The following is a 56,238-nucleotide window of genomic DNA, read 5'->3' as shown; positions in this document are numbered from 1 at the left end:
TCGGCCGGGGCGTGCCGGTGGTCGTCGCGCTGGTCGGCTCCGAGGGCGATCCCCAGGGGCTGGACGTCCAGGCGGAGGCGTTGCGCGCGGCGGGAGCCGCGGTGTTCACCTCCAACGCCCAGGCCGCCGAGTACGCGGCCGGTCTGCCGGCGAGCGCCCGTTGACCCGCCGCGCGCGGTCCGGAAACCGCCCGGCCGGAAGCCGCCGTTCCTCGCTCAGGAGGTGCCGATGACGCTGCCCATGCTCTCCGGAGAGCCCCAGGTGATCACGGTCGGAGCCGAGATGCTCGGCGAGGCCCTGGACGCGCAGGCGGTGCCCAGGGTGGGGGTGGACTGGCGCCCGCCGATGCCCGGCACCGCCGGCGACCTGGCCCGGGTGCTCGCCGACCCGCGCAGGGTCCGCGCCAACGAGACCGCCGTGGGCCGCCTGGTGTCCGCACGGCCCCAGCTCGTCGGCGTACGGCCCGCACACGAGGTGCTGGACCTGCCCCGGGGCACGTTCCTGCACGCGGGGCCCCCGATCGACTGGGAGCGGGCGTCAGGCCCGATGCGCGGCGCGCTCGTCGGGGCGATGCTGCTGGAGGGACTGGCCGCCGACGCCGAGGAGGCCGGTGAGCGGCTGGCCGCCGGGCAGGCCCGGCTGGAGCCCTGTCACCATCACCGGACGGTGGGTCCGATGGCGGGTGTGGTCAGCCCGTCGATGTGGATGTTCGAGGTCCGTGACGCCGAGCACGGCGGCACCGCCTACTGCTCGCTCAACGAGGGCCTGGGCAAGGTGCTGCGCTACGGCGCCTACGGCCCGGAGGTGCTGGCGCGGCTGGGCTGGATGGGCCAGGTGCTCGGCCCCGTCCTGCGGGCCACCCTGGAGCGGACCGGCCCGCTGGACCTCAGAGCACTGGTCGCGCAGGCCCTGCAGATGGGCGACGAGCTGCACAACCGCAACCGGGCCGCCACCTCGCTGCTGGTGCGGGAGCTGGCGCCGGGGATCGTGGACGCCGCCCCCGGCCACGCGGCCGAGGTGCTGCGCTTCGTCAACGGCAACGACCACTTCTTCCTCAACGCGGGCATGGCGGCGTGCAAGGTGAGCACGGACGCGGCCAGGGACGTGCCCGGCTCCACCATGGTCGTCGCGATGGCCCGCAACGGCACGGACTTCGGCGTCCAGGTCTCCGGGCTGGGTGACCGCTGGTTCACCGGCCCGGCGGGCGTGCCTGACGGTCTCTATCTCGGCGCGTACGGCCCCGCGGACGCCAACCCCGACATCGGCGACTCCACCATCACCGAGACGGCGGGCCTGGGCGGTTTCGCGATGGCCGCGGCCCCGGCGATCGTCAGGTTCGTCGGCGGCGACGTGTCCGACGCCATGGTGGCGACCCGGTCCATGTACGAGATCACCCTTGCCGAGCACCCCGCCTACCAGATTCCCGGCCTCGACTTCCGGGGCACACCGATCGGCATCGACGTCACGCTGGTAGCCAGGACGGGCCTGCTGCCCACCGTGAACACCGGTATCGCGGGCCGGGTCGCGGGCACGGGCCAGGTCGGCGCGGGTCTGGTGAGCCCACCCGCCTCGGCCTTCACCGCAGCCCTGGCCGCGCTTGCCGAGTCGGCCGACCCCGGTGGCAGGGCGGACGAGTAGTCGTTTCCCGTGGATCCACGGCCCAGAAATTCATGATCAAACCTTGGAACGCGGCGGCGTATCGCGGTTCCGGTATCGGTTCTCGGACGGCAGGTCGGCGGCGCGCGGAGGGACGCTCCCGGTATTTACCGCGATGCGCCCCCTCGCCCATCAACTTCCATTACCGAATGTAATCCCGATATCGTGTCCAACTTACAAATAGGGTTGGTTGTGGGGGGGACGGGGTACGATGACCGATCGTTTGCTCGGCAAGGCCCCAATGGGACCGGAGGACGAGAACGCCGGCGCGACCACGCCGGCGACACAGGGCAGACTGGCGGGCCGGCGATACCGCCTGATGGCACCGGTCGGCCGTGGCGGCATGGGCATGGTGTGGCACGCGCACGACGTACTGCTCGACCGCGACGTCGCGATCAAGGAGCTGATCCTCCCCTACGGACTGGACCACGCCGGCAGGCAGGTGGCACACCAGCGCATGCTGCGCGAAGCCCGTTCGGCGGCGCGACTCAGCCACCCCGGAATCGTCACCGTCCACGACGTCGTCGAGGAGGACGGCCGCCCCTGGATCGTGATGGAGCTGGTCCGCGCCTGGTCCCTGGAGCAGGCCGTACGGCAGAACGGGCCGTTGCCCGTCGCGCAGACCGCCGAAATCGGCGTCCGGATACTCGACGCGCTCCGCCACGCCCACGCCGCCGGAATCCTGCACCGCGACGTCAAACCCGCCAACGTGCTACTCACCTCCGACCGGGTGGTACTCACCGACTTCGGCATCGCCGCGGTGGAAGGCGACGTCGCGATCACCCAGACCGGCCCGCTGATGGGCTCCCCCGCCTACATCCCGCCGGAACGGCTGTCCGGCCGGCCCATCACGCACGCCGCCGACCTGTGGTCCTTCGGTGTCACCCTGTACGCGGCGGTCGAGGGCCGCCTGCCCTACGAGGGCCCCGACGCGGTCGCCGTACTGGGCGCGATCCTCACCCAGGAGCCCATCCGGCCACAGCGGGCCGGAGCACTGGTCGCCGTCATCGACGGCCTGCTCCGCAAGGATCCCACCGACCGGATGACCGCCGCCCAGGCCTCGGACCTGCTGGACCGGGTACTGCGCAGTCACGGCTCCGCTCCCCCCCAGCGCGAGCCCGTCGCACGGCGCTCGCCATCGCCGTTCCCAGGCGACCCCACACCGATTCACCTCATGCCGCCGCTGGACCCACCACCCGGGCCGATGCCCTCACGGATCATCGAGACCCCCTCCGGCCCCGTGCGGGTGCCGTACGACCCGGCGGCCGACACGCCGGGGTCCCCCACCGGGACGTCCGGCGGGCACCAGCGCGGCTACGATGCGCTGCGCAGCCCATCAGCCGATCTCGGACGCCCCCTGCCGCCCGAGCCGCGGAACGGTCCCACCGGCGAGACCGCGGGCATCCCGTCGCACGGGTCTCCCGAGGCCGGGCTGTGGCCCGTGGCGGCCTCGGACGGCCAGGCCGTCCGCGACACCGCGCGAGACGCCCGGTCCGTGACGGCGCCCAGCCGGCTCGGAGGCCGCAGGAGCTCCCGCCGCCGGGCAGGGAACGACGGCGGCTGGATACGCGACGGCCGTCCGGCGCCGCGCCTGCTACTGGCCGGCGGAGCCGTGGTGCTGGCCGGACTGGCCGGGCTGCTCGCCCTGCTCCTCGGCGGCGGCCCGGATCCGGCAGGGAGCCCGGACCCGTCTCCGGCGACCTCCACACCCACCGGCCCGGCGTCGCCGTCGCAGGCGCGCGGCAAGGTCCCCGAGGGGTTCAGGACCCTGAGCGGGGGCGGCGTCTCCGCCGCGGTGGCCAGGGGCTGGACGGTGAAGACGGAGAAGGCCGGCTCAGTCACCTTCTCCGGCCCGAGGAACAGCGGGCAGAGCATCGTCGTCACCCAGGCCCCGGTCACCGATCCGGTGACCGCGCTCAACCGGGCAAGCAAGCAGGGGCTGGACGAATACATCGAGGTCGGGGTGGCACCGGTCCGGTACGGCACATGGAAGGCCGCCGACTGGGAGTACACCTACGTCCGGCCCGGAAGCGTCATACCCATGCACGGACTGACCCGCTACGTCGCGCTCGACGGCCAGACCGCCTACCAGATCACATTCACGGTGCAGGACCTGGAATGGGAGAAGAACGCCCCGCTCCGGCAGGCCTTCCTCGACACCTTCGCGGCGGGCTGAGCCCCGGCGACCACTCACTTGGCGTCGGCGTAACACCGCACCGCGAGGGCCTGCATCGGGAAACGGACCGGGGTCGGGCCGAACAGCAACCGGGTCGCCTCCTCGGCGGCCCGGCCAACCGCGGCGACGACCTCGTCGGCCAGCTCCGCAGGACAGTGCACCATCACCTCATCGTGCTGGAAGAACACCAGCCTTGCCGGATCGGGCAGCAACCCGCGCAACACGGCCATGAGCGCCAGCGCCCACTCCGCCGCAGTGGCCTGCACCACGAAGTTACGGGTGAACCGGCCCCGCTCACGGGCCGCCCTGCTCCCCTCGGGACCGGAGACCAACTCCCGCCAACGGGCCGAAGGCGGCGGACAGGTACGGCCGAGCCAGGAGCGGACCAACCGGCCCTCCTCCCCACTCCGCGCGGCATCCTCCACGAACTGATAGGCCCGGGGGAAGCGCTGCCGCATCACGGCCAGCAGCTTGGGCGCGTCCCCACTGGTCCCGCCGTACATCGCCGACAACATAGCGATCTTGGCGTGGTCACGCTCACCGCCGAACACCTGGGCCAGCGCCTGGTAAAGGTCGACCTGCCCCGCCGCCCTGGCCAGACCGCCGTCCCCGGCCATCGCCGCCAGCACCCGGGGTTCGAGCTGCGCCGCGTCGGCGACGACCAGCGTCCAGCCCTCATCGGCCACCACGACCCTGCGCATCACCTTGGGGATCTGCAACGCGCCACCACCACTGGTGGCCCACCGGCCCGACACCACACCGCCCACCACGTACTCAGGCCGGAAACGGTGATCACGGACCCACTGGTCGGCCCAGACCCAGCCGTGGAAGCTGTAGATCCTGGCCATCTCCTTGTAGGCCAGCAGGGGCGCGACACCCGGGTGATCGATCTTCTTGATCTCATGAGCCCGGGTGGAGCTGACAGGCATGCCCACCGACTTGAACGCCTTGGCGATCTGCTGCGGGGAGTCAGGGTTGAACGGCGTGCCGAAAGCCGCCGCCACCTGGTCCGCCAAGGCCTGAAGCTTGGCCGGCCGCATGCCGTGCACCGGGCGCGGGCCGAGCAGTCCGGTCAACAGCCTGTCATGCACATCCTCCCGCCAGGGCATGCCCTCCTGGCGCATCTCCTCGGCGATGAGCGCCCCGGCGGACTCGGCGGCGACCAGCAGCCGGAACCGCCCCGGATCCGCAGTGGCCTCGATCCGCCGGAGCTGGCCGGCGTGGACCTCGGAGACCAGGCCGACGTCAGGCGCGGGCGGCTCCTCCTCGAACAGCATGGCCTGCCGCGCCTGTGGCCCGTGGTGGTCCTCCGGCACCGGGAGACCATGCAGCCGCGCGTGGGCGGCCTGAGCCGACCGGGGCTCACCGTGACGGCCCTCGTATCCCAGGAGCAGACCCTCCGTCAGCGCCAGATCGTGGCAGCGCGTCAGCCGCACGCCCGCGGCGAGCAGCGCCGGATAGACCTCCCGCGTGTCCGCCCAGACCCAGCGCGGCCGACCGGCCTCCAGTTCGCGCACGACCCCCGCGAGATCGCCGACGGCCCACGCGGCGCGCCCGCCGGGGCGCAGCACACCCCCACCGCCGGGACCTGCCGCGACTGCCACGTTCATACGTCACAGACTGCCACGCGAAACCGACATTCTCGATCAGACGAGCGGGATGACGACCTCGTCTTCGAGCGGGGGTTCGATCTCCTGCGGCAGGCAGCCGGTGGCGGCGAAGCAGCGGATCCGCAACGTCCGCGGCGTCACGGAGATGTGCAGGAAGCTCTTGAAGAACGGCGGCGTATCCCAGTCGGACAGCTCCGACAGGTAGCGGTGGAAGATCCGGCCCACGGGCAACCGGAGGGGCATCGGCCAGCCGCCGAGGATCCGCGCCGCCCACCGCATCCGCCGGGTGATGGAGACGGGCGGAATGTCCCTGGGCGGGGCGTTGCCGATCCGCTCCGACATCAACGCCACGCCCTCCTCGGGCGTGAGGTAGAGCCAGCGCATGCGCAGCCGATCGCTGTAGAGCTTGCTGTAGAACGACAGCGAGTCACCGCGGAGCGGGTAGCACCGGTAGTCGTCCTCGTGCAGGCCGCCGACCGTGACCCTGGGGGTGGTGTGGGTAGCGTGCATGAAGGCCCCGGAGCCGCCCGCCACGATGTACTGGATCGTCCGGTCACCGACCTTGATCGGGAAGCGCTGGTAGTTGTGCACGTCGCCGCCTATCGCCGCGACGTAGTTGTGCGCGGGATCGGTGACGACGTCGTCGATCGTGCCGCCGCCTTCGAGCGCGGAAGGCTTGTAGTCGTTCCGGGTGTAGACGGGCTTGCCGGTGATCAGCACCTTGGGCCGGGGATCACGCGAGACCTCGCGCAGCCACCCGGCCTGCTCCCGGTCGAGCGTGCCGTCGATACCGGTGTCGACACCCACGATGAGCAGCCCGGGTGCCTCCATCGCCCAGTACGGCGCGGGCTGCACGGCCTGCTGCCCGGGCAGCGCCCGGCGCTCACGCGCCCTGGCCAGCCGGGTTTCGTCGATCTTCTCCGGCTTGCGCCAGAGCAGCCCGCGCAGCCCCGCGGGCGAGAGTTCGAACCCCTCGCGCTCGGCCTCGAGCGCGGGGGCGTCGCAGAAGACGCGCATGAAGCCGCCGAGCCCGTCGTACCAGTCGTGGTTGCCGGGGACCGCGTAGATCGGCGCCCGGTAGTCCTGGTAGGGACGGAAGAACTTGTCGTCGTACTCGTTCCCGGATCCGGTGGGGTAGATCACGTCGCTGGCGATGACGGCGAAAGCGGTGTCCGCGCCGAGTCTGAGCAGACCGGGAACCACGGCGTACTGCGAGGCGTCGCCCTCCCCGGTGTCCCCCAGGACGAGGAAGGAGAACTCCGGCCCGACGTCCAGCGGGATCCGGAAGGAGGGATCGACGCCCCGGTCCCGCTGGTAGGCCACCCAGCGGGCCCTGACCTGGCCCGAGGGGTCGCCGAACAGTCCCGCGAGGACCTCGTTCCTCGACCTCCAGAGGGTGCGCGGGCTGAACCAGGTGAAGGTCTCCTCGTTGGGCCGCAGATCCTTGAAGGAGCCGACCTGGACACAGGACCAGCCCGCGCCCTCCTCGGAGACCCGGGAGGAGACCTCACGCCCGCGTTCCGCGGCCTGCCCGACATCATCCATGACCATATTTTGGCGGTGATCTTACGGAACCGCACCCATCTCAGGAAAAGCGGCCCGGCAACCTGCCGAGGCCGCTGACTTTACATTGTAGATTTCAAACGGGCGTCCGTACGGCCGGTCCCGGAAAGACGGCGGAGAGAATCTAGGCGATCAGCACGCCGGGGTTGAGGATGCCCTCGGGGTCGAGCCGGTCCTTGACCCCGCGCAGGATCTCGACCCCCAGGTCGCCGATCTCGGCGGCGTAGGCCTCCCGGTGGTCGCGGCCGACGCCGTGATGGTGGGAGATCGTGCCCCCGGCCGTGACGATCGCCTCGTTGACCGACCGCTTGGCCGCCTCCCACTGCGCGAGGGGATCCTCGGTCTGGGCCGTGACGACCGTGAAGTAGAGCGAGGCGCCTGTGCCGTACACGTGGGAGACGTGGCACATGACCAGCGGCGAGCCGAGCGAGGCGTGCAGCGAGAGCCGTACGGCGTCGTAGAGCCGCGGGAGGTTGGACCAGAACCCGGCCGTCTCCAGCGTCTCCACGGTGGCCCCCGCCGCGAGCAGGGAGTCGCGCAGGTAGGGCGCCGCGTAGCGGCCGTGCGCCCAGGACTCGCCGGGGCCGGGGCCGAGGGAGACGCCTCCGAGCCCGGACAGCACCTCCGCGGCGCGTTCCCGCTGGAGCGGCACCTCCGAGGAGGGACCCTCGTAGCCCGCGATGACCAGGCAGCCCGCGTCGGCCGCCAGGCCGCCGAGCTCCTCCGGCCTGGTCAGGCCGACCATCGTCTCGGTCTCGTCGGACAGGCGCAGCACGGTGGGCACGGGACCGTCCTGGGCGAGCCGCCGCAGTGCGGCCGATCCCGCCGCGAACGACGCGAACCGCCATCCCTCATAGATCCGCTCGGCGGGCGCCCGCCGCACGCGGAGTCTCAGGGAGGTGATCACCCCGAAGGCACCTTCCGAGCCGAGGATCACCTGGCGCAGGTCGGGTCCCGCGGCGGACTTGGGGGCGCGGCCGAGATCGAGGGTGCCGCGTGGGGTGGCCACGGTCAATCCGACGACCATGTCGTCGAACCGGCCATAGCCCGCCGAGGCCTGGCCGCTGGAGCGGGCCGCGGCGAAGCCGCCCAGTGTGGCGTACTCGAACGACTGGGGGAAGTGGCCCAGGGTGAGCCCGTGCCCGGCGAGGAGCTGCTCGGCCTGGGGCGCGCGCAGCCCCGGCTCCATCTCGGCCACCATCGACTCGGTGTCCACCGAGATCAGCCGGTTCAGCCGGGCCAGGTCGAGGGCGACGGCCCCCGCGAAACCCTGCCGGGCGGCCACCAGGCCGCCGACCACCGAGGTGCCTCCGCCGAACGGGACCACCGCGACCCGGTGCGCGGCGCAGGCTCGCAGCAGTTCCAGCACCTCGGCGTGCGAGCCGGGCAGCACCACGGCGTCGGGGGCGTCGGAGCCGTCTCCCGCGCGCATGCGCATCAGGTCGGGGGTGGACTTGCCCCGGGTGTGCCGGATGCGGGCGTCGTCGTCGGAGCGGACGTGGCCGGCGCCCACGATGTCACGCAGCTCGGCGAGGACGGGCGGGGAGAGCGTCACGGGGGGAAGCCGCACCTCGCCGAGACTCGCGGCCGGGACCTCCGGCGCGTGCACGCCCAGCATGTCCCGGAGCAGCCGGCGGACCGGCTCGGGCAGCTCGGAGGCTCTGGCGGGGTCGCCCCAGCCGGACCAGAGCATGGGTTCGGCGGCGATCGTCGGAATTTCCACCTCTACACTGTTACATATGACGTCTATTCGTCACAATACGACTATGAGTAACGGCGACCCGGTCCTCGACGCCGCCCGCGAGATGGTGCTCGCGGTCGGGGTGCGGCGGACCACGCTCACCGACGTGGCAAGGCGGGCCGGGGTGTCCCGGATGACGATCTACCGCCGCTGGCCCGACGTGCGCGGTCTGGTCGCCGACCTGATGACCCGCGAGTGGGTACTCGTCGCGGGCCGGTTCGCCACCGAGGACCCGGTCACCGCGGCGGTCGCGGTGGTGCGGGCACTGCGCGACCATCCGCTCTGGCGCAAGATCGTCGAAGTGGACCCCGAGCTGCTCCTGCCGTACCTGCTCCAGCGCCGGGGCGCCAGCCACGAGGCCATGCTCGCGCTCATCGAGTCGGCGATCGCGCGAGGCCAGCAGCGGGGCACCATACGGCCCGGCGACCCGGAGACCCTGGCCAGGGCCGTGCTGCTGACCGCCCAGTCGTTCCTGCTGTCCGGTCCGACCATGCTCGCCCCCCTCACCCAGGACGGGCTGGACGCCGAACTCACCGCTCTCCTGGAGAGGTACCTGCGCCCTTGACTTCCTCCCTCAACGCCGCCCGCCGTCTCCGTGAACTCGCCGAGGTCCGCGACCTCGTGGTGGACGTGCTGGTGGTCGGACTCGGCGCCACCGGCACCGGAGCGGCGCTCGACGCCGCCTCCCGGGGCCTGTCCGTGGCCGCGATCGACGCCCACGACCTGGCCTTCGGCACCTCCAGGTGGAGCTCCAAGATGATCCACGGGGGGCTCCGCTACCTGGCCAGGGGTCAGGTGGGAGTGGCGCGCGAGAGCGCGGTGGAGCGCGGCGTCCTGCTCCGCCACACCGCCCCGCACCTGGTCAGGGCCGCGCCGTACCTGCTGCCGCTGACCCCCGCGGTCTCCGGCGGCCAGGCCGCGACGGCGATGACCGGCTACCGGCTCGGCGACGGGCTGCGGATGGCGGCACGCACGCCCCGCCGACTGCTCCCCGGCCCGTCACGGATCTCCGCGGAACGGGCGCTGGCCCTCGCCGCGCCGCTGAACCGGGACGGCCTGCGCGGCGCGCTGCTCTCCTGGGACGGGCGGCTGGTCGACGACGCCCGGCTGGTGGTGGCGCTGGCCAGGACGGCGGCGGCGCACGGCGCCAGGATCCTGACCCGCTGCCGGGCGCTGGAACTGGCCGGAGACGGGGCCCAGGTCCGCGACGAGCTCACCGGAGACACCTTCACGATCCGGGCCAGAGCCGTGATCAACGCCGCCGGCGTCTGGGCCGCCCAGCTCAACCCGGACATCCGGATGCGGCCGTCACGCGGCACCCACCTGGTACTCCGGCCGGAGACCCTGCCCGGCCTGCGGGCCGGGCTGCACGTACCGGTCCCGGGCGAGAGCAACCGGTTCGCGCTGGTCCTCCCCCAGGCCGACGGCCGGATCTACGTAGGGCTCACCGACGAGCCGGTGGAGGGGCCGCTTCCCGACGTGCCGCAGGCCCCGGAGGAGGACGTGACGTTCCTGCTCGGCGTCCTCAACTCGGTGCTGGAGGTGACGGTCGGACGGGAGGAGGTGGCCGGGACCTACGCCGGGCTGCGGCCGCTGCTGGCCGCCGAGGGACGCACCTCCGACCTGTCCAGGAAGCACGCGCTGCTGACCTCCGCAGGCGGGGTCGTCACGATCGTGGGCGGCAAGCTGACCACCTACCGGCGGATGGCCCAGGACGCGGTCGACCGGGCGGTGCGGCTGCGGGATCTCGACGCCGGCGAGAGCCGTACGGCGCGACTGCCCCTGGCCGGGTTCACCCCCGGGGACGTCAGGGCACCGGGGCGTCTGGCGGAACGCTACGGAAGCGAAGCGGAGTCTCTGCGGGCGCTCATGGCGGAGGATCCCGCGCTGGCCGAGCCGCTGCCGACCGGGATCACCGGGGCCGAGCTCGTCTGGGCGGTCAGGCACGAGGGCGCGCTGAACGTCGGCGACCTGCTCGACCGCCGGACCCGCATCGGCCTGGTCCCCGCGGACAGGGCGGCCGCCCTGCCCGCGGCCCGGGCCGCTCTGGAATATTGACGCGATCCATCTCCGCCCGGCTATTGACAACGGAGCATTGACACCGGTTGATATCAATCTCTTGACGTGGACCCTCCGGAGGCCATAAAGGCTCTACCCGCACCGCACGCCTCAGGCACCCCCGGCGTCACACCCTCGGAATTGTTAGGTTAGTCTTACCTAAGTTTCGACGGGAGGGGTGGATGTGACCGGGAGGAGTGTTCCGGACAAGGCCGACAAGGGGTGTATGCACCCCCGGGGATGCCACACGGGCACTCTGCCGGTTCTCGCCAGCGCGACGGTGGGAGCCCGATTCTGGCTGCTCATTGAGCATTCCGGCCCCTGGGCCTCCCATCTGGAGGACTGCCACCTTCCCGAGGACGTGCACATTCTTATCAAACGGGCCATGAGCCTCGGCATCCGGCCCCAGCTCATCCGTCGCCCCGGGCGGCGGAACCGCCAGGGGACCGGCATTCACGTCATGGTCGCCGACTCCACGGCCGCCGAACCGTGGCTCGCCGAGGGCGTCATCGCAGGTCCGGACGATCTTGACATGGATGCTTTGGTGGCCGGAGTGGTCCCGGAGTCCTGCATACTTGTGAGTGAGCCGGTTTTTCTGGTCTGCACGCATGCCAAGCGCAACGCGTGCTGCGCCCGCATTGGACTACCACTCGCTCGTACTCTGGCGGAAATATTGCCAGACAGAGTATGGGAAACATCACATGTCGGCGGCGATCGATACGCCGCCAACCTCGTGTGCTTGCCACACGGGCTTTACTACGGCAGCATGTCTCAGGCTGCTGCGATCGCGGCAGCCGACGCGTACCGGTCCGGCGAGGTCATCCTCGACCGTTTCCGGGGACGCGCAGGCATCCCTGAGCCATTGCAAGCCGTCGAGCATTTCGTCCGCTCCCACACGGGCGAACTCTCGGTCGGCGGAGTGGCCGTGGAATCCTCCAGGTCGGACGGCGACACCACCGAGGCGTTCGTGCGCGGTAGTGACGCTCGTTTTCGGGTAGTGGTTGAGCCCATGACGCTAACAACGCCATGCGGTACGGCTTGCGCCGACACGATCACTACCTATCGGCTGGTTGCGCTGGACAGGCTCACACCTGTGCGGTACGCCACGTCCGCCCTCACCTGACCTGAGGGAACATCACGGCTAATCCGGGCGTTGGAATCAGGGACGCCATAAACGTCCAATGCGGCACTAAACCGAAATACCCTCACTAAAAGGTGGTTTTCTCATGTCTCAGGTACGTCGGCAGACCGCCCGTCCTCGGCCCAGCTGGGGATGGCAGGATGACGCCGCGTGCCGGGGCGAGGACCTCGTGCTCTTCTTCGGTCCCGACGGCGAGCGTCAGCCTGAGCGTGACATTCGCGAGCGTAAGGCCAAGGCCATCTGCGCCCAGTGCCCCGTACGCGCCGAATGCCTTGACTATGCGCTGTCCCGTCCGGAGAAGTACGGCACCTGGGGCGGTCTGAACGAGGACGAGCGCGCCTCCGAGCGTCGCCGTCGCATGCGCCGCGCCGCCAGCGCCGGCATCAGCGCCGTCGCCTGAGCAGTACCTCCACCCGGCTTCCCCCGCGTGTGATCTCGCTGCTTCCCCTGCGAGATCACACGTTGCTGTGTGCGGTCAGGGGTGTTCCGCAGGCTGAGCACCCCTGAAAATCCCCCGGCGGGAAGACCACCACCGAGCGCCACCCGCACCCGCGGCCGGCTCCCCGGACGACTGCTTACAGAGCCTCTATCACTGTAAACCATCATCGACCACCCGCAGACGGTCCGCCTTGCGACGGAAGCTCCGGCCCGGCGGCCCGCTCGCGGACGGAACCGGGCCGGAGGCATCTCCTCACCGATCAACCGGAGGTCACACCCCGGGGGTCACGGACGGTGGGTACGACCGGATCTCCGCATTTCCTGCTGGATGCTCTTCCATCTGTTCCGCAGTTCCCTGCGGAGCCGCGCATCGCTTCTGGAGGCCATCCAGGCGGCCTCACGCTGGAGCCTGTTCCAGCTGTCCAGCCGCCGCTCGGGCAGCGTGCCGTCCTCGATCGCGGCGATCACAGCGCAGCCGGGCTCGCCGCGATGCCCGCAGTCGGCGAACCGGCACTGCTCGGCGAGGTCCTCGATGTCGGAGAAGACCTGGTCCACGCCCTTGCCCATGTCGTACAGGCCGATGCGGCGGATGCCGGGAGTGTCGATGACGAGGCCACCGCCCCTGAGCCGGATCAGCTCACGGTGCACCGTGGTGTGACGTCCCCGGCCGTCGCCGGCCCTGACCTGCTGGGTCTCCATCACCGCTTCCCCCGCGAGGGCGTTGACCAGCGTGGACTTGCCCGCGCCCGAAGCACCGAGCACCACGGCGGTGCGCGTCCCCTCCAGATAGCCGCGCACGATCTCGACCCCCTCGCCGGTGACGGAGCAGACCGCGTGCACGTCCACCCCGGGCGCCGCCGTGGCGACCTCCCCCATCAGGAAGTCGAGGCCGTCACCGATGAGGTCGGACTTGGTGACGAGCACCACCGGCAGACCTCCGCTCTCCCAGGCCAGCGCGAGCAGCCGCTCGATCCGGCCCAGGTCGGCGGTGTCGGTGGCGTGCAGGGCGGGTTCGGCGACGAACACAACATCGACGTTTGCCGCGAGCACCTGCCCCTGGGAGTCGCCGGACAGGCCGCCCCGGGAGACCCTGCCGACGCCGCCGCGCACGAACGCGGTGCGGCGGGGCAGGACCGCCTCCAGTTCGAAGCGGCCCTCGGGCAGCCTCCGGAGCGCGGCCCAATCCCCCACGCAGGGCAGGGCGACGGGATCGGCGGCGGCGGCCCGCCGGAGGTGGGCGCCGTAGTGGACCTGTGAGTGACCGTCGGCGGACAGCACCTCGGCGGCGCCGCGGTCGACACGGGCCACCCTGGCGGGGGTCAGACCGGCGGGGAGCTCGGCGGCGAGGGAGTCGTTCCAGCCGAGCGAGGAGAGAACGGAAGAACCAGGGATCACTGGCGAAGACAACGTGGGTACACCCTTTGCGAAGGCCGGGAGCCCCTGCGTGAAACGGGTTAGGCGGGCACCCGGAGGTTGATGGATGGCAGGCTCAACAGAACAACCCGCATAGTCCTCACCTCCAGAGCTCGTGGCCACGTGCCTTACGGCACGGCAAGATGGCAGAAGGGTAACGCAGACCCCCCTTTTCCGCGCAAGCCCATTAACGGCGCGCGGGCCACATTCGCAGACATCTCGCCGTGGTTGCCGCCGGACTCAACGGCCGCCCACGCAGAACGCTCGGCCGGGATACCCCGGCCGAGCGCCTCGCCAAGCTCCTGGCAACAGCCGATTGACCACCTGTGTCGCGACGGCCCCTTGAAACCGCCGCCCGGGGCCGTACCGGGTCAGGTCACAGACCCGGAGCCGGGAAGTGCGAGGTCAGCTCCCTGACCTCACCGTGGACCCGGGTGATGACGTGCTTGGCCTCGTCCTCGTCCTTGGCCAGGGCGGTGACGACCTGGTCGATCCAGGCGCCGATCTGGCGCATCTCGGTCACGCCCATGCCCCGGCTGGTCACGCCGGCGGTGCCGATGCGGATGCCCGACGGGTCGAACGGCTTGCGCGTGTCGAAGGGCACGGTGTTGTAGTTGGTCTCCAGGCCGGCCTTGTCCAGCGCCTGGGCGGCGGGCTTGCCACCGATGCCCTTCGGGCTCAGGTCGAACAGGATGAGGTGGTTGTCGGTGCCACCGGAGACCAGGTCGAAGCCGCGGCCCTTGAGCTCCTCGGCCAGCGCCTGGGCGTTCAGGACGACCTGGCGGGCGTAGTCCTTGAAGTCGTCGGTCTCCGCCTCCTTCAGCGCCACCGCGATGGCCGCGGTGGTGTGGTTGTGCGGACCGCCCTGCAGACCCGGGAAGACGGCCTTGTTGAGCGCGGTGGCGTGCTCGTCGGAGGTGGCCATGAGCATCGCGCCACGGGGACCGCGCAGGGTCTTGTGGGTGGTGGTGGAGATGACGTCCGCGTGGCCGACCGGCGACGGGTGGGCGCCCCCGGCCACCAGGCCGGCGATGTGCGCGATGTCGGCGGCGAGCACCGCGCCGACCTCACGGGCGATCTCGGCGAAGGCCGGGAAGTCGATCGTGCGAGGGATCGCGGTACCGCCACAGAAGATCAGCTTGGGCCGTTCGCGGAGGGCGATCTCGCGGACCTCGTCCATGTCGACGCGGCCGGTGTCCTGGCGCACGCCGTAGCGGACCGGGTTGAACCACTTGCCGGTGACCGAGACCGACCAGCCGTGGGTGAGGTGGCCGCCGAACGGCAGGCCCATCCCCATCACGGTGTCGCCCGGCTGCAGGAAGGCCAGGTAGATGGCCAGGTTGGCGGGCGAGCCCGAGTAGGGCTGGACGTTGGCGTGGTTCACGCCGAACAGGGACTTGGCCCGCTCGATGGCGAGGGTCTCGATCTGGTCGATGACCTGCTGGCCCTCGTAGTAACGCCTGCCCGGATAGCCCTCGGAGTATTTGTTGGTGAGAACGGTGCCGGTGGCCTCGAGGACGGCCTTGGAGACATAGTTCTCCGAAGCGATCAGCTTGACGGTGTCGGCCTGACGGCGCTCCTCCGCCTTGATGAGCTCGGCGATCTGCGGATCGACGCTCGATAGAGAACTCATGGCGCCTTCACTCCCCTGTGATCTTTGACAACGTGCGAAGACCCAGGCGCACGGCCTCCGCGATTACGCTCCCCGGTGGGCTCTCCCACCCAATGCGCCAGTCGCGCCTTAGACGATAGCGGACTAGCCGGCACGGCTGACGCGGCCGGCGCCGTCCACCGGCCAGAGCCGGTCCACCTCCGCGTTGAGCGTCGCGCCGATAAGCACGGCCAGGGCGGTGATGTAGAGCCACAGAAGCACCGCGATCGGGGCGGCGAGCGAGCCGTAGATGGAGACCGGGGAGAACCAGGCGGCGAGCACCGCGCGCAGCACCGCGGCGCAGGCGATCCAGATGATGAGCGCGAGCACTGCCCCGGGCAGCTCGCGCCACCAGCGCGTCCGCACCGGCACGCTCACGTGGTAGAGCAGGCTGAGGAAGAACACCGAGCCGATGATGACCACCGGCCAGTAGAGGCTGTTGACCAGGCCGGCGTAGTCGGGGGGCAGGGCACCGCGCAGCGCCACAGGGCCGAGGACGAGGACCGGCATGACGAGCAGCCCGACCATCAGGCCGGCGAGATAGAGGCCGAAGGACATCAGGCGGGTGCGGATGATGCCGCGTTCCTCGCCGAGCCCGTAGGCGACCGAGATCAGGTCCACGTAGACGAACAGCGCCCGCGAGCCCGACCAGAGCGCCAGCAGGAAACCCAGGGAGATCAGCGAGACCTGGTTCTCGGGTTTCAGCACGTCGTCGACGAGCGGCGTGACGACGGTGTTGACGGCGTTGTCGGTGAACAGCAGGTGAGCCTGGACGTCGATCCAGGCTCTGACGTTCTGCACCGTCTCCGGACCGAAGACCCTGGTGAGCTGGCCGATCACGCCGATCAGGCCGAGCATGAACGGGGGCAGCGACAGCAGCGCGAAGAAGGCCGCCTCGCCGGCCAGGCCGGTGACACGATAGGTGACGCCCGCGTTCGTGGTGGCGCTGGCCAGTGCCCAGGTGCCCGTCCCGCGCACCCAGGAGAGCCCGGCACGCAGCCTGGCCCTGGGCCCGCGCGGGGAGCGCTTGTCGGGCCCGGGCCGGTGGGCCGGAGCATCGGTGGACGTCATGGCACACAACGGTATTTCCTAGAGGGGCTTGATCACGAGTCCGTCCGGCAACGATCGAATCTCGTGTCCACCACCCACGCTACCTGCGATAAAACGCCCCAAGGTCATCCGCGTCGACGATCCGGGCGCCCAACGGCAGCAGTGACACCGGGATCATCTTGATGTTCGCGATCCCCAGGGGGATGCCGATGATCGACAGAAAGAGCGGGATCGAGGTCAGCAGGTGCCCGATGGCCAGCCAGATCCCGGCCACGACGCACCAGATCACGTTTCCCAGGGTGGACAGGCAGCCCGCGTCGGGATCGCGCACCACGGTCCGCCCGAAGGGCCACAGCGCGTAGGCCGCTATCCGGAACGACGCGATGCCGAACGGGATCGTGATGATCAGGACGCAGCAGATGACACCCGCGATGGCATAGCCGAGGGCCAGCCAGATTCCCGCGAACACCAGCCAGATGACATTCAACAGAGTTCGCATGTTCTGAGCATGTCAGGAGGGATTGGATTGGTTCTACCGGGTGTGCCCCTGAGAAATCCCTGATTCGAGCGGCGCCGGAGGCATCAGGGGGACGGCGGCCGGGCGCCAAGGTTGCACCAGGAGAGAGTCCAGAGTGTGGACCGGATATTGGACATCTCGGGCGACCAAGGTATCGTCAGGGACATGCCAGCGGACCCATTGCTCGTCGTGCGACGCCACGTCGACCTCCTGCGTGTCCGCAGTGCCATCTGTTGTGACGTCCGTTGACCGTCGCCCTCCGCTGATTTCACCCAGCTCGGGCGCGCGACAGGCGTCCTCTCCTTGCGAGTGAGCGGCTCCCCGGCCTCGATGACGAGCCGGCGGGTTCCACCTGCGCGTGTCCGGAAATCACTCCACCGATCCGAAGGACGCGCTCATGACGACCCCGGCCAAGCCGGCCAACCGCCACCACAAGCGCCCGCGCGGCGAAGGTCAGTGGGCCCTCGGCTACCGCGAGCCACTGAACAAGAACGAGGAGAACAAGAAGGCCGATGACGGGCTCAACGTCCGTCAGCGGATCATCGACGTCTACTCCAAGGGCGGCTTCGACTCCATCGACCCAGCCGACCTGCGGGGCCGGATGCGCTGGTACGGGCTCTACACCCAGCGCAAGCCCGGGATCGACGGCGGCAAGACCGCGATCCTGGAGCCGGAGGAGCTCGACGACCGCTACTTCATGCTCCGCGTCCGGATCGACGGCGGGCGGCTCAACCTGGAGCAGCTGCGCACCATCGCCGACATCTCCAACCTCTACGGCCGGGGCACCGCGGACGTCACCGACCGGCAGAACATCCAGCTCCACTGGATCGAGATCGAGGCCGTCCCCGACATCTGGAAGCGGCTGGAGGCGGTGGGCCTGTCCACCACCGAGGCCTGTGGCGACACCCCGCGCGTCATCCTGGGCTGTCCGCTGGCCGGGATCGACACCGAGGAGATCCTCGACTCCAGCGCGCTGATCCGCGAGATCTACGACACCTACATCGGCGACCCGGCGTTCTCGAACCTGCCGCGCAAGTTCAAGGGCGCGGTGAGCGGCTGCCCGGCGCACTGCACGGTGCACGAGATCAACGACGTGGCGTTCGTGGGCGTGGTCAACGAGCGGGGCGAGAAGGGCTTCGACCTGTGGGTGGGCGGCGGCCTGTCGACCAACCCGATGCTGGCCAAGCGGCTGGGCGTCTTCCTCACCCCCGAGCAGGTCGCCCCGGCCTACGGCGGCGTGATCGGCATCTTCCGTGACTACGGCTATCGCCGCCTGCGGCACCGGGCCCGGCTCAAGTTCCTGGTCAACGACTGGGGGCCCGAAAAGTTCAGGGAGATTCTCGAAACGGAGTACCTCGGCTACGCCCTGCCCGACGGCCCCGCGCCCGAGCAGCCGCGCGGCGGGCGCAGGGACCACGTGGGGGTCTTCCAGCAGAAGGACGGCAACTTCTACGTCGGCTTCGCCCCCAAGGTCGGCCGCCTCGACGGCGACAAGCTGCATCTCATCGCCGACATCGCCGAGCGGCACGGCTCGGACCGGGTACACACCACGGTCGAGCAGAAGATGGTCATCCTCGATGTGGCGCCCGACCAGGTGGACAGCATCGTCGCCGAACTGGAGGCCAACGACCTGCGGGTCAACCCCTCCACCTTCCGCCGCCAGACCATGGCCTGCACCGGCATCGAGTTCTGCAAGCTGGCGATCGTCGAGACCAAGGCCACCGCGGCCAACCTGATCGACGAGCTGGAGCAGCGCCTTCCGGACTTCAAGGAGCCGCTGACCATCAACGTCAACGGCTGCCCGAACTCCTGCGCGCGCATCCAGGTCGCCGACATCGGCCTCAAGGGCCAGCTCGTCGTCAACGACAGCGGCGAGCAGGTCGAGGGCTTCCAGATCCACCTGGGCGGCTCCCTCGGCGTCAATCCGGGCTTCGGGCGCAAGGTCCGCGGCCTGAAGGCCACCGCCGAGGAGCTTCCCGACTACGTGGAGCGCGTCGTCAGGAACTTCGAGAAGCAGAAGAACGAGGGCGAGACCTTCTCGGCCTGGGTCCAGCGCGCCGACGAGGCGGATCTCAAGTGAGCCGCCCGGCGGCCCGCGAGCAGAGGAGGTGCCGATGAGCGAACGGGCGGTCCCCTTCCACTGCCCCTACTGCGGTGACGAGGACCTCGAACCCTACGAGGGCGACGGCGGCTGGTACTGCCGCTCGTGCGTCCGCGCCTTCAAGCTGAAGTTTCTCGGAATCGGGGTGCGCTCATGAGCCTGGTGGACATAGAGATCGGGCTGCGCCAGCAGCGCAACGGGTTCGACCTGCAGGACATCGTGGAGTCGGCCGCGCGGTTCCTGGAGGACGCCTCCGCCCTGGAGATCATCCGTTGGGCGGCGGCCACCTTCGGCGACCGGCTCTGCCTGACCTCCTCGATGAGTGACGCCCTGCTGATCGACCTGGTCAGCAGGGTCAAACCGGGGATCGACGTGCTGTTCATCGACACCGGCTACCACTTCGCGGAGACGGTCGGCACCCGTGACGCCGTGCGGCAGGTCTACGACGTCAACGTGATCGACGTGACGCCGTCCCGGACGGTGGCCGAGCAGGAGCGCGACCTCGGTCCGCGCCTGTTCGGGCGCAACCCGGACCTCTGCTGCTACCTGCGCAAGGTCGAGCCGCTCAACCGGGCACTGGAGCCGTACCTCGCCTGGGTCTCCGGCATCCGGCGCGACGAGGCCGTCACCCGTTCCGACGTCCAGGTCGTGGAGTGGGACGCCAAGCGCCAGATGGTCAAGATCAATCCGATCGCCCGGTGGACGCAGGACGAGGTCGACAACTACATGGCCGACAACGGCGTGCTGATCAACCCGTTGCACTACGACGACTACCCCTCGATCGGCTGCGCCCCCTGCACCCGGCAGGTCGCCCCGGGCGAGGACCCGCGCAGCGGTCGCTGGGCCGGCATGGCCAAGACGGAGTGCGGGCTCCATCTATGACCTCCTCTTCACGGCTGAGGCCCCGGGCCGGAGCCCGGGGCGGTCATGCCGGAGGCAGCCGGTGACGTGGCGGGCGCGTGCCACCGCGGCCACGATCCCGCTGGTCGCGGTGGCGCACGGGTCCCGTGACCCGCGCGCCGCCGCGACCGTGGAGGACCTTCTCGACCTGGTCCGGCGGGCACGCCCGGAGCTCCCGGTGCGCGCCGCCTATCTCGACCACGCCGCTCCGACGCTCACCGGGGCGCTGGCGGAGCTGGCCGAGGCGGCGGTCGTACCGCTGCTGCTCACCGAGGCCTACCACAGCCGGGTGGACATTCCCGGCGCGCTGGCCGCGCTGGCGGCTCGCCGGCCGCTGCTGCGCGTGCACCTGGGGACCACCCTGGGCCCACACCCCCTGCTGGTCACCGCCCTGGAGCGGCGGCTGGCCGAGGCCGGGGTGCGGGCCGGGGACCCCCGCACCGCCGTGGTGCTGGTCTCGGCCGGCTCCAGCGACCGGCGGGCCAACGCGACGGTCTCGGGGATCGCCGCGGACTGGGCCGGGCGGCGTGGCTGGTGGTCGGTGACCGCCGCCTACGCCTCGGCCGCCGAGCCCACCCCCGCTCAGGCGATCCGGCGGCTCCTTTCTGCCGGGGCCCCGCGCGTGGTGGTGGCCCCCTACCTGCTGGCCCCGGGCCACTTCGCCGACCGGATCCGCCGCGACGCCCTGGCCGCGGGCGCCGAGGCCGTCGCCGGCGTGCTCGGCGCCGCCCCCGAGCTCGCGGCCGTGCTGCTCGAACGCTACGAGCAGGCCGTACGGCGGGACAGGACCTCCGCGACCGCCTGACGGCGTGCGTCAGCCCCCCGCCTTACGGTCCTTCTTCTCGCACCGGACCACAACCATCTGGCCGGTGGCCGGATCCACCTGGCGGACGTTGTCCTGGCAGGGCTGGTAGATCAGCTTCCGCACCATGATCGACCACGTGACGGGGAACTCGTCCGCCTCGGCGAGCTGTCGCTCCCAGCCGTCGAAGAGGCCGTCCATCCCGGAGGCCAGGTCCTCGGCTCCTTTCTCTTTGGTGTCCAGCTCTCCCGGCAGCACGGCCGCGGACACGACACGCTCCGTGGCGGTCTTACCGGACTTGTCCTGCCACCACCCCATGAAGATGACCCCGTCAGGACCGTCCCCGCAGAGATGCTTCTGCGGGGCGCCCCCGTCGATCCAGATGATCACCCGCCGTAGTGGCCCGGAGCAGAAGATCTGCACCATGGTCGGAACATTGCCGGTCCTGACCCGAAGCTCCTTGCGCACCCCTCCCACGGTGTAGGCGCGGTTCGCGATCTCACCGCCGACGACCGGCTCTCCCACCGGCCGTGAAACAGTCGGTACGGCGGGGGACGGCTGGGCCATGACTCCGGTCCAGACGTCGTCGGGGACAGTCCCGGCACTGCCCGTGGGCAGGGTGAACGCCGCCGCGACGGCGAGTCCCACCGCGGCCACCCCGCCCAGGAACCGGGCGCGGCGGCGCCTGATCCTCCGGGCACGCCGGTCGACGTCGGCGACGGTCACGCCCCTGTGCAGACCGTCGGCGCCCTCCCGCTCCAGGATCTCGCGCAGCTCGGATTCGGTGATCGTCATCTCAGCTCCCCGTGGTGATCGCGGCGACCGCCGCGGGATCGACGCGCAGCTTGGCCAGCGCCCGGCTGGCCTGACTGCGGACGGTCGTCACCGAGCAGCCGAGAACCTCGGCGATCTGCGGGTCGGGCAGGTCCGCGAAGTACCGCAGGACGATCACGGCCCGCTGCCTGTCGGGCAGGACTGCCAGAGCCTGCCGGACCGCCTCGCGTGCCCCGACCGCACCCATCTGGTCGTCTCCCGCCACGTCGGGCAGGACGCCGGTCGGCACCTCTCCCCGCCATCTACGCCGCCACCAGGAGGCGTGGGTGTTGGCCAGGATGCGGTAGACGTAGGGGTCGGGGTTGTCGCCCACCCGCCGCCAGGCGAACCACGCCTTGGCCAACGCCGTCTGCAGGAGATCCTCCGCTGTGCCCCAGTCTCGGCACAGCAGGTAGGCGGTCTGCAGCAGACGGGCCGAGCGCTGCTCCACGTAGCGCTCGAAGTCGACCCGGTCTCGCATTCGGAGTCCTCACTGTTCGGTGTCCGTCACCGATCACTACGCTCCGGCTCCCCCGAGACGTTGCACGCGTCCGGGATCTCTCAGGGGGACGGCGGCAGGGGAGGCCTCGGCTCGTCCCTGAGCTCACCGCGCAGCTCACGCCACTGGTCGCGCCAGGCTGCCCATGCCTTCTTGACGGGTCTGGCCTTGGAGTCGCCGATCACCTTGACGTCGCCCATGAGCACGTAGGCCTTGACCCGGATGAGGGGCACGTTCATGCCGGGAGGGGCCTCCAGGACCTGGACCCGCTTGTCCCCCATGATCGCGATGCCTTCGAGGTCGACGTCCACGCCGTCCGGAACGATGATCTTCACGTCGCCCATGACCGCGGTGGCCACGATGTCCACCACACCGGTGCGGACCTCGGCCTCCCGCAGGTCGAGCACGACATCACCCATGACGGCGACCGCCCCGAGCCCCTGGTCGATCCGCCACTTGCCCCGGCGCTTGGAGTCGCCCATCACGGCCACGAACCAGCGTCGCGCGGCGCTCTGCGGCACCGCGACCGGAGCCGGCGCGTGGGCGGGCGTGTGAGTCTGCCCGACCGGCGGCAGGTCCGAGGTGATGACGGCCAGTTCGGCCTGGGTGACGGCGGTGTAGGCCGCCTCCGTACGTTCGGTCAGTTCGCCGAGGGTCAGGCGTCCCTCGACGGAGGCGACGCGCAACTGCTCGACCGCAGCCTCCCGCTCGGCGTCGGACGCCCGTATTGCGTCGGGTTCGCTCATGACTCACAACATATCGCGAGTGATCTCCGCAGTGGATCCTTCGAAGGGAGGAACCTGCGGACCTCACGCCGGGGGCGGCCTCCGGTCGCCGGGGCCGCCTATGATCCGGAGACATGTATGAAGAACTTCTGGACGCGGTGGCCGGGAACGACGCCGAGCGGGTCGATCACCTGCTCCAGAGCGGGACGAGCGCCGACCCGGACGGCGCCGGGGAGACGACGGCCCTGTACCGGGCCTCGACGGACGGCCGGGTGGCGATCGTGCGGGCGCTGCTCGCGGCGGGGGCCGACCCCAACCGGAGCAGCGGCGGGGAGGACGAGGGCCTGCCCCTGTCCGGGGCCGCGGCCTGGAACCACGCCGAGGTCGTGGAGGCGCTGCTGGCCGCCGGGGCCGAGCCCTCGAGACGGGAGAGCGGTGGGTGGACCGCCCTGCTCTGGGCCGCCGCCAACGGGCAGGCCGACGCGCTCAAGGTGCTCCTGGACGCCGGGGCCGATGCCGAGGAGACCAACGAGAGCGGCGAGACCGCGCTCACCCTGGCCACCCGGCGCGGGGCGCTGGGCGCCGTACGCGCGCTGCTGGAGGCCGGAGCCGACGCCACCCGGTCGGACGACGAGGGCGACACGCCGCTGGCCATCGCCTACGACTGGCTGGGCACGCAGCTGGAGAGCGCGCTGCTGGACCAGCTCACCGAGCAGGTCCCCGAGGACTCCCAGTTCGTCGTGGGCCGCAGCCGCGCCGCGGACGGCACCGACCTGGTGACCGTCGCGGCCGTGGGGCCGGACGGCACACGCACGGCCGAGCTGCAGTGCCAGCGAGGCCACGCGGCCATCGCGACCCTGCTGGAGGACGCCTCCTCGCCGGGGCTGCCCTTCGACGAGCTGGTCGAGCGGGCGCTGCCGTACCGGGACGTCGACGAGGAGGCCGAGACCTGGTGGACCGTGGCCAGCTCGCTGAGCCGGCGGGGAAACGAGGAGACCTTCGAGTCCGCGGCGCGGCTCTGCGTCAGTGAGGACCCGCGCAAGCGGGAGTTCGCCGTCGACGTGCTCGCGGAGTTCGGCTTCGTCGAGGACGAGAAGCCCTTCCTCGACCGGACACTGCCGATCCTGCGGCGGATGAGCGCCACCGAGGGTGACGAGCGGGTGCTGCGCTCGCTGCTCGGCGCGTTCGGCCATCACGGCGACCCGCGGTCCCTGCCCGAGGTGCTGGAGATCATCACCGCTGACGGCTGGGTCCGCACCCAGGCCGACCCTGCCGCGCTGGCCGCCGTCCTGCCCCCGGGTCACGCCGAGGGGCTCGCGCTGCTCATCTCGATGACGGAGGACCCCGACGAGGAGGTCCGCGACTGGGCGACCATGGGCCTGGCGGGACTGCGGGAGGACACCGAGCAGATCCGCGACGCGCTGGCCGCGCGGCTCGACGACGAGGACCTGACCACGGTGGCCGAGGCCACACGGGGGCTGGCCGCGCGGGGCGACGAGCGCGCAGGGCGGGGCGTCGCCCGCGTGCTCGCCGAGAGCGACGAGGACGACGACTACGTCCGCGATCTCGTCGGCGGCAACTGAACATCCGGGACGGGTGGGACGGGCGGGTCTCCCGCCCGCCCCGTCCGGCGGACGCGGATCGCCCGGGGCCCACCCGGACTCGCGGTGATCATGGAGAGGTGCTGAGATGGGAACAGCACCCGGCGACGGGGCCGGGCGAGTTCATCGGAGGCCGCCGTGACCCATGATGTCTTCAACCAGGCTCCCCCGCTCACCGGTCACGACGTGTCCGCCGACGACGCGCTCCTGGCCGGGATGGCGCGCGAGAACGCCGGCTGGGCCACCGGTGAGCTGCACCGGCTCGGCCGGCTCGCCGGTTCCGCGCAGGCGCTGGAATGGGGACGGCTGGCCAACGAGCATCCCCCGGTCCTGCGCACCCACGACCGGTACGGCCGGCGGATCGACGAGGTCGAGTTCCACCCCGCCTGGCACGAGCTGATGACCGTGGCGGTGGAGAACGGCCTGCACGCCACCCCGTGGGCCAGCGCCCGGCCGGGCGCGCATGTGGCCCGCGCGGCCAAGTTCTACGTCTGGAGTCAGGTCGAGGCGGGTCACGGCTGTCCGATCTCCATGACCTACGCCTCGGTCGCCGCGCTGCGCCACAGCTCCGTGCTCGCCGCCGAGTGGGAGCCCGCACTGGCCTCCCGCAGCTACGACTTCGGGCTGCGTCCGCCGCTGGGCAAGCGCGGGGTGCTCGCCGGGATGGGGATGACCGAGAAGCAGGGCGGCTCCGACGTCCGCGCCACCACCACCCGCGCGGAACCCCTGAGTGACGGCAGCTACGCCCTGACCGGGCACAAGTGGTTCAACTCCGCCCCGATGTGCGATGTCTTCCTGGTCCTGGCCCAGGCCCCCGGCGGCCTGTCGTGCTTCCTGCTCCCCCGGGTCCTGCCCGACGGCACCCGCAACGCCATGCGGCTGATGCGGCTGAAGGACAAGCTGGGCAACAGGTCCAACGCCAGCGCCGAGGTGGAGTACCACGGCGCGGTCGCCTGGCTGGTGGGCGAGGAGGGCCGGGGGCTGCGGACCATCCTGGAGATGGTCAACATGACCCGGCTGGACTGCGTGATCGGCTCGGCGGCCGGCATGCGGTACGGCGTGACGCAGGCCGTCCACCACGCCACGCACCGGAGCGCGTTCGGCAGGAAGCTGATCGACCAGCCACTGATGCGCAACGTGCTGGCCGACCTCGCCCTGGAGTCGGAGGCCGCGACCACGCTGATGACCCGGCTCGCCGGAGCCACCGACCGCACCATAGCCGGGGACCGGGCCGAGAGCGCGCTGCGCCGTACCGCGCTGGCCGTGGGCAAATACTGGGTGTGCAAGCGCGGCCCGGTCCACGCGGCCGAGGCTCTGGAGTGCCTGGGGGGCAACGGCTACGTCGAGGAGTCACAGATGCCCCGGCTGTTCCGCGAGTCGCCGCTCAACGGCATCTGGGAGGGCTCGGGGAGCGTGGCGGCACTGGACGTGCTACGTGCCCTGGGGCGCGAGCCGGAGGCGCTGGAGGCCTTCTTCGCCGAGGTCTCGCTCGCCGCCGGAGCCGACCGGAACCTCGACGACGCCGCCGACCGCCTGCGCAAGTCCCTCGGCGACTTGACGGACGTCGAGGCCCGCGCCCGTCGCATCGCCGAGGACATGGCCCTGGTCCTGCAGGCCTCCCTGCTCGTACGGCTGGCGCCGCCGGCCGTCGCCGACGCCTTCTGCGCCTCCCGGCTGGCGGGTGAGGCGGGGCGCGCCTTCGGCACCCTCCCCCCGCGCCTGGATCTGGACGCCCTCGTCGAGCGGGCCGTCATCTGACCCACCCCTGACGCCTCTGGTGGTAGGCCGCCACGGCCGCGGCGGCCTGGCCGTCGTCGGCCAGCAACCGGGTGAGACGGTCGAACCTGCGGCTCGCGCAGAGCGCGTAGGTCTCGGCCCACCACTCGGACGGGCAGTCCCGGTAGCGGTCCAGGGCGAGCAGGGGACGGCAGAACCTCATGATCCACCGCCACTCCGGGGTCTCGTCCATCTCGTCCAGATCGCACAGCGCGTGTCCGATCATGTGATGGACCAGCGCGCCCGACGAGTGCGCTCCCCCGATGATGATGACCGTCCGTCCCAGGTAGACCCCGGCGGACTCCGCCGCCACCCGGGCGTCGCAGGAGTCATCCGGCTCCGGCGGCTCGGCGAATATGTCCGGACCCAGCCAGATCCCGTCGAGGTCCTCGGCCAGCCGGGTCGCGAGATGGACCGGGAGTCCGGCCAGCTCGTCCACCACGTCCACCAGCTCCCGCCGCGGCCTCCCGGACCAGTGCCGGTGCATCACCCGCTCCAGCACCCCGCAGTCACGGGTGCCGTCCCGCGGCAGCGGCTCGCGATGGCCCACGTGGCCCGACTGGTTCGAAGGGGGAGTCCTCATCCGGAGCGCTCCGTTCTGCCGGGAAGTGTTTCCGGTGGTAAACGTCCACTGAAGGGCTGTTCATTACAGGATGACGTACGGATATTCGGTGTGGAAAGAATGCGCTCCTTCGCCGTTGCGCCCTCATTCACCGGTCTACCCTCGGCCCTCGACAGCCGATCGGATCTCGCCGCCGCCACCGATCACCCTGAAAAGGACTAATCATGAGAATCAGCCTCAAGGAACCGGGTGCGGCCTGCGCCGTCCTTCTCTCGGGCACACTTGCCGCGCTGCCCGGTCCGGTCCCGGCCCATGCCTCCGGCCCGGAGGCGTCGTCCCTGTGCGAGATCGACACCGCCCGAGCCGTCGCGGCGCAGCTCGAAGAGGCTCCGGACGGCCGGTTCGTCCCACCGAACGTGGTCGTCTACGACGGCGGCGCGGAGGTGATCACCTTCCGGCCACCCTCCTGCGGCGCCGCCCGCCGGGGAACGGAGCGTGACTGCGACGAGGACGGCATCCCCGACAACGCGGTGTGCCTCTACGACCGCAGGGCCTTCGAGGGATCCCGCCAGGCCATCAAGGTGACGGGGACGAGAAAGCTAAATGGGGCAATTACCATCATGTCCATTAAAAATGACCGCCCTTTCGCTTTCTTCGTCAAAAAAACCCCGGCCGAAAACGGAACCTGTTTCTCCCCGGGGGAGGGCTACGGCAACACGAGCTACATCGGCGAGCGGCGCTGGGTGAACGCCCATCCCAGCCTGCGTGAATGCGGCGATCTCTAGCATCCGCCGGGCACCGGACGCGGGAGCGGTCGGCCGCCCCCCGCGTCCTCGGTCACGGTCCGCCGGTCACGACGTCTCCCCGTCGCCTCTCACCCAGGTGCTCCCGGCGTAGGTCCGATACTCCTCCACCGCTGGAGCGGGACCCCCGGAACCGCCCGTTGCCGTGACCCTGATGAGCTCGGTCGCGAGCAGGCCTCCGGTCGCCGAGCTGACGACGAACACCCCCAGCAGCGGCCCGTCCTCGAATCCGAACGCCTGCCCCGGCCTTCCCGCCCGGTCCCTGATCCGCCCGAGCGATCTCAGATCGTCCTGACCCGCGAAGACCCGCCACAGCGCCGCCGCCAGCGCCGGCTCGACCACGTCGTAGGAGTACAGGTTCTCCATCGCCCGGACGAGACGGCGCGTCCGCGTCATCGTGGTCTGCGGCTCGGCCTCGAGGAGCTGCCCGCGTAGCCGCGGCCAGGACCTCGACAGCGCGGCCGCCCTCGGTCCCAGATCCGTCGCCCAGCCGATGTCCTGGGCCGGTCCGGGGACCGAGGGCAGGGCACGGGGCGAGATCCCCGCCCAGCCGCCACCCCCGAACGGCCTGCCCGGCGTCCTCACCGCGCGGTAGGTCCCCTTCCCGCTCACCGGCGCCCACCGCCTGACCACCCACGGCGTGATCTTCGAAGTCGTGCTGTCCGGCCCCACGGTGGTGGCGAGCAGCCACTCCTCGGTCCTGACATAGCTCCACGGCCCGGCCTCGGGGCGCGGCCGGGCCTCCGCGAGCGCGGCCAGTTCCAGCAGCCGGGCCGAGGCCGGCGGGAAGGACGCCATCGGGTGTGGCGACGACTCCCTCAGGGGTTCGGTGGCCGAGATGTGCGTGATCCTCGCCAGGTCCTCCGGGATCTCCGGGCCGACCCGGCCGGGGACGCGGGGCTCCGGCGAGGCGCCGGTGGACGCCGGGGCCTGCCGGGACTCCGGCGGTATCCGGAAGGGGATCACCATCGCCACGGCGACCCCGAGAGCGGTGACGGCGAGGGCAGGCCCCCTTGCCCGCAGCCCCCTGCCCCGCGCCTTCCGGGAGGCGCCCTCGCGCAGGATCCGCCCGAGGAGTTCCTCCCCGTCGCCGGGGCCGAGGCTCCCTGTCACCTCGTGCGGGGGGATCGGATTGTGCCGGACCATCAGCTCGCGGATCTCGTCGTGGCCTTCCGGGGTCACCTCTCTCCCTCCCCCGGCTCCAGGCGCATCCCGCGCAGGAACTCCCCCAGCCGCAGGCGGGCCCGGCACAGCCGTACGCGGACCGCGTTGGGGGTCAGGCCGAGGATCTCGCCGATCTCCTCGATCGCGAGGTCCTCCCAGTAGTGCAGGCGGAGGATCTCGCCGTCCTTGGGGCGCAGCCGCGCCATGGCTGTTTCCATCGCGGTCCGGATCTCCTCCTCGTCGCGGGGGCCACCCCCCGGCAGGTCGGGCGGCAGTTGCCTCAGCAGCCCGGCCAGCCGCTGCCTACGGCGCTCACCGCGGGTCACGTTCCGCACATGTCCCCAGGCCACGCGGTACAGCCAGGCGACGACGGCGCGGTCGTCCCCCCGGGGGAGCCGATGCCTCTTCCGCCAGGCCGTATGGAAGGTGCAGGAAGCGATGTCATCGGCCACCGCGCGGTCCACACGGCGTGCCGCGTACGCCCACACGGGGCCGTAGAAGGTGCGGAACATCCAGTCGAACCACTTCTCCTCGTCGTCCTCCGACACGGCCGCCCCTTCCCAACATGCCGTCACCGTTCCTATGTCCAGCGCCAAGGGTTCGATTACAGATCTCACACAGAAGGAAACGGAAAGTCACGCACCGTCCTGCCGCCGGGCGAGGGACGCGGCGCGGGCGAGAGCGGCCGGGCGGCGACGAGCGCTTTGGTCACGATCACCGTGACCTCGGCGAGTAGGGTCGTCGGTGGCCAATGTTTCGTGATTGAAAGGACATCGCCATGGCGACGACACGTACCGCGACAACCCAGTGGAAGGGCGCGCTGCTCGACGGTTCGGGCACCGTCTCGCTCGACTCCTCCGGAGTGGGCACGTTCGACATCTCCTGGCCCTCCCGGGCCGAGCAGGCGAACGGCAAGACCTCGCCGGAGGAGCTCATCGCGGCCGCGCACTCCTCCTGTTTCTCGATGGCCCTGTCCCACGGGCTGGCGCAGGCGGGCACCCCGCCGCAGACGGTGGAGACCAGGGCGGAGGTGACCTTCCAGCCGGGTGAGGGCATCACCGGGATCGTCCTGTCGGTCCGCGCCCAGGTCGCGGGCCTGTCCGCAGAGGAGTTCCAGAAGGCCGCCGAGACGGCCAAGGCGAACTGCCCGGTGAGCAAGGCCCTGGCGGGCACGACGATCAGCCTCAACGCCGAACTGCTGAGCTGATCGCCCCCTTTGACCGCGCACGCCCCCGGCGGAGCATGCGCGGTCAAAGGACGGCATCGCCCTGCACACGAGGGCCCAATCGGAGGAGAATAGGGCCATATGCGCGAAATCTGGCCTGGAGAGTCGTATCCACTCGGTGGCACCTGGGATGGCGTGGGCACCAACTTTTCGGTGTTCTCCGAGGTGGCCGAGCGGGTCGAGCTATGCCTTTTCGGAGACGACGGCCGCGAGGAACGGGTCGACCTGCCCGAGGTGGACGGGTTCGTCTGGCACGGTCACTTCCCGGGGATCACGCCGGGGCAACGGTACGGCTACCGCGTCCACGGTCCCTACGAACCCTCCCGCGGGCACAGGTGCAATCCCTCCAAACTGCTCCTGGACCCCTATGCCAAGGCCGTCGAGGGCGGCGTGGCCTGGAACGCGTCCCTGTTCTCCTATCCGTTCGCCGATCCGGCCGGCCGCAACGACGAGGACAGTGCCCCCTTCATGCCGAAGAACGTGGTGGTCAACCCGTTCTTCGACTGGGGAGACGACCGGCTCCCCCGCACGCCGTACCACCAGACCGTCATCTACGAGGCACACGTGCGCGGGCTCACCATGCGCCATCCGGCGGTGCCCAAGGAGCAGCGGGGCAGCTACGCGGCGCTGGGCCATCCGGCGGTCATCGAACACCTGCTGAGCATGGGCGTCACCGCGGTCGAGCTGATGCCGGTGCACCAGTTCGTGCCCGAGCACGCGATGGTCGCCCGGGGGCTGACGAACTACTGGGGCTACAACACGATCGCCTACCTGGCCCCGCACAACGCCTACTCCAGCTCGGGGCAGCGCGGCGAGCAGGTGCTGGAGTTCAAGGCGATGGTGCGGACGCTGCACGAGGCCGGGATCGAGGTCATCCTCGACGTGGTCTACAACCACACGGCCGAGGGTGACCACATGGGACCCACGATGGGCTTCCGGGGCATCGACAACACGGCCTACTACCGGCTGCACGACGGAGACCGGCGCTACTACCTCGACTACACCGGCTGCGGCAACTCCCTCAACGTCCGCTCCCCGCACGCGCTGCAGCTCATCATGGACTCGCTGCGCTACTGGGTCCTGGAGATGCACGTGGACGGCTTCCGGTTCGACCTGGCCGCCGCCCTCGCCCGCGAGCTGCACGACGTGGACCGGCTGAGCGCCTTCTTCGACCTGATCCAGCAGGACCCGGTGATCTCCCAGGTGAAGCTGATCGCCGAGCCGTGGGACGTCGGTCCCGGCGGCTACCAGGTCGGCAACTTCCCGCCCCTGTGGACGGAGTGGAACGGCAAGTACCGCGACAGCGTGCGCGACTTCTGGCGCGGGAGCGGGTCCGCGATGCCCGAGTTCGCCTCCCGGCTGACCGGGTCCGCCGATCTCTACGCCACCTCCGGCCGCCGCCCGGTGGCCTCCATCAACTTCGTCACCTGCCACGACGGATTCACGCTGACCGATCTGGTCTCCTACAACCGCAAGCACAACGAGGCCAACGAGGAGAACAACCGCGACGGCACCGACGACAACCGGTCGTGGAACTGCGGAACCGAGGGGCCCACGGAGGATCCGGAGATCACCCGCCTGCGCCGCCGCCAGCGCCGCAACTACCTGGCCACCCTGTTCGTCTCCCAGGGCGTGCCGATGATGCTGGCGGGCGACGAGTTCGGCCGGACCCAGGGCGGCAACAACAACGCCTACTGCCAGGACAACGAGATCTCCTGGGTCGACTGGTCACTGGTCACGGACGAGAAGGACCTGCTGGACTTCGTCAGGAGCCTGTCGGAGCTACGGCGCGGGCACCCCGTCTTCCAGCGGCGCAGGTTCTTCCACGGCCGCAGGGCCGAGAACGGCACCCGCGACATCGTCTGGCTCACCCCGGCCGGTGAGGAGATGTCGGCCGCCGACTGGCACACCGGCTACGCCAAGTCGCTGACCGTCTTCCTGAACGGCGACGCCATCACCGAGCCGGGCCCGCGCGGCGAGCGGATCCTGGACGACTCGTTCCTGCTGCTGATCAACGGTCATCACGAGGACATGGATTTCACCGTCCCCGGAGCGAAGTACGGAGCGGAGTGGCGGACCGTGCTGGACACCGCCGACGACGGGCCGGGGAACGGGCGGCTCTCGGAGGAGCTCCGGCCGCCGGAGTCCGTGGTCACGGTGACCTCGCGCTCCCTGCGGATCCTGCGCTGCCCCAGAGCCTAGAGTCCGGTCGCGACCGCGGCGGTGAGCAGCACCAGGACGAACGTGGTCACCCCGGCCACGCCGTGCAGCGCGACGGCGAGCACGGGGAAGCGCTGTTCGGTGCCGCGCGCGTGCCGGCCCCCGCCCAGCCAGCGGGTGAACATGGCGAAGCCCAGCAGCGCGGAGGTCGCCAGCACCCCGAACGACACCCACGCCAGGGCCCGCTCGGAGGTGAGCACGTAGACGATCCAGCAGCCCAGCGCCGAGACCGCCAGGACTGGATGGGCGAAGACCAGCACGGCGGGGAAGCGAGTGACCTTTGTCCTCTGCTGGCGCAGCCCCCCACCGGAGAGCCACAGATACAGCAGATAGATCCCGGCCATCGCAGTGATCAACCATGTCACGATCGCGACCAACCCCACAAACCCTCCTAGATCTCCCAGAACGAATCATGTAACGACAGTCAACCTAAGTCGCCAGAAGTATCGAATCCGTTATCGACCGCGGTGGGGACATCCGTCCTCCGCCGCTGTGCCAAGGTAGGAGGATGCGCCTCATCCATCCCGGCTCCTCCGGCGACGTCGACCTCGCCCAGGCCTACGCCTACCCGGACGGCCCGTGTGTCCGGCTCAACATGGTGGCCAGCGCCGACGGCGGGGCCTGGCTGGAAGGGCTGTCCGGCGGACTGTCGGGCAAGGGCGACCGGCGGGTCTTCGGGGTGCTGCGCGGGCTGGCCGACGTGGTCGTGGCGGGAGCGGAGACCGTACGGGCCGAAGGGTACGGCCCCGCCCGGCCGAGGGAGTCGTGGCGCCCGCTGCGCGAGGGCCGCCCGGCCGCCCCGCCGGTGGCCGTGGTGACCCGGCGGCTCGACCTGGACCTGGCGAGCCCGCTGTTCACCGAGGCCGAGCCGGACGCGCGGACGATCGTGATCACCTGTGACGCCGCCCCCAGGGAGCGGCGTGAGGAGGCCGCCAGGCATGCCGAGGTGATCGTGGCCGGCCACGAGCGGGTGGACCTGACATCGGCGGTCGAGGAACTGGGCAGGCGCGGCCTGGGCCGGGTGCTGTGCGAGGGCGGCCCGAACCTCAACGCCCAGCTCGCCGCGGCCGGCCTGATCGACGAGCTCTGCCTCACGCTGAGCCCGACGCTGATCGGCGGGGACGCCGCGCGGGTCCTGAACGGGCCGGCCTCGCTCACCCGGCTCCGGCTGGCGCACGTTCTGGAAGAGGAGGGTTTCCTCTTCACCCGATACGTTCGGCTCCGGTGAACTCACCTGGCCGGATAGGCGGGATAGAAGGTCATTCGTGTAGACATAAGAACCAAGAAACGATATATCTCGACCATGGCCAGATCATCCTCCTCCGACGACGAACTCAGAGCCGCCGTGGCGGCCCGCCGTGACCTCGGCCCCGAGTACGAAGACTCCCTGGTGGAGGGCTTCCTGGACAAGATGGACCAGGAGATCGACCGGCGGGTGGACGACCGGATCGCCGCCCGCTCCCGTAAGGAGGCCCCCGCGGTCCGCCCGGCCGTGGAGGCCGGTCAGCGCCTGGCGCTGGCGATCGTCTCCGTCGTGCTCGGCGTGGTCAGCACGGTGGCCCTCGCCTTCGCGGACACGCACGCGTTCGTGATCCCGCTCGTCTGGGCCGGCATCATCAGTGTGAACGTGGCCTTCACTCTCGGCCGGCGCCGGTAACCCCGACCCCTCCCGCCAGGGCGATCGAGCCGGTCACCTCCCGGATTCGCCCCGCGCCTTGCTGGGCTGCACCCGCTTTGGCTCGCCCGGCATCTTGGGGTAGTTCGGCGGATAGGGCATGTCCTGGTGGCCGTCGCGCTCGAACCACTCCAGAAGCGGCTCGATCGAGTAGGCCCGCTCGTCGATCGCCGCGTGCACGTCGCCCAGCTTGACGAACCGGGCCGGGACCGTCCGGATGTCGAAGTCGCGTGGGTCGGCGTCCGCCAGCTCCTCCCAGGTGAGCGGGGTCGAGACCGGGGCCTGCGGCCTGGCCCGCACCGAGTAGGCGGCGGCCACGGTCCGGTCACGGGCGTTCTGGTTGTAGTCGATGAAGACCCGCTCCCCGCGCTCCTCCTTCCACCACGCGACGGTGGCCAGGTCGGGCGCGCGGCGCTCCACCTCCCGGGCGAGGGCGATCGCGCCGTAACGCACCTGGGTGAAGTCCCAGCGCGGTTCGATCCGCACGCTGATGTGGATGCCCCGGCTGCCGGAGGTCTTGGGGAAGCCGGTCATGCCGAGCTCCCGGAGGATCTCGCCGGCCGCGAAGGCCACCCGGCGCGCCTCCTCGAAGCCGGTGCCGGGCTGCGGATCGATGTCGATGCGCAGCTCGTCGGGATGGTCCACATCGGAGGCGCGGACCGGCCAGGGGTGGAAGTCGATGGTTCCCAGGTTCGCGCAGTAGGCGAGGGCGGCGACCTCGGTCACCCGGAGGGCGTCGGCGGTGCGTCCGCTGGGAAAGCGGACCGTGACCGTCTCAAGCCACTCGGGATGCCTGGGAGGCATGCGCTTCTGGTAGATGCCCTCGGACTCGACGCCGTCGGGATGACGTCTGAGGTAGGTGGGCCGGTCGTACAGGGCGCGCAACGCCCCCTCGCCCACGCTCACGTAGTACTCGACCAGCTCGCGCTTGGTCACCCCGATCTCCGGAAAGTAGACCTTGTCGGGATTGGTGACCTTGACAACCCTGTCCCCGACCGCGAGTTCGATGTACGGCGACGCCATGAATCGAACCGTACTCCAGGGGCGAGTCCGTCCCGGAGCCGCCACGGCGGCGGGACCGGGCTCTCAACGGGACGGACCGCATGACCACCCGTCTCGCTCTCCGGTTCGGGCGCTGGCGCGCCACCCGGCCGGCGGCCTTCAACCGTCCAGTTGATCCCCGGACGGCCCGACGAGTGATCTCACCCTTAACCAGGAAGGCAGAAACCCTCCTCACTTATAAAGACGCTAAACCGGACATAATGGATGCTTCGCCCATAAGGTTTTTTTCGGACACCCGCCCCGGCCTCCGGCCGTGACCCCACCCTCACGGAGGGCACCCCGCGACCGCATAGGCTGAGGGGATGGACAAGGTGGTCAAGAGCGACGCCGAGTGGCGCGTCCAGCTCTCTCCCGAGGAGTTTCACGTTCTCCGCCAGGCGGGCACCGAGCGCCCCTTCACCGGAGAGTACGTCGGCACCACGACCGAAGGCGTCTACAGCTGCCGGGCCTGCGGCACCGAACTGTTCCGGTCGGACACCAAGTTCGACAGCCACTGCGGCTGGCCGAGCTTCTACGAGCCGTCGAAGTCTGAGGCGGTGACCCTGATCGAGGACCGCTCGCTCGGCATGACCCGTGTCGAGGTCCGCTGTGCGACCTGCGACTCGCACCTGGGCCACGTCTTCCACGGCGAGGGCTACGGCACGCCCACGGACGACCGCTACTGCATCAACTCCGTGTCGCTCCGGCTGGAGCCCACCGACTGATCATCGGCCCGGCCCGGGGCCCCTCGGCCCCGGGCGGCACGGACGACGCGGGATCGGCCCCCTCCCCGCCCGCAACGCACGACACTCAGCCCTCCCGGAAGGTGAGGACGCGCGGAGGCAAGGGTAAGGCGAGATCACGCATGGTATGCGGACGTCTCCGTAAAGCAATCTTCCTCAGGAGGGGCCACCGTGCACATCCGGCACAGGTGGGAGGTCATCGAGAGCATCGGCCGGGTAAGGACCCAGCGCTGCAAGGTCTGCGGCAAGACCCGGGTCCGGGTGAGCTGACCGACCGGGCCCCCTACCTCCCGGGCTTGGGGTAGGTGACCCGGCAGTCGGTGTCGTCGGGCCCGAGGATGTTGGCCAGCACGGGGTTGCCGTTCTCCCCGAACTTCGCCTGGACGAAGACCACCGGGCTGGGCACGCCGAGCTCCTCGACGAGGTAGTCCACCCCCGTCCGGCACAGCTTGAGCGCCTGCTTGGAGTTGGTCGCCGACTCCGGAAGGTCCGTGTACACCCGGAGATAACCACCGACGATACGGATGTCCCTGACGCGCTTGGTCGCCTTGTGGTTCTCGAAGTAAGCGAGCGCCCTCTTGTCACTGTGCTTGGACAGCCCGGCCGCCTTGGCCTCGTCCCCCGCCCGTTTCTCCGCGCTGGGCCCGGCGGCCATCACCGGGCCACCTCCGGCGGAGGCGGCCTTCGGGGACAGGGCCGCCCGCCCCGCCTCCTGCGGCGGCGACGGGGGCCGGCCCTGAACCGAGGACTGCGCCTGCGGGTTCCGCAGCAGGGACCCGCCCAACGCCAGCCCCGCGACCGCCAGCGCGGTCACCCCCACCGACACCTCGAGAACCCGTGTCCGGGCCTTCCTTCTCCGGCGTCCACGCGCGCGCCGTGTGGACCGTGCCAGATCTGCGCCCCTTTTCACCCTTGCCCTCCCAAAGAGAGGTGGTTTTCTCTGAGTATGACAAACCACGAGATGATATCGGACGCTTCTCGGGATTCATCGGGGCGCCGTACATGCCCGGGCCGTGACGCTCCCCTGCCGGGGCGCGCGGCAGGCGGCAACGGGCGGTGCTACCCGCGACGACGGTGGCCGGGCGGCGGCTAGGGGAGCGTGGCGATCAGCTCGCTGACCGGCTTGCGGATTCCCGTGTAGAAGGGGGTCTCCTCCCTGGTGTGCCGCCGGGCCTCGGCTGCGCGCAGGGTGCGCATCAGGTCGACGATGCGGTGCAGGTCGTCGGCCTCGAAGGCGAGCATCCACTCGTAGTCGTTCAGGGAGAAACAGGCGACGGTGTTGGCCCGCACATCCGGATAGTCACGGGCCATCCTGCCGTGCTCGGCGAGCATCCGGCGGCGGTCGGCGTCATCCAGGAGATACCACTCGAGAGAGCGGACGAACGGGTAGACGCTGACGTACCGGCGCGGCTCCTCCTCGGCCAGGAAGGCCGGGATGTGCGACTTGTTGAACTCGGCCGGGCGGTGCAGCGCCATCGCCGACCAGACGGGCTCGGTCAGCAGCCCGAGGCCGGTGCGGCGGAAGCGGGCATAGGTCTCCTGCAGGTCCTCGGCGGTCGGCGCGTGCCACCAGAACATGAAGTCGGCGTCGGCGCGGAACCCGGTCACGTCGTAGAGGCCACGGGTGACCACGTCCTTCTGAGCCATCTGGGCCAGAAGTTCCTCGACCTCGTCTGCCATGCCCTCACGGTTGCCCGGGCAGCGCCCGGTCACCTTGAAGACCGACCACATCGTGTAGCGGATCACCTGGTTCAGGTCGCGCGCCTTGGGCCGCGGATTCTCGTCCGTCGTCCTCACCCCTTCGTCAGCAAATCGGCGTTCCTCTGCCATTCTCCCGTGGGATCCAGGTGGTCCAGAATCCGGGCCGCCGCAGTGCGGGCGGTGGAGACGCAGGCCGGGATGCCGACACCATCGTAGGCGGCGCCGCACAGAGCCAGACCGGGCTGGGTCGCGACGGCCGCGCGGATACGGGCGACCCGGTCGAGGTGGCCCACGTCGTACTGCGGCAGGGAGCCGCCCCAGCGCGTCACCCGAGAGTCGCGCGGCAGCCCGCGCACACCCGTGACCTCCACCATCTCGGCCATCGCCAGGGCCACCAGCTCGGCGTCGTCACGCTGGAGCACCGCCTCCTCGCCGAGGCGGCCGATCGAGCAGCGCAGCAGGATCAGGTTGGGATCGGTCTCGGCCAGGTGCGGCCACTTGACCGAACTGAACGTGACGGCCTTGATCGGACGCCCGTCGACGGGCGGGACCAGGTAGCCGCTACCGGTCGGCGGCTGGGGGAACGCCTCTCGCGGGTAGGCGAGGCTGACGATGGCCATGCTGGCGTAGTCGATCCTGGCCAGCTCGGCGGCGGCCTGGGGCACCTCACCGGCGAGCAGGCGGCTCGCCGAGGGGCCGGGGGTGGCGACGATCACCGCGTCGGCCTCGATGACCTCGGGCCGGGGCACCGGCCCGGTCACCAGCTGCCAGCCTGCGGTGGTCCGGCGCATCTCCCGGACCGTGACGCCGGTCCTGATCTCGGCGCCGGAGGCGGCGGCCACGGCCTCGGGCAGGGCGCCCATCCCCCGCCGCAGGGTGGTGAAGACGGGCCCGGCGTCCTTGGGCGCCTCGGCGACGATCCTCCGGGCGGCGGCGAGCAGCGACCGCTCCGAACGGGCCGCGATGGCGATCCCGGGCATCGTCGCGTCCAGCGAGAGCCGGTCGGCCTGGCCCGCGTAGACGCCGCCGAGCAGCGGCTCGATCAGGCGCTCGACCACCTCGCCACCCATCCGGGCGCGGATGTAGGCGGCGACCGACACGTCGGTGCTGACACGCGTGGCCGGGAGGATCTGGTCCAGCGGCACGCGGGCGAGACCGGCGGGACTGAGGATCCCGGACCTGGCCAGCGCGGTCAGGTCGGACGGGACGCCCATGACATGCCCCTGGGGCATGGACCGCAGCACGCCCCGGCTCAGGATGGCCGCCCGGGTGGTGCCGGGAAACCGTAACTCCTCGCCCAGGCCGACCATCCGGGCCAGGTCCCTGCCCTCGGGCCGCCGCGCGAGCATCGCCTCGGCCCCGGCGTCCGCCAAGACCCCCGCGACCTCGGTGGCGTGCAGCTTGCCGCCGATCCGCCGGGCGCCGTCGAGCACGGTCACCCGGACGCCTCCGCCGCCCTGCCCCAGATACCACGCGGCGGCCAGCCCCGCGATCCCGCCGCCGACGACCACCACATGGCACCGGTTAGCTTCCATGACTCCTGACCGTACCGTCCCCCCTGCCCGGTCACACGTCCTGCCACCCCGTTGGCCGGAGGTCCGGGGAACGTGACTCCATCGTGACTCCCCGCACCAAACTTCATCCGGACCGTGCCCGTCAACAAGGACATGAGCAGATTCCGGTACGGCTCTCGCCTGGCGGTCGCGCTGGCGGGAATGGCGTTGTTGGTGTCGGCCTGCGGGGGTGGTGACGTGACCACGGAGTCCGCCAGTGCTCCAGCCCTCGCCGACCAGAACGTGACGGGCGGGGAGGCAGGATCCTATGCGGCCGGGGCCGCCCAGCCTCAGCGATCGCAGGCCTCGGCCGGGCAGGTCGGTCAGGTGAAGGTGGTCCCGCAGGATCGGGCGATCATCTACGTGGCGGAGACAACGGTCCGGGTCAAGGACGTCACCGCGGCCGCCGACAGGGCCCGGCAGATCGTCACCACGGCCGGCGGTTACCTGGCGAGTGAGAAGTCAGAAGACTACTCCGACGTCGAGGGCTCCGCGCAGCTGGTCTTCAAGGTCCCGCCCGGGAGGTATCCCGACGTCCTGAACCGGCTGGGCAAGGAACTCGGCACGCGCCAGTCACTCCAGCAGAACACCGAGGACGTCACCGAGCAGATCGCCGACGTGGAGAGCCGGCTGAAATCGGCGAAGTCGTCACTCGACTCGCTGCGCACGCTGCTGAAGAGGGCCGACACGATCGGCCAGGTGCTGAACGTCGAACGGGAGATCTCCAGCCGCGAGGCCGACCTGGAGTCGCTCCAGGCGCGGCAGAAGACCCTCGCCTCACAGACGAGCCTGGCGACGCTGACGCTGAACCTGGTGGGCCCGGCGGTTGTGATCACCGAGCCCGAGGACGGGCCGTCCGGTTTCCTCGGCGGCCTGCGGTCAGGCTGGAAGGGCTTCGTCACGGCCGTGAAAGTCGGGCTGACCGTCCTGGGCGTGCTGCTCCCCTGGCTGATCGTGATCGTGCCGCTCTGGCTGGTGGTCCTCTGGGTCCGCCGTACCCGAAAGGGCGCCCCCCGGACGGCGCCCGCGCCGCTCACCGCTGATTCAGGCGAGGACGGGTCCGGGGAGGATGAGCCCGCCCCCTCCGAGCGGTCATAGGATCCGCCCACGGCCGGTCGCCCCGGAGCGGTCCTCGTCGGACGTCACGGGGAGCACCGGCCACGGACCGGAAGGCGCGGGGCCACGGGCGGGACCGTCAGCGGGTGGATGCCCCGTGCACGAAGTCCGTGAGGCGGGCGAGCTGGTCGGGATCGGCGCCGGGCGGCACGCCGTGGCCCAGGTTGAAGATGTGGCCCTCGGCCTTGGCGCCGCGGGCGAGAACGTCACCCGCGCGGCGCTCGACGACCTCCCAGGGGGCGAACAGCGTCGCCGGGTCCAGGTTGCCCTGAAGCGCCTTGCCAGGACCGACCCGCCGGGCGGCCTCGTCGAGCGGGACCCGCCAGTCGACGCCGACCACGTCGGCCCCCGCCTCGCCGAGCAGGCCGAGCAGCTCGCCGGTGCCGACGCCGAAGTGGATGCGGGGGATGTCCAGGTCGGCCAGGCCGGCGAAGATGCGGCTGGTGTAGGGGAGGACGAACTCGCGGTAGTCCTCGGCGGCGACGGCGCCGACCCAGGAGTCGAAGAGCTGGACGGCCGAGACCCCGGCGGCGGCCTGGAGGCGCAGGAAGCCGAGGGCGATGCCGGTCAGCCGGTCCATCAGGGCGTGCCACAGGTGCGGCTCGCCGTACATCATCGCCTTGGTGCGGTCGTGGTTCTTGGAGGGGCCGCCCTCGATGAGGTAGGACGCCAGGGTGAACGGCGCGCCCGCGAAGCCGATGAGCGGGATCGGGCCGAGTTCGCCGGTCAGCGCCTGGACGGCCTCGGTGACGTAGGAGACGTCGCCGGGCTCGAGCGGGCGCAGCTTCCCGACCGCGGCGGCGTCCCTGATCGGCTCGGCCACCACCGGGCCGATGCCGGGCTTGATGTCCAGGTCGATCCCGATCGCCTTGAGCGGCACCACGATGTCACTGAAGAAGATGGCCGCGTCCACGCCGTAGCGGCGGACCGGCTGCATCGTGATCTCCACGATCAGGTCGGGGGTGGCGCACGCGGTCAGCATCGGCACCGTTCCGCGTACGGCCCGGTATTCGGGCAACGATCGACCGGCCTGGCGCATGAACCACACGGGCGTGTGTGAGACGGGCAGGCGGCGGCAGGCACGCAGGAAAGGAGAGTCGGCAAGCTCGGGAGTCACCCCTCCAGGGTGCCATGCCGGGTGCTCGGTCCGCTCACCACGTCCATTAGCCAGGATTATCGCTATGAAATCACCGGTTATTCAACAAGATCACACCTAACAACGCCCAGACAGTTTCAAGTCATGATGACGATCATGTTCTGACGGTTTCGAGTGCTTCGTCCATCAGAAACCGATGTCGGCACGCCTCCGGCGGCGGTGGACGGCACAGAGCGATCATGTTTCCGGGTACAGTTCCTCCCATTGACGGATCTGGCACGGCCCCCAGCTGATCCAAATGTTCGTCAAGTCACCGCGCGGCAACGATTCCGGCATCACTTTAGGGACACGCCGAGCACGTTGCGCGGAAATGTCGGCGCGACGTGCCAACGTCGGACCACGACCCGACGAAAGGCCCGTGCGATGTCCACGATGTGGAGTTCAACCGAACGCCGCGGTGAGCACTGTGCTGCCTGCACCGCCGAGCGGGTTTTCGAGCAGCCTCCCTGTTCCGACGGCCACGGGCCGGGCCGATGCCCCGAGTGGGCCTGTGTCGAGTGCGGTCACGCCCCGTTCCCCGGGGTTCCCGATGGCGAGGGCGTGTCCGCTCCCCGCCGGGCGATGGCAGTACCTTGATCGGCTCCAATGGCTCCTACACCTACCCCAGTGGCCCCCATGCGCTCAGTTCCGACCTACGCTTCCGATATGACCCTCGGTGAGGCACCGCCCGCTCCCGCCGCCTTCCGGCGGGCGGCGGCCACCCTGCGCCCCGCCGAGGTCAGACCGGAGATCGAGCTGGAGGACATCCCGGCGCCCCAGCGCCTGGCTCCCTACTCGGCGGCCATCGGCGCCTCGGTCTACCGCGATGACGACGAACTGGCGGTCGGCCGCCTCATCATGCTCTTCGACCCGGACGGCCAGCGCGGCTGGGACGGACCGTTCCGGCTGGTCGCCTACGTCCGGGCGGACATGGAGCCGGAGATCACCGAAGACCCGTTGCTCGGGCCCGTCGCGTGGAGCTGGCTCACCGAGTCGCTCGACGCGCACGGCGCCGGTTACGCCGCGGCCGGGGGGACCGTCACCCGGGCCGTCTCCGAAGGCTTCGGCAACAAAGCCGAGGACCCGGTGACCACGGAGCTGGAGCTGCGCGCCTCCTGGTCGCCGCTGGAAGAAGACCTTTCCAGCCATGTCGCCGCCTGGTGCGATCTGATGTGCCTTGCGGCGGGTATACCACCCCTGCCACCCGGCGTGGCGACCCTGCAGCCACGCCGTCGCGAAGATCCGGAGCCCTTCCGAACGTGACCGACGAGACAACCATCGTTCCGCTGCTGGAGCCACGAGAGGGAATCCCACCTGTCGTCGAGGACGCGGCCGCCCTCGCACATGTCGTGCGAGCCTTTGCCGGGGGCACAGGCCCCGTGGCCGTGGACGCCGAGCGAGCCTCGGGCTATCGCTACAGCGGCCGCGCCTACCTGGTGCAGTTACGCCGCGTCGGTGCGGGCAGCGCGTTGATCGATCCGACCCGCTCTCCGGACCTGTCGGAGCTCGACGCGGCGCTGGCCGACGCGGAAGTGGTGCTGCACGCGGCCTCCCAGGATCTTCCCTGCCTGACCGAGCTGGGCTTTCACCCGCGGAAACTGTTCGACACCGAGCTGGCCGGGCGGCTGCTCGGCTACGAGCGGGTCGGGCTCGGCATGATGGTGGAGAACGTCCTCGGGCTCAAGCTGGAGAAGGGCTACTCAGCCGCCGACTGGTCCACCCGGCCGCTGCCCGAAGACTGGCTGCGCTACGCGGCCCTTGACGTCGAGGTCCTGATCGAGCTGCGAGACGTCCTCCACGGGGAGCTGGAGTCCAGCGGGAAACTGGCGTGGGCACAGGAGGAGTTCGCCTCGGTGCTGGCCCACAGGAGCCCCGCGCCGCGCTCGGATCCGTGGCGGCGCACCTCCGGGATACACAAGGTCCGCTCGCTGCGCGGGCTGGCGGTGGTCCGGGAGCTGTGGACGCTCCGCGACGGGTTCGCCAGCGAGGCGGACCTGGCGCCCGGCCGGGTCCTTCCCGACTCGGCGATCGTCACGGCCGCGCTGGATCTGCCCCGCACCACCAAGGCCCTCACCGAGATCCCGCCGTTCACCGGCCGTAGCGCCCGGCGGCACCTGCGCGAGTGGCTGGCCGCGATCGGCAGGGCACGCGCGCTACCGGAGTCGGAGCTCCCGCAGCCCAGCACCCCGGGTGACGGGCCGCCGCCCGCCAACCGGTGGATGGACCGCGACCCGGTCGCCGCGCGGCGCCTGGCCGCCGCCAGGGCCGTGGTGGCCGCGCTCGCCGACGAACACCACATGCCGACGGAGAACCTCCTCCAGCCCGACGCCGTGCGCCGCCTGACCTGGGAACCCCCCTCGGTCATCGACGAGGAGGCCATCGCGGCCCGGCTGCGGGAGCTCGGCGCCCGCGAGTGGCAGATCGAGCTGACCGTCCACCCGATGGCCAAGGCACTGACCCGGCTGGAGATCAAGGGCGAGATCTAGCCGATCGCGCCCTCCTGGTCCCGGGGACGTCTCAGCCACACGGTCCCCTCGGACCTGGCGCGGCCTCTCAGCCGTGATCGGCGCAGCACGGTGTCGGGTTCGGCACCTCGGCGGGCATGAGGCGCCCTCCCGACGCGGGCATCGTCACCAGGGTCATGTGTCCGTCGCGCCACTCGGGCCGGATGTGATCGTTGGTCACGAGAAGTGTGCCGGCCGCCGGTTCACCGGCCTGAGCGAGCACGACGACCCGGTCGACGGCGGAGCGCGCCGTCACCTCGCCCACACTGACGGTGCCGGTCAGCTCGGCCTGGCCGGGAAACGCGACCACCCGTCCGCCGGTCCCGGCCGCGTGCTCGGCTGCCGCCAGCGCCGCACCCTCCGCGAGGTCTTCCGGCCCGGTACGGCTCTCGCCAAAGGCGATGCCCACGTCGCCGGGCAGATCGCCCAGGTCGATCGCCTGCTCGACGGTTACCGAGCAGGCCACGTGTGGCGTTCCGAACCGGACGAAATGGGTGCAGCCCACAATGTCGGCCGGGAGGCCGAGCCCCTTCACCACCTCGTGGAGAAGGCGCTCGGCCTCCGCGACCGTACGCGATCCCGCGTCAATCCCGAGGATCATCAGCGCGGCAGGACCCAGATCGGGTTGCTGTAGAACCACAGGTCCGTCCACGGGTCGGCGTCCCCGAAGACGTCGATCTGGGGTCCCGCCGGGTCCACCGACGCCCCGAGAAGGCCGGGGGCGCTGCGGTTGCCGTCTGTCCCGCGCAGCCGTACGTAGACCGGGCGGTCGACGGCGCCCAGCTGGTAGGTGAACTTCACCGTACCGCTGTTCCTGCCGACTTCGAAGGACTTGACGACCTTGGTGTTGGGCGTGGTGAACGCGTCCCGGTCGGAGACGGGACCGGTCACGTCGCCCTGAATGACGTCCACACGTGCCAGGGTCGGGATGAACTGCGCCCAGTTCGGCTGGTTCGCCAGCGTGATCTCGATGGTGAGCTCGACCTTGGTACCCCGGCGGATGCTGAGGCTGTCGCCCAGGGTGACCCCGCGCTGCCCCGTGCCCGCAGTGCGGGCCCGCACGACCAGGCCGCTGATCAGAGCACCGTGGTCGACCCAGACACGCCCCGCCCGGATGCCGTCCATGACCGCGGTGTAGGAGACACCCTGGGCACCGACATGGGTCCGGCTGTAGTAGCCCGGCCAGAAGTCTCCGTTGGCGAGGTTCGGGACTCCCTTGTGGATCGGGTCGTTGTACTTGCCGTTGGCGTTGAAGTCGCTTCCCGGACCACGGTCACTGGTGTCCCCGTAGACCTGGTGCGAGTCGGAGTTCGCGGTGATCCACCAGCTCTTGCCCTCGGCGAGGAGACTGTCCCAGAGCCCTCCGACGGTCGACGTCATCCAGTCGAAGCCACCGAAGGTCTTGTAGCTCTCCGCCGGATAGCCGGCGAAGGAGTCCGCGGACGGGCCGCCGTCGTAGTAACCCCGTCCGCTGCCCGGACCGTTCGGCTTGGGGATGCCGGCGGCCTGGTGACCGGGCGCACCCTCCATGCCCACCGCGATGGAGGGCTGGGCGTCGCGCCAGCCGCGGATCTCGTGCGGGGAGTCGATGCCCTTGCGGGACGGGTGGTTGGCGAGGAACAACGCATCGTCGAGGCGGCGCCGCCTCACCGCGTCGGCCAGGAAGTTCAGGCCGGCGATGGCCAGAGCCTCGTTCTGCGGGGTGCTCGCCGTGGCGTTCTTGACGGAGCCGTCGAAGGAGTTCTCGAACTCCTTGAGGGTGGAGACCTCGTTACGGCCGGGGGCGACGAAAACCGTGCCGTGCTCGGCGGCCGGGATGTTCCACTCCAGCCCCTGGAACACGAGCATGTCCCTGACCGCCGCCCGCGCCGCGACGATGTCGGGGTTGACCTTCTCCACACCGATCTTGGCGTGGGCGGCGCTGCCGTGGTCCGTGATGACCATCCAGTCGAGTCCGTACGCCTGGGCGTGCCGGACGTGGTCGACGACCCGGTACAGCCCGTCGGAGCTGTACTGCGTGTGGATGTGGTGGTCGCCCGCGAGCCAGTGATAGCCGTCCCGCGGCTCGGTACCGGGTGAGACCCGTGCGACGGCAGCGGCCTCCCCCTGCGTTCCGAGAACACCGGCCGCCGTCAGGCCGGCGCCGAGCAGACCGGCGCGCTGGAACATCTGGCGTCGCGACAGCTGTCCGGGCGAGAGTTCCGTGTCCGGCACCGACACGTCCACGACCGGCGCCATGTCGCCCTGGTCATGCGTCTGTTCCGCGCCGTGGCTGTGATCGTGGCCGTGGCCGTGGCCATGGCTGTGGCCATGGCTGTGATCATGGATGTGTTCATGCCCGCGACTCATGCGCAGCTTCTCCCATTCCGCCGGATAGCTCCTGGACCGGCCAGGTTGAGAGCCTGACGAAATGAGCTGAACCGAAAGTGAACCCGGAGAGCCGACAGAGAGACGTACACCTTTCAATCGCTCTCCACGGTTCCGGCAGGCCCACGGCCCAAGACCACGGGAGCGCTCCACCGCCTCTCCCGTACATCGGGCCCGACTCCCCGTGAAGCGCTTGCCGAAGGCGTGGCGGCTGCCGTACGGTGTGGTGGAAAGCGCTTTCCATAGGAGGTCCGAGAAGATGTCCCCCCGAAGCATCGGCGTCGTGATGAACGGTGTCACCGGCCGCATGGGCTACCGCCAGCACCTGCTCCGATCGGTCCTGGCGATCAACGAACAGGGTGGCGTGGCGCTGTCCGACGGCACCCGGGTGACGCTCCGGCCGGTGCTGGTGGGCCGGAGCGCCGAGAAACTGGAGAAGCTGGCGAGCGACCACGGCATCGCCGACTGGACCACGGACCTCGACGCGGCGCTGGCCGACGATGGCAACCTCATCTACTTCGACGCCCAGGTCACCCAGGCCCGGGTGAAGGCCGTGCTCAAGGCGATCGACGCGGGCAAGCACGTCTACGCCGAGAAGCCGACCGCCGAGACCTTCGACGACGCGCTGGCGCTGGCCGAGGCCGCGACCGCCAGGGGCGTGAAGAACGGCGTCGTGCAGGACAAGCTCTTCCTGCCGGGCCTGCTCAAGCTCAAGCGCCTCATCGACGGCGGCTTCTTCGGCCGGATCCTGTCGGTACGCGGCGAGTTCGGCTACTGGGTCTTCGAGGGCGACTGGCAGGCCGCGCAGCGCCCGTCGTGGAACTACCGCGCCGAGGACGGCGGCGGCATCGTCCTGGACATGTTCCCGCACTGGGCCTACGTGCTGGAGAACCTGTTCGGCCAGGTCCGCTCGGTCTACGCCCAGGCCGTCACCCACATCCCCGAGCGCGTGGACGAGCAGGGCAGGACCTACCCGGCCACCGCCGACGACGCCGCCTACGGCGTCTTCGAGCTCGACAACGGCGTCGTGGCCCAGATCAACTCCTCCTGGAACGTCCGGGTGAACCGGGACGAGCTGGTGGAGTTCCAGGTGGACGGCACGCACGGCAGCGCGGTCGCGGGCCTGCGCAACTGCCGCATCCAGCACCGCGCCACCACCCCCAAGCCGGTCTGGAACCCCGACCTTGACGTCACCGCGCGCTTCCGCGACGACTGGCAGGAGGTGCCCGACAACGACGAGTTCGACAACGGATTCAAGATCCAGTGGGAGATGTTCATCCGCCACGTGGTCGAGGACGCGCCGTTCCCCCACGACTTCGCCTCCGGCGCGCGCGGCGTCCGCCTCGCCGAACTGGGCCTGCGCTCCTCGGCCGAGGGCCGCCGCCTGCCGGTGGAGCCCTCATGAGGATCACGCTGCCCGGCGGGGAGCACACCCTGCGCGAGCCGGTGACCTGGGCGAAGCCCGCCGGTCCCGCGAAGAGCCGCGTCGTCTACGCGGCCGCCCACGTCGTCGCCGACCCGCTCGGCGACAACACCCCCGGCTCCCCCGCGGCCGTCGACTGGGAGGCCACGATGCGCTTCCGGCGGCATCTGTGGTCGTACGGCCTGCGGATCGCCGACGCCATGGACACCGCGCAGCGCAACATGGGCCTGGACTGGGCTGCCACCCGCGAACTGATCCGGCGCAGCGCCGCCGAGGCCGCGGAGTTCGGCGACCCGGCCACGCTGGTGGCCTGCGGCGCGGGCACCGACCACAGGCCGGACGCCGGGACGCCGGAGGAGGTCGTGGCCGCCTACACCGAGCAGATCGAGACCGTGCGGAACGCGGGCGCCGGCGTCATCGTCATGGCCAGCCGCCAGCTCGCCCGGATCGCGCGGGGTCCCGAGGACTACCACGCGGTCTACGGCAAGCTGCTCTCCCAGGTCGACAGGCCGGTGATCCTGCACTGGCTGGGCGAGATGTTCGACCCCCATCTCGCGGGCTACTGGGGCTCGGCTGACGTGAGCGAGGCCACCGCGTCGTTCCTGGCGCTGATCCGCGAGCACGCGCCGATGGTGGACGGTGTCAAGGTGTCGCTGCTGGACGCCGAGCACGAGATCGGGCTGCGCGCGGCGCTGCCGGAGGGCGTCAGGCTCTACACCGGCGACGACTTCAACTACCCCTCACTGATCAAGTCGGGCAGCCATGCGCTGCTGGGCATCTTCGACGCGATCGCCCCGGCCGCCGCCGCAGCCCTGCAGGCACTCGACGCGGGTGATCTCGAAGGCTACGACGAGATCATGGACCCCACGGTCGCCCTCTCCCGGAAGATCTTCGAGAGGCCGACCTACAACTACAAGACCGGCATCGTCTTCCTGGCCTGGCTCAACGGTCACCAGGAGGCCTTCAGCATGGTCAACGGCGCCCAGGCGGCCCGGTCCCTCCCCCACCTGGCCGAGGTGTTCCGCCTGGCCGACCGTGCCGGGCTACTGACCGACCCCGAGCTGGCGGTCTCCCGGATGAGGTCACTGCTGGCGGTGAACGGCCTGTGAGCGAGGAATCTGTGAGCCGTCTCGCGCTCAACCAGTGGACGACGAAGCGGTGGTCGGTGGCCGAGGCCGTCGACGGGTGCGTACGGCACGGCGTCGAGGCCATCGGCCTGTGGCGGCAGAACGTCGCCGAGCAGGGGCTGGACGAGACCGTGAAACTGGTCACGGACGCCGGGCTCCGGGTGTCATCCCTGTGCCGGGGCGGCTTCCTGACCTCCGGGGACGCGCTCGACGACAACCGCAGGGCGATCGACGAGGCCGCCGCACTGAACGCCGCGTGCCTGGTCATGGTGGTCGGCGGCCTGCCCGGCGTGGTCCCCGGCGAGCCCCTCGGCACGATCTCGCGCGACCTGGCGGGCGCCCGGGAGCGGGTCGCCGAGGCACTGGCCGTCCTTGCCCCCTATGCCGGTGAGCGCGGGGTCAGGCTGGCCCTGGAGCCGCTGCACCCGATGTACTGCGCCGACCGGGCCGTGCTGTCCACCCTCGGCCAGGCCCTGGACCTCGCGGAGCCGTACCCGGTGGAGCAGGTCGGCGTCGTCGTCGACACCTTCCATGTCTGGTGGGACCCGCAGGTCCTGGCGCAGATCGCCAGAGCCGGGGACCGGATCGCGAGCTACCAGGTGTGCGACTTCCTGTCCCCCCTCCCCGCCGACGTGCTGCTCGGCCGGGGCGTGATGGGCGACGGAGTGATCGACTTCGCCCCGCTGACCGGGGCGGTGGCCGAGGCGGGCTACACCGGGGACATCGAGGTGGAGATCTTCAACGCCGACGTGTGGGCCGCCGACCCCGACGAGGTGCTGTCCAGGGTGAAGACCAGGTTCGGCGAGCTCATCGGAGGCTGACGCCCGGGCCGGGAGGACGGTCTCCGGTCCTCACACCAGGCTGCGGGTGCTGTTCCGGAGGACCACCTCGCCGCTCACCGGCTCGACCCTGGCCTCGCCGGCCGGGCCGAGGGCAAGCTCCAGAGCGCGGGAGCCCATGTCGGTGAGCGGCAGCCGTACCGTGGAAAGCGCCGGAACCAGGTCCCGCAGGGTGGCGATGTCGTCGAATCCCGCCACCGAGACGTCGTCCGGCACCCGGAGGCCGCGATCCCGGAAGAAGGCCAGCGCGCCCACGGCCATCACGTCGTTGACGGCGAACACGCACGTGGCGCCGGAGACCTCGGCCGCCGCCGCGTAGCCACCGTCGCGGTCGAAGGATCCGCGCACGATCTGCGGCGCGGGAAGGCCGAGCTCGGCGAGCGCCCCTGCGAACCCCTCCATCCTGTCGCCGGCCGTGATCAGCCCGGCGGGACCCGCGAGCACGGCGAAGCGCCGATGTCCCAGCCCGGCGAGGGCCCGGGCCAGCGCGGCGGCGCCCTCGCGGTTGCCCGGCACCACCGTGTTCACCCCGAGCAGGTCCTGGCCGACGCAGGCCACGCGCCCCCCGGTCTCCCGATAGCGGTCGAGCTCCTCGCGGAGCCTCCGGGTCACCTGGGGGTCGGCGACCCGGGATCCGGCGAGCAGCACGGCGGAGACCCGCTGCGCGTTCAGGGTCGAGACGTAGGCGATCTCCCGCTCGGGGTCACGGTGCGTGGTGCCGACCATGACCATGAGTTCCTGGCTCTCGGCCACCCGCATGGCCCCGTCCGCGAGCGCGGCGAAGTAGGGGTCGGTGAGGTCGTGGACGACCAGCCCGATCACGCTGCTGGACCCCCGGGCCAGTGTCTGGGCCGCCACGTTGGTCCGGTAGCCGAGCTGGGCGGCGGCCAGTTCCACCTTGTCCCTCAGGGAAGCCCCCACCTGCCGGGTGCTCCCGTTGAGCACCCGCGACGCCGTGGCCAGCGAAACACCTGCCTGCCGCGCGACATCCTCAAGTGTGACCACCGGAAACCTCCAGGAAAGCGTTTTCCCAGTCTGTCAGAGATGCCCGCCCCCCGCATCCCGGACATGCCGGGCCGGGGATGCCGACATGCGGCATCGTAACCGGCCGCCCCGAGACCGGGCATCTTCCCGCGGCACGCCGGGCACCCTGATCGCACGAGGTGTTGTTACCGACCAGTAGCATAAGGGGGAAGCCATCCAGCAACGAGGAGCGAATCCCGTGCCTTCCTCTCGTGACGTCGTATTCGTCGACGGTGTGCGCACGCCCTTCGGCAGATCGGGCCCCAAGGGCCTGTACGCCGAGACGCGCGCCGACGACCTGGTGATCCGCGTCATCCGCGAGCTGATCCGGCGTAATCCGAACCTGCCGCCGGAGCGCGTCGACGAGGTGGCCATCGCGGCCACCACGCAGATAGGTGACCAGGGCCTGACCATCGGCCGCTCCGCCGCGGTGCTGGCCGGACTGCCCAAGAGCGTGCCCGGCTACTCGATCGACCGCATGTGCGCCGGAGCCATGACCGCCGTGACCTCGGTCGCCGGGGGCATCGCCTTCGGCGCCTACGACGTCGCCATCGCCGGCGGCGTCGAGCACATGGGCCGTCACCCGATGGGTGAGGGCGTGGACCCCAACCCCCGTTTCCTGGCCGAGCAGCTCGTGGACGGCTCCGCCCTGGTCATGGGCATGACCGCGGAGAACCTGCACGACCGCTACCCCACCATCACCAAGGAGCGCGCGGACGCCTTCGCCCTCGCCTCCCAGGAGAAGGTCGCCAAGGCCTACGCCGACGGCAGGATCCAGCCCGACCTGGTCCCGATGGCCGTCCGGTCGGCGGAGAAGGGCTGGGGTCTGGCGACCGCCGACGAGGCCCCCCGCCCCGGCACCACCCTTGACGGGCTCGCCGCGCTGAAGACCCCGTTCCGTCCCCACGGCCGGGTCACCGCGGGCAACGCCTCCGGGATCAACGACGGCGCGACCGGCTGCATCGTGGCCGCCTCGGACGTCGCCGAGGAGCTCGGCCTCGCGCCCAAGATGCGGCTGGTCTCCTACGCCTTCGCGGGCGTCGACCCCGAGGTCATGGGCGTCGGCCCGATCCCGTCCACCGAGCGGGCACTCCGCCTGGCCGGGCTCTCCATCTCCGACATCGGCCTGTTCGAGATCAACGAGGCCTTCGCCGTACAGGTGCTGGCCTTCCTGGAGCATTTCGGCATCGCCGACGACGACACCCGGGTGAACCCCTACGGCGGCGCGATCGCCTTCGGCCACCCGCTGGCCTCCTCGGGTGTGCGGCTGATGACGCAGCTCGCGCGCGAGTTCGGTGAGCGCCCCGACGTCCGGTACGGCGTGACCACGATGTGCGTCGGCATGGGCATGGGCGGAACGGTCATCTGGGAGAACCTGGGCTGGGAAGGTACGAAGTGACGGACATCAAGGAACTCTTCGCCGACGAGGTCGTCACCAGGGCGATCGTCCGCGACGTGGATCTGCCGTACGGCGCGGGCACCATGGCCCTGATCACGCTGGACAACGGCTACGACCACACCAGGCCGTCCACGTTCGGCCCCGGAGGTCTCACCTCCCTGAACGAGGCCCTCGACTCGGTCGCGGCCCGCGGGGACCTGGCTGCCGTGGGTGTCATCGGCAAGCCGTTCATCTTCGCGGTGGGCGCCGACCTCAAGGGCGCCGCCCTGGTCACCGAGAGGGACCAGGCGCTGCGGATCGGCAAGCTGGGCCACGACGTGTTCCGCCGTCTCGGCGAGCTGGACGTGCCGTCGTTCGCGTTCGTGAACGGCGCGGCGATGGGCGGCGGCCTGGAGATCGCCCTCCACTGCACCTACCGGACCATCTCCTCCGGCGTGCCCGCGGTGGCCCTGCCCGAGTGCTTCCTCGGCCTGGTACCCGGCTGGGGTGGCACCCAGCTCCTGCCCCGCCTGATCGGCCCGGCTGCGGCGATCAAGCTGATCATCGAGAACCCGCTCTCGCAGAACCGCATGGTCAAGGGCCCGGACGCCTTCGCGGCCGGCGTCGCCGACGCGATGTTCGAGCCCGCCGACTTCCTGGAGGAGTCGCTGCGCTGGGCGGCCCGGGTGCTGCGTGGCGAGGTGACCGTCTCCCGCACCGACCACACCACCGAGGACTGGTCCAAGACCGTCGCCGACGCCCGCTTCCTGGTCGATATGAAGCTGCGCGGCGCCTCCCCCGCCCCCTACCGGGCGCTGGAGCTGATCGAGCTGGCCCGCACCGCCACGCGCGACGAGGGCTTCGACGCCGAGGACCAGGCGCTGGCCGACCTCCTCATGGGCGACGAGCTGCGCGCCGGGCTCTACTCCTTCGACCTGGTGCAGCGCCGAGCCAAGAAGCCGGCCGGCGCCCCGGACAAGGCGCTGGCCCGCAAGGTCACCAAGGTCGGCGTGGTCGGCGCGGGCCTGATGGCCTCGCAGATGGCGCTGCTGTTCGCCCGCCGCCTGGAGGTCCCGGTCGTGCTGACCGACCTGGACCAGGCCCGGCTGGACAAGGGGGTCGGCTACGTCCACGCCGAGATCGACAAGCTGCTCGGCAGGGGCCGTGTCTCCGGCGACCAGGCCAATCGGCTCAGGGCTCTGGTGACCGGTTCGCTGACCAAGGACGCGTTCGCCGGCGCCGACTTCGTCATCGAGGCGGTCTTCGAGGACCTGAAGGTCAAGCAGAAGGTGTTCGCCGAGGTGGAGGAGGTCGTCTCCGCCGAGTGCGTGCTGGCCACCAACACCTCCTCGCTGTCGCTGACCGAGATGGCCTCCTCGCTGAGGCATCCCGAGCGGGTCGTGGGCTTCCACTTCTTCAACCCGGTCGCCGTGATGCCCCTGCTGGAGATCATCCGGGGCGCGGAGACCGACGACGCGACGCTGGCCACGGCCTTCTCGGTCGGCAGGTCCCTGAAGAAGTCGTCCGTGCTGGTCAAGGACGCGCCCGCGTTCGTGGTCAACCGGCTTCTGACCCGGTTCATGGGCGAGGTCATCGGTGCCGTCGACGAGGGCACTCCCCTGGAGGTCGCCGACCACGCGCTGGACGGGCTCGGGCTGCCGATGACGCCGTTCACGCTGCTCCAGCTCGTCGGGCCGGCCGTCGCGCTGCACGTCGCCGAGACCATGCACGCGGCCTTCCCGGCCCGCTACGGCGTGTCGGAGAACCTCTCCAGGCTGGTCGCGGCGGGCAAGCCCGGCGTCTACGCGCCGGACTTCTCGCTGGACCCCGAGGCGGTGGCCTTCTTCTCCGGCGGGACCTCCCCGTCGACCGCGGAGGAGGTACGGCTGCGCGCGCTGCGGGCGCTCGCGGAGGAGATCCACATCATGCTCGACGAGGGCGTGGTCGCGGCGGCCCAGGACATCGACCTGTGCATGATCCTCGGTGCCGGCTGGCCGTTCCACCTGGGGGGCGTCACGCCGTACCTGGACCGGACGGGCATCGCCGGACCGCGCTTCCTGCCACCGGGCGTGGCCTCCGTCCCCGCATAGCGTCGCCCCGCGGTGTTTCCGGGGTGATCGCCCCGGCCTGTCCCGTGATCCGGTCCCGGGACAGGCCGGGGCGGTGCGGTGACGGCTACCGGCTGGCCGGCGACCGCCGTGACAGCCGACTGTGGTGGTAGCCGTACGTCAGGTAGAGGACGATGCCGATGATCATCCACACGACGAACCTGAACCAGGTCTCCACCGGAAGGTTGAACATCAGGTAGAGGCAGGCCAGCACCGAAAGGATCGGCACCAGCGGGACCAACGGGGTGCGGAAGGAGCGCGGGAGGTCGGGGCGGGTACGCCGGAGGATGACCACCGCTATCGAGACGATCACGAACGCGAAGAGCGTGCCGATGTTGACCAGCTCGGCGATCGTGGACAGCGGCACCAGCCCCGCCAGGGCCGCGACGATGACACCCATCAGGATGGTGATCCGGTACGGCGTGCCGAACTTCGGGTGGACCCTGGCCAGCCCGGCCGGCAGCAGGTGGTCCCTGGACATCGCGAACATGACCCGCGACTGGCCCAGAATGAGGATCATCACGACAGTGGTGAGACCGGCCAGGGCGCCGATGCTGATGAGCGTCGCAGCCCAGGTCTGGCCGACGGCCTTGAACGCGTCCGCCAGCGGCGCGGCCTCGCTGAGCTGCGAGTAGGGCTGCATGCCGACGACGACCAGGGAGACCGCGACGTACAGGGCGGTGCAGATGACGAGCGAGGCGATGATGCCGATGGGCAGGTCGCGCCGCGGGTTGCGGGTCTCCTCGGCGGCGGTGGCGACCACGTCGAAGCCGATGTAGGCGAAGAACACGATCGCCGCGGCGCTGAAGATGCCCAGCACGCCGAAGGCGACGGGGGAGATCCCGAACAGCACCTGGATCAGCGGCGCGGACAGTCCCTTCACCGCGGCGGTGGACTTGGCGGGTGGGATGAACGGGCTGTAGTTGGCCCCTTTGACGGAGAACAGCCCCGCCACGATGACCAGCAGGACCACCGCGATCTTGATCGTGACGATGACCAGGTTGAAACGGGAGGACAGTTTGATCCCGGCGACCAGGATCGCGGTGAGGATCAGCACGATCAGCGCCGCGGGTACGTTGAAGACCGCGCCCTCTCCGGCGACCGCGCCGGGCAGGACGATCCCGAAGGACGACAGCAGGGAGGCCAGGTAGCCCGACCAGCCGACCGCGACGACCGCGGCACCGAGCATCAGCTCCAGCAGCAGGTCCCAGCCGATGATCCAGGCGGGGAACTCGCCGAGCGTGGCGAAGGCGAAGGTGTAGGCCGATCCGGCCGCCGGCACGGTGGAGGCGAACTCGGCGTAGCAGAGGGCGGCCAGCGCGCAGACGATTCCGGCGGCCACGAACGACAGGGCGACCGCCGGTCCCGCCAGGTCCCTGGCGACCCTGCCGGTGAGCACGAAGATGCCGGTGCCCACGATGACGCCGATGCCGAAGACGGTCAGGTCGAGTGCGGAGAGATCCTTGCGCAGCCGGTGCTCGGGTTCCTCGGTGTCCCTGATCGACTGTTCTACCGACTTAATGCGAAAAAACTCCATAGGATCCCCCTTGACCGTCTGGAGTCGCTATCCCCCGTGGGTCAAGTCCTGCCCGTCTGATCAACGGCTGAACGGTGGACCAGGGGTTCTTTCGGAGAAGTCCGATGCCCTCAACTCTCCCACACGACCTCATCAAGCCATGCCCATGGACACGTTGGGCAAGTTTGCCCCATATCTGGCCGTCGGATGGGTCGCCGGCCTGGTCGCGGGCCTCATCGTGATCAGCAGACGGGCCCGCGACCAGGACGGCCGAGGTCAGCGAGCCGGATCGTCCTCCAGCACCGCAGACCGTTTCGCCACCGCTTCAGTGATCTCGCGGGCGATGTCCTGCGCGGTCAGGCCGATCTCGCCGAGGATCTTCGCCCGCTTGGCGTGGTCCAGGAAGCGCTGCGGGATGCCGTAGGTGCGGACCGGGACGTCCACGTCGGCGTCACGCAGCATCCGGGCGACCGCGTCGCCGACGCCGCCCACCCGGCCGTTGTCCTCGACCACCACGATCAGCTTCTGGGCACCGGCAGCCGGCACCAGTGCCTCGTCCAGCGGCTTGACCCAGCGCGGGTCCACCACGGTCGCCGAGATTCCCTGGGCGTCGAGCAGCGCGGCGGCCTCCAGGCACAGCTCGGCCATCGGGCCGACGGACACGATCAGCACGTCGGGGCCGTCCGCGCGCAGCACGTCCATCCCGCCGAGCTGCCCGACCGCCTCGATCTCGGTGGCCACCGGCCCCTTGGGATAACGGATGGCGGTGGGGCCGTCGTCGACC

At 70.6% G+C, this 56,238-nt stretch carries 52 protein-coding genes and 1 riboswitch (2 of these 53 only partly in view); of the genes, 28 read left to right on the top strand and 24 right to left on the bottom strand.

All coding sequences use genetic code 11. The annotated features are described in order from the left end of the window. The 3 genes from ACIN94_RS09640 to ACIN94_RS09630 form a co-directional block, all read left to right on the top strand. Nucleotides 1-164: the final stretch of an FdrA family protein gene (locus ACIN94_RS09640; protein ID WP_400702141.1), read on the top strand. 1,219 nt of this gene lie to the left of the window's left edge; 164 of the gene's 1,383 nt are visible here — the last part of the coding sequence; the start codon falls outside the window, past its left edge; the stop codon is at nucleotides 162-164. A gap of 64 nt (nucleotides 165-228) precedes the next feature. Next, nucleotides 229-1,638 carry a DUF1116 domain-containing protein gene (locus ACIN94_RS09635; RefSeq protein ID WP_400702138.1) on the top strand — a complete coding sequence of 470 codons (1,410 nt, stop codon included), beginning with the start codon at nucleotides 229-231 and terminating at the stop codon, nucleotides 1,636-1,638. A 229-nt stretch (nucleotides 1,639-1,867) separates the two neighbouring features. Beyond that, nucleotides 1,868-3,832, top strand: a complete 1,965-nt coding sequence (locus ACIN94_RS09630; RefSeq protein ID WP_400702135.1) for a serine/threonine-protein kinase — start codon at nucleotides 1,868-1,870, stop codon at nucleotides 3,830-3,832. Nucleotides 3,833-3,846: 14 nt separating this feature from the next. On the opposite strand, the gene ACIN94_RS09625 is transcribed toward ACIN94_RS09630, so the two are convergent. From ACIN94_RS09625 to ACIN94_RS09615, 3 genes are all read right to left on the bottom strand, one after another. Beyond that, the gene (locus ACIN94_RS09625; protein ID WP_400702132.1) at nucleotides 3,847-5,442 is read right to left on the bottom strand and encodes a bifunctional 3'-5' exonuclease/DNA polymerase; all 1,596 of its coding nucleotides are present in this window, start codon (nucleotides 5,440-5,442) and stop codon (nucleotides 3,847-3,849) included. 36 nt (nucleotides 5,443-5,478) lie between these two features. Further along, complete coding sequence (locus ACIN94_RS09620) at nucleotides 5,479-6,987, bottom strand: metallophosphoesterase family protein (protein WP_400702129.1); 1,509 nt, start codon at nucleotides 6,985-6,987, stop codon at nucleotides 5,479-5,481. 142 nt (nucleotides 6,988-7,129) lie between these two features. Further along, complete coding sequence (locus tag ACIN94_RS09615; RefSeq protein WP_400703039.1) at nucleotides 7,130-8,698, bottom strand: FAD-binding oxidoreductase; 1,569 nt, start codon at nucleotides 8,696-8,698, stop codon at nucleotides 7,130-7,132. A gap of 46 nt (nucleotides 8,699-8,744) precedes the next feature. Between ACIN94_RS09615 and ACIN94_RS09610 the strand changes: the two genes are divergently transcribed. The 4 genes from ACIN94_RS09610 to ACIN94_RS09595 all read left to right on the top strand — a co-directional run bounded on the left by ACIN94_RS09610 (nucleotide 8,745) and on the right by ACIN94_RS09595 (nucleotide 12,345). After that, nucleotides 8,745-9,311, top strand: coding sequence for a TetR/AcrR family transcriptional regulator (locus tag ACIN94_RS09610; protein ID WP_400702126.1), 567 nt, complete (start codon nucleotides 8,745-8,747; stop codon nucleotides 9,309-9,311). Continuing rightward, entirely contained in the window at nucleotides 9,308-10,804 is a 1,497-nt protein-coding gene (locus tag ACIN94_RS09605; RefSeq protein ID WP_400702124.1) for a glycerol-3-phosphate dehydrogenase/oxidase, read from the top strand. Before ACIN94_RS09610 ends, ACIN94_RS09605 begins: the two co-directional genes overlap by 4 nt. A 226-nt stretch (nucleotides 10,805-11,030) precedes the next feature. After that, nucleotides 11,031-11,927, top strand: coding sequence for a sucrase ferredoxin (locus ACIN94_RS09600; RefSeq protein WP_400703036.1), 897 nt, complete (start codon nucleotides 11,031-11,033; stop codon nucleotides 11,925-11,927). A 103-nt stretch (nucleotides 11,928-12,030) separates the two neighbouring features. Then, the gene (locus ACIN94_RS09595; protein WP_012893126.1) at nucleotides 12,031-12,345 is read left to right on the top strand and encodes a WhiB family transcriptional regulator; all 315 of its coding nucleotides are present in this window, start codon (nucleotides 12,031-12,033) and stop codon (nucleotides 12,343-12,345) included. A 323-nt stretch (nucleotides 12,346-12,668) separates the two neighbouring features. On the opposite strand, the gene rsgA is transcribed toward ACIN94_RS09595, so the two are convergent. From rsgA to ACIN94_RS09575, 4 genes are all read right to left on the bottom strand, one after another. Continuing rightward, nucleotides 12,669-13,778 (bottom strand): ribosome small subunit-dependent GTPase A, encoded by a 1,110-nt coding sequence (gene rsgA, locus ACIN94_RS09590; RefSeq protein ID WP_400702119.1) that lies wholly within the window; start codon nucleotides 13,776-13,778, stop codon nucleotides 12,669-12,671. A gap of 394 nt (nucleotides 13,779-14,172) precedes the next feature. Further along, nucleotides 14,173-15,429: a serine hydroxymethyltransferase gene (glyA, locus tag ACIN94_RS09585; RefSeq protein ID WP_400702116.1), complete on the bottom strand. Its 1,257-nt coding sequence runs from the start codon at nucleotides 15,427-15,429 to the stop codon at nucleotides 14,173-14,175. 33 nt (nucleotides 15,430-15,462) lie between these two features. After that, nucleotides 15,463-15,544: riboswitch (ZMP/ZTP riboswitch) on the bottom strand. Nucleotides 15,545-15,552: 8 nt separating this feature from the next. Then, nucleotides 15,553-16,518: a YihY/virulence factor BrkB family protein gene (locus ACIN94_RS09580; protein ID WP_400702114.1), complete on the bottom strand. Its 966-nt coding sequence runs from the start codon at nucleotides 16,516-16,518 to the stop codon at nucleotides 15,553-15,555. A 79-nt stretch (nucleotides 16,519-16,597) separates the two neighbouring features. Then, a complete protein-coding gene (locus ACIN94_RS09575; protein ID WP_400702111.1) occupies nucleotides 16,598-16,996 on the bottom strand; it encodes a YccF domain-containing protein in 399 nt (132 codons plus the stop codon). A 183-nt stretch (nucleotides 16,997-17,179) separates the two neighbouring features. Here ACIN94_RS09575 and ACIN94_RS09570 point away from each other — a divergent pair, with 183 nt between their 5' ends. The 5 genes from ACIN94_RS09570 (at nucleotide 17,180) to ACIN94_RS09550 (ending at nucleotide 20,820) form a co-directional block, all read left to right on the top strand. Then, nucleotides 17,180-17,263 carry a putative leader peptide gene (locus tag ACIN94_RS09570; RefSeq protein ID WP_350917820.1) on the top strand — a complete coding sequence of 28 codons (84 nt, stop codon included), beginning with the start codon at nucleotides 17,180-17,182 and terminating at the stop codon, nucleotides 17,261-17,263. Nucleotides 17,264-17,411: 148 nt separating this feature from the next. Beyond that, nucleotides 17,412-19,094: a nitrite/sulfite reductase gene (locus ACIN94_RS09565; RefSeq protein ID WP_400702108.1), complete on the top strand. Its 1,683-nt coding sequence runs from the start codon at nucleotides 17,412-17,414 to the stop codon at nucleotides 19,092-19,094. 34 nt (nucleotides 19,095-19,128) lie between these two features. Then, complete coding sequence (locus ACIN94_RS09560; protein WP_400702105.1) at nucleotides 19,129-19,272, top strand: Insertion element protein; 144 nt, start codon at nucleotides 19,129-19,131, stop codon at nucleotides 19,270-19,272. Further along, nucleotides 19,269-19,997: a phosphoadenylyl-sulfate reductase gene (locus ACIN94_RS09555; protein ID WP_400702102.1), complete on the top strand. Its 729-nt coding sequence runs from the start codon at nucleotides 19,269-19,271 to the stop codon at nucleotides 19,995-19,997. Before ACIN94_RS09560 ends, ACIN94_RS09555 begins: the two co-directional genes overlap by 4 nt. Nucleotides 19,998-20,058: 61 nt before the next feature. Then, on the top strand, nucleotides 20,059-20,820 hold the full coding sequence (locus ACIN94_RS09550; RefSeq protein ID WP_400702099.1) for a sirohydrochlorin chelatase: 762 nt from the start codon (nucleotides 20,059-20,061) through the stop codon (nucleotides 20,818-20,820). A 9-nt stretch (nucleotides 20,821-20,829) separates the two neighbouring features. Here the strand turns inward: ACIN94_RS09550 and ACIN94_RS09545 are convergent, their stop codons facing one another. The 3 genes from ACIN94_RS09545 to ACIN94_RS09535 form a co-directional block, all read right to left on the bottom strand. Beyond that, on the bottom strand, nucleotides 20,830-21,612 hold the full coding sequence (locus tag ACIN94_RS09545) for a hypothetical protein (protein WP_400702096.1): 783 nt from the start codon (nucleotides 21,610-21,612) through the stop codon (nucleotides 20,830-20,832). 1 nt (nucleotide 21,613) lies between these two features. Continuing rightward, a complete protein-coding gene (locus ACIN94_RS09540) occupies nucleotides 21,614-22,111 on the bottom strand; it encodes a SigE family RNA polymerase sigma factor (protein ID WP_400702093.1) in 498 nt (165 codons plus the stop codon). Nucleotides 22,112-22,191: 80 nt separating this feature from the next. Beyond that, nucleotides 22,192-22,875, bottom strand: coding sequence for a DUF1707 domain-containing protein (locus ACIN94_RS09535; protein ID WP_400702090.1), 684 nt, complete (start codon nucleotides 22,873-22,875; stop codon nucleotides 22,192-22,194). A 113-nt stretch (nucleotides 22,876-22,988) separates the two neighbouring features. Between ACIN94_RS09535 and ACIN94_RS09530 the strand changes: the two genes are divergently transcribed. Together ACIN94_RS09530 and ACIN94_RS09525 are read left to right on the top strand one after the other, a co-directional pair. Then, nucleotides 22,989-24,437: an ankyrin repeat domain-containing protein gene (locus ACIN94_RS09530; RefSeq protein WP_400702087.1), complete on the top strand. Its 1,449-nt coding sequence runs from the start codon at nucleotides 22,989-22,991 to the stop codon at nucleotides 24,435-24,437. 156 nt (nucleotides 24,438-24,593) lie between these two features. Next, on the top strand, nucleotides 24,594-26,213 hold the full coding sequence (locus tag ACIN94_RS09525; protein WP_400702084.1) for an isovaleryl-CoA dehydrogenase: 1,620 nt from the start codon (nucleotides 24,594-24,596) through the stop codon (nucleotides 26,211-26,213). Here ACIN94_RS09525 and ACIN94_RS09520 read toward each other — a convergent pair. Next, nucleotides 26,206-26,814: a hypothetical protein gene (locus ACIN94_RS09520; protein WP_400702082.1), complete on the bottom strand. Its 609-nt coding sequence runs from the start codon at nucleotides 26,812-26,814 to the stop codon at nucleotides 26,206-26,208. The genes ACIN94_RS09525 and ACIN94_RS09520 overlap by 8 nt on opposite strands. Before the next feature lie 203 nt (nucleotides 26,815-27,017). Here ACIN94_RS09520 and ACIN94_RS09515 point away from each other — a divergent pair, with 203 nt between their 5' ends. Beyond that, a complete protein-coding gene (locus tag ACIN94_RS09515) occupies nucleotides 27,018-27,578 on the top strand; it encodes a hypothetical protein (RefSeq protein WP_400702079.1) in 561 nt (186 codons plus the stop codon). Between the two features lie 66 nt (nucleotides 27,579-27,644). Here ACIN94_RS09515 and ACIN94_RS09510 read toward each other — a convergent pair whose 3' ends face one another. After that, complete coding sequence (locus tag ACIN94_RS09510; protein ID WP_400702076.1) at nucleotides 27,645-28,778, bottom strand: hypothetical protein; 1,134 nt, start codon at nucleotides 28,776-28,778, stop codon at nucleotides 27,645-27,647. Continuing rightward, the gene (locus tag ACIN94_RS09505) at nucleotides 28,775-29,308 is read right to left on the bottom strand and encodes an RNA polymerase sigma factor (RefSeq protein WP_400702073.1); all 534 of its coding nucleotides are present in this window, start codon (nucleotides 29,306-29,308) and stop codon (nucleotides 28,775-28,777) included. Before ACIN94_RS09505 ends, ACIN94_RS09510 begins: the two co-directional genes overlap by 4 nt. A 230-nt stretch (nucleotides 29,309-29,538) precedes the next feature. Between ACIN94_RS09505 and ACIN94_RS09500 the strand changes: the two genes are divergently transcribed. Together ACIN94_RS09500 and glgX are read left to right on the top strand one after the other, a co-directional pair. Continuing rightward, entirely contained in the window at nucleotides 29,539-29,967 is a 429-nt protein-coding gene (locus ACIN94_RS09500) for an OsmC family protein (RefSeq protein WP_400702070.1), read from the top strand. A 99-nt stretch (nucleotides 29,968-30,066) separates the two neighbouring features. Then, nucleotides 30,067-32,187, top strand: a complete 2,121-nt coding sequence (glgX, locus tag ACIN94_RS09495; protein ID WP_400702067.1) for a glycogen debranching protein GlgX — start codon at nucleotides 30,067-30,069, stop codon at nucleotides 32,185-32,187. On the opposite strand, the gene ACIN94_RS09490 is transcribed toward glgX, so the two are convergent. Continuing rightward, entirely contained in the window at nucleotides 32,184-32,570 is a 387-nt protein-coding gene (locus ACIN94_RS09490) for a hypothetical protein (RefSeq protein WP_400703033.1), read from the bottom strand. The genes glgX and ACIN94_RS09490 overlap by 4 nt on opposite strands. Nucleotides 32,571-32,713: 143 nt before the next feature. On the opposite strand from ACIN94_RS09490, the gene ACIN94_RS09485 reads away from it, so the two are divergent. Next, nucleotides 32,714-33,433, top strand: a complete 720-nt coding sequence (locus tag ACIN94_RS09485; protein WP_400702064.1) for a pyrimidine reductase family protein — start codon at nucleotides 32,714-32,716, stop codon at nucleotides 33,431-33,433. A 75-nt stretch (nucleotides 33,434-33,508) separates the two neighbouring features. Then, nucleotides 33,509-33,862: a hypothetical protein gene (locus ACIN94_RS09480; RefSeq protein WP_400702061.1), complete on the top strand. Its 354-nt coding sequence runs from the start codon at nucleotides 33,509-33,511 to the stop codon at nucleotides 33,860-33,862. Nucleotides 33,863-33,895: 33 nt separating this feature from the next. Here the strand turns inward: ACIN94_RS09480 and ligD are convergent, their stop codons facing one another. Next, nucleotides 33,896-34,903, bottom strand: coding sequence for a non-homologous end-joining DNA ligase (ligD, locus tag ACIN94_RS09475; protein ID WP_400702058.1), 1,008 nt, complete (start codon nucleotides 34,901-34,903; stop codon nucleotides 33,896-33,898). A 341-nt stretch (nucleotides 34,904-35,244) separates the two neighbouring features. On the opposite strand from ligD, the gene msrB reads away from it, so the two are divergent. Then, nucleotides 35,245-35,646 carry a peptide-methionine (R)-S-oxide reductase MsrB gene (msrB, locus tag ACIN94_RS09470; protein ID WP_400702055.1) on the top strand — a complete coding sequence of 134 codons (402 nt, stop codon included), beginning with the start codon at nucleotides 35,245-35,247 and terminating at the stop codon, nucleotides 35,644-35,646. Between the two features lie 301 nt (nucleotides 35,647-35,947). Here the strand turns inward: msrB and ACIN94_RS09465 are convergent, their stop codons facing one another. From ACIN94_RS09465 to hemG, 3 genes are all read right to left on the bottom strand, one after another. After that, the gene (locus ACIN94_RS09465; protein WP_400702052.1) at nucleotides 35,948-36,478 is read right to left on the bottom strand and encodes a hypothetical protein; all 531 of its coding nucleotides are present in this window, start codon (nucleotides 36,476-36,478) and stop codon (nucleotides 35,948-35,950) included. A 275-nt stretch (nucleotides 36,479-36,753) separates the two neighbouring features. Further along, nucleotides 36,754-37,461, bottom strand: coding sequence for a hydrogen peroxide-dependent heme synthase (hemQ, locus tag ACIN94_RS09460; protein WP_400702049.1), 708 nt, complete (start codon nucleotides 37,459-37,461; stop codon nucleotides 36,754-36,756). Continuing rightward, nucleotides 37,458-38,900: a protoporphyrinogen oxidase gene (hemG, locus tag ACIN94_RS09455; RefSeq protein ID WP_400702046.1), complete on the bottom strand. Its 1,443-nt coding sequence runs from the start codon at nucleotides 38,898-38,900 to the stop codon at nucleotides 37,458-37,460. The genes hemQ and hemG overlap by 4 nt, the downstream gene beginning before the upstream one ends. 132 nt (nucleotides 38,901-39,032) lie before the next feature. Between hemG and ACIN94_RS09450 the strand changes: the two genes are divergently transcribed. Next, nucleotides 39,033-40,016, top strand: coding sequence for a DUF4349 domain-containing protein (locus ACIN94_RS09450; RefSeq protein WP_400702043.1), 984 nt, complete (start codon nucleotides 39,033-39,035; stop codon nucleotides 40,014-40,016). A 97-nt stretch (nucleotides 40,017-40,113) separates the two neighbouring features. Here ACIN94_RS09450 and hemE read toward each other — a convergent pair whose 3' ends face one another. Then, entirely contained in the window at nucleotides 40,114-41,151 is a 1,038-nt protein-coding gene (gene hemE, locus ACIN94_RS09445; protein WP_400702040.1) for a uroporphyrinogen decarboxylase, read from the bottom strand. A gap of 684 nt (nucleotides 41,152-41,835) precedes the next feature. On the opposite strand from hemE, the gene ACIN94_RS09440 reads away from it, so the two are divergent. Together ACIN94_RS09440 and ACIN94_RS09435 are read left to right on the top strand one after the other, a co-directional pair. Continuing rightward, nucleotides 41,836-42,432 carry a DUF3000 domain-containing protein gene (locus tag ACIN94_RS09440; RefSeq protein ID WP_400702037.1) on the top strand — a complete coding sequence of 199 codons (597 nt, stop codon included), beginning with the start codon at nucleotides 41,836-41,838 and terminating at the stop codon, nucleotides 42,430-42,432. Next, nucleotides 42,429-43,655 (top strand): HRDC domain-containing protein, encoded by a 1,227-nt coding sequence (locus ACIN94_RS09435; protein WP_400702034.1) that lies wholly within the window; start codon nucleotides 42,429-42,431, stop codon nucleotides 43,653-43,655. Before ACIN94_RS09440 ends, ACIN94_RS09435 begins: the two co-directional genes overlap by 4 nt. Before the next feature lie 67 nt (nucleotides 43,656-43,722). Here the strand turns inward: ACIN94_RS09435 and ACIN94_RS09430 are convergent, their stop codons facing one another. Both ACIN94_RS09430 and ACIN94_RS09425 read right to left on the bottom strand, forming a co-directional pair. After that, nucleotides 43,723-44,274 (bottom strand): hypothetical protein, encoded by a 552-nt coding sequence (locus ACIN94_RS09430; RefSeq protein WP_400702031.1) that lies wholly within the window; start codon nucleotides 44,272-44,274, stop codon nucleotides 43,723-43,725. Next, nucleotides 44,274-46,022: a PHP domain-containing protein gene (locus tag ACIN94_RS09425; protein WP_400702028.1), complete on the bottom strand. Its 1,749-nt coding sequence runs from the start codon at nucleotides 46,020-46,022 to the stop codon at nucleotides 44,274-44,276. Before ACIN94_RS09425 ends, ACIN94_RS09430 begins: the two co-directional genes overlap by 1 nt. A gap of 277 nt (nucleotides 46,023-46,299) precedes the next feature. Here ACIN94_RS09425 and ACIN94_RS09420 point away from each other — a divergent pair, with 277 nt between their 5' ends. Genes ACIN94_RS09420 through ACIN94_RS09410 form a run of 3 tightly spaced genes read left to right on the top strand, consistent with a single transcriptional unit; the run spans nucleotide 46,300 to nucleotide 49,411 of the window. After that, nucleotides 46,300-47,445, top strand: coding sequence for a Gfo/Idh/MocA family protein (locus tag ACIN94_RS09420; protein WP_400702025.1), 1,146 nt, complete (start codon nucleotides 46,300-46,302; stop codon nucleotides 47,443-47,445). Then, nucleotides 47,442-48,572 carry a dihydrodipicolinate synthase family protein gene (locus ACIN94_RS09415; protein WP_400702022.1) on the top strand — a complete coding sequence of 377 codons (1,131 nt, stop codon included), beginning with the start codon at nucleotides 47,442-47,444 and terminating at the stop codon, nucleotides 48,570-48,572. The genes ACIN94_RS09420 and ACIN94_RS09415 overlap by 4 nt, the downstream gene beginning before the upstream one ends. Continuing rightward, entirely contained in the window at nucleotides 48,569-49,411 is an 843-nt protein-coding gene (locus ACIN94_RS09410; RefSeq protein WP_400702019.1) for a sugar phosphate isomerase/epimerase family protein, read from the top strand. Before ACIN94_RS09415 ends, ACIN94_RS09410 begins: the two co-directional genes overlap by 4 nt. A gap of 30 nt (nucleotides 49,412-49,441) precedes the next feature. Here ACIN94_RS09410 and ACIN94_RS09405 read toward each other — a convergent pair whose 3' ends face one another. After that, nucleotides 49,442-50,434 carry a LacI family DNA-binding transcriptional regulator gene (locus ACIN94_RS09405; protein ID WP_400702016.1) on the bottom strand — a complete coding sequence of 331 codons (993 nt, stop codon included), beginning with the start codon at nucleotides 50,432-50,434 and terminating at the stop codon, nucleotides 49,442-49,444. Between the two features lie 217 nt (nucleotides 50,435-50,651). On the opposite strand from ACIN94_RS09405, the gene ACIN94_RS09400 reads away from it, so the two are divergent. Continuing rightward, nucleotides 50,652-51,851, top strand: coding sequence for a thiolase family protein (locus tag ACIN94_RS09400; RefSeq protein WP_400702013.1), 1,200 nt, complete (start codon nucleotides 50,652-50,654; stop codon nucleotides 51,849-51,851). Continuing rightward, on the top strand, nucleotides 51,848-53,920 hold the full coding sequence (locus ACIN94_RS09395) for a 3-hydroxyacyl-CoA dehydrogenase NAD-binding domain-containing protein (protein ID WP_400702010.1): 2,073 nt from the start codon (nucleotides 51,848-51,850) through the stop codon (nucleotides 53,918-53,920). Before ACIN94_RS09400 ends, ACIN94_RS09395 begins: the two co-directional genes overlap by 4 nt. Before the next feature lie 85 nt (nucleotides 53,921-54,005). Here the strand turns inward: ACIN94_RS09395 and ACIN94_RS09390 are convergent, their stop codons facing one another. Together ACIN94_RS09390 and dxs are read right to left on the bottom strand one after the other, a co-directional pair. After that, on the bottom strand, nucleotides 54,006-55,475 hold the full coding sequence (locus ACIN94_RS09390; protein ID WP_400702007.1) for an amino acid permease: 1,470 nt from the start codon (nucleotides 55,473-55,475) through the stop codon (nucleotides 54,006-54,008). Nucleotides 55,476-55,730: 255 nt separating this feature from the next. After that, nucleotides 55,731-56,238: the 3' portion of a 1-deoxy-D-xylulose-5-phosphate synthase gene (gene dxs / locus ACIN94_RS09385; RefSeq protein WP_400702004.1), read on the bottom strand. It continues 1,412 nt past the right edge of the window; 508 of the gene's 1,920 nt are visible here — the last part of the coding sequence; the start codon falls outside the window, past its right edge; the stop codon is at nucleotides 55,731-55,733.

This window comes from Streptosporangium sp. NPDC087985, from assembly GCF_044741965.1.
GTDB lineage: Bacteria > Actinomycetota > Actinomycetes > Streptosporangiales > Streptosporangiaceae > Streptosporangium.
Note: the sequence above shows the minus strand (reverse complement) of the source record. Positions and strands in the feature narration are given on the sequence as shown.

Bases quoted from the DNA above. Each gene is read 5' to 3' on its own strand.
- ACIN94_RS09635 (WP_400702138.1), top strand. From the start codon at position 229: ATGACGCTGCCCATGCTCTCCGGAGAGCCCCAGGTGATCACGGTCGGA.
- ACIN94_RS09630 (WP_400702135.1), top strand. From the start codon at position 1,868: ATGACCGATCGTTTGCTCGGCAAGGCCCCAATGGGACCGGAGGACGAG.
- ACIN94_RS09625 (WP_400702132.1), bottom strand. From the start codon at position 5,442: ATGAACGTGGCAGTCGCGGCAGGTCCCGGCGGTGGGGGTGTGCTGCGC.
- ACIN94_RS09620 (WP_400702129.1), bottom strand. From the start codon at position 6,987: ATGGATGATGTCGGGCAGGCCGCGGAACGCGGGCGTGAGGTCTCCTCC.
- ACIN94_RS09615 (WP_400703039.1), bottom strand. From the start codon at position 8,698: ATGCTCTGGTCCGGCTGGGGCGACCCCGCCAGAGCCTCCGAGCTGCCC.
- ACIN94_RS09610 (WP_400702126.1), top strand. From the start codon at position 8,745: ATGACGTCTATTCGTCACAATACGACTATGAGTAACGGCGACCCGGTC.
- ACIN94_RS09600 (WP_400703036.1), top strand. From the start codon at position 11,031: ATGCACCCCCGGGGATGCCACACGGGCACTCTGCCGGTTCTCGCCAGC.
- ACIN94_RS09595 (WP_012893126.1), top strand. From the start codon at position 12,031: ATGTCTCAGGTACGTCGGCAGACCGCCCGTCCTCGGCCCAGCTGGGGA.
- glyA (WP_400702116.1), bottom strand. From the start codon at position 15,429: ATGAGTTCTCTATCGAGCGTCGATCCGCAGATCGCCGAGCTCATCAAG.
- ACIN94_RS09580 (WP_400702114.1), bottom strand. From the start codon at position 16,518: ATGACGTCCACCGATGCTCCGGCCCACCGGCCCGGGCCCGACAAGCGC.
- ACIN94_RS09575 (WP_400702111.1), bottom strand. From the start codon at position 16,996: ATGCGAACTCTGTTGAATGTCATCTGGCTGGTGTTCGCGGGAATCTGG.
- ACIN94_RS09570 (WP_350917820.1), top strand. From the start codon at position 17,180: ATGCCAGCGGACCCATTGCTCGTCGTGCGACGCCACGTCGACCTCCTG.
- ACIN94_RS09565 (WP_400702108.1), top strand. From the start codon at position 17,412: ATGACGACCCCGGCCAAGCCGGCCAACCGCCACCACAAGCGCCCGCGC.
- ACIN94_RS09560 (WP_400702105.1), top strand. From the start codon at position 19,129: ATGAGCGAACGGGCGGTCCCCTTCCACTGCCCCTACTGCGGTGACGAG.
- ACIN94_RS09555 (WP_400702102.1), top strand. From the start codon at position 19,269: ATGAGCCTGGTGGACATAGAGATCGGGCTGCGCCAGCAGCGCAACGGG.
- ACIN94_RS09545 (WP_400702096.1), bottom strand. From the start codon at position 21,612: ATGACGATCACCGAATCCGAGCTGCGCGAGATCCTGGAGCGGGAGGGC.
- ACIN94_RS09540 (WP_400702093.1), bottom strand. From the start codon at position 22,111: ATGCGAGACCGGGTCGACTTCGAGCGCTACGTGGAGCAGCGCTCGGCC.
- ACIN94_RS09535 (WP_400702090.1), bottom strand. From the start codon at position 22,875: ATGAGCGAACCCGACGCAATACGGGCGTCCGACGCCGAGCGGGAGGCT.
- ACIN94_RS09530 (WP_400702087.1), top strand. From the start codon at position 22,989: ATGTATGAAGAACTTCTGGACGCGGTGGCCGGGAACGACGCCGAGCGG.
- ACIN94_RS09520 (WP_400702082.1), bottom strand. From the start codon at position 26,814: ATGAGGACTCCCCCTTCGAACCAGTCGGGCCACGTGGGCCATCGCGAG.
- ACIN94_RS09515 (WP_400702079.1), top strand. From the start codon at position 27,018: ATGAGAATCAGCCTCAAGGAACCGGGTGCGGCCTGCGCCGTCCTTCTC.
- ACIN94_RS09500 (WP_400702070.1), top strand. From the start codon at position 29,539: ATGGCGACGACACGTACCGCGACAACCCAGTGGAAGGGCGCGCTGCTC.
- glgX (WP_400702067.1), top strand. From the start codon at position 30,067: ATGCGCGAAATCTGGCCTGGAGAGTCGTATCCACTCGGTGGCACCTGG.
- ACIN94_RS09485 (WP_400702064.1), top strand. From the start codon at position 32,714: ATGCGCCTCATCCATCCCGGCTCCTCCGGCGACGTCGACCTCGCCCAG.
- ACIN94_RS09480 (WP_400702061.1), top strand. From the start codon at position 33,509: ATGGCCAGATCATCCTCCTCCGACGACGAACTCAGAGCCGCCGTGGCG.
- ligD (WP_400702058.1), bottom strand. From the start codon at position 34,903: ATGGCGTCGCCGTACATCGAACTCGCGGTCGGGGACAGGGTTGTCAAG.
- msrB (WP_400702055.1), top strand. From the start codon at position 35,245: ATGGACAAGGTGGTCAAGAGCGACGCCGAGTGGCGCGTCCAGCTCTCT.
- hemG (WP_400702046.1), bottom strand. From the start codon at position 38,900: ATGGAAGCTAACCGGTGCCATGTGGTGGTCGTCGGCGGCGGGATCGCG.
- ACIN94_RS09450 (WP_400702043.1), top strand. From the start codon at position 39,033: ATGAGCAGATTCCGGTACGGCTCTCGCCTGGCGGTCGCGCTGGCGGGA.
- ACIN94_RS09440 (WP_400702037.1), top strand. From the start codon at position 41,836: ATGACCCTCGGTGAGGCACCGCCCGCTCCCGCCGCCTTCCGGCGGGCG.
- ACIN94_RS09430 (WP_400702031.1), bottom strand. From the start codon at position 44,274: ATGATCCTCGGGATTGACGCGGGATCGCGTACGGTCGCGGAGGCCGAG.
- ACIN94_RS09425 (WP_400702028.1), bottom strand. From the start codon at position 46,022: ATGAGTCGCGGGCATGAACACATCCATGATCACAGCCATGGCCACAGC.
- ACIN94_RS09420 (WP_400702025.1), top strand. From the start codon at position 46,300: ATGTCCCCCCGAAGCATCGGCGTCGTGATGAACGGTGTCACCGGCCGC.
- ACIN94_RS09415 (WP_400702022.1), top strand. From the start codon at position 47,442: ATGAGGATCACGCTGCCCGGCGGGGAGCACACCCTGCGCGAGCCGGTG.
- ACIN94_RS09390 (WP_400702007.1), bottom strand. From the start codon at position 55,475: ATGGAGTTTTTTCGCATTAAGTCGGTAGAACAGTCGATCAGGGACACC.